Below are 57,671 nucleotides of genomic sequence, written 5' to 3'. Positions count from 1 at the left end.
ACAATTTTACGGAAAGCGTTCAGGGACTGATTCCGGGCAGCTGTACGTAACCACGCTTCAAGATGGTCTATATCATTAAACTGCTGGTTATGCTGCCAAAGCTTTAGAAAAACCTCCTGGGTAATTTCTTCAGCCAGTACGGCAGACTTTAAAATGCTTAGCGTTACGGTATAAATCTTCTTGTTAAACTTCTGGTAAACAAATTTAAAAGCAGCAGCATCCCCGGCAGCCAGCTTGCCGGGCAATTCTACTTCATCAAAAAGAGGTTTAATAGCCATATCCCTATTTTTTCATCGCTATAAATTTGAGTATTATCAACAATAATACTCAAATTTTCGAAAATAAGGCTTTAATTCCCCGCAATATATCAGAATACAAAAAAATGAAACGCTTATTCAGTCCACTAAACCATCTACCCCTACTTTTTATGTAAAAAGGGCAGCAGAGAGAAACTAAAATTAACATAGGGAACATTGCTTAATTTATTGTTCAGGAAATACTCGCTGGAGCTTTCCCTGCGGTCAAAGGCCCTTGCTGAAAGTGGGGTTAATATCCCGCCGTTTATTCCAAAAATCATCTTTTTACCCACTCTGTATTCTACGCCTAACCCAGATTTTAGATCAATAGTGGTATAATTTGCATCCCTTGGGAGATTGGCCTGGTTCAATTCAAAGAAGGCAAGCGAACCCGATAAAGAAGTTCCTAAAGTAGCCCAGAAGCGATCTGAAAAAGCTCTTCTAAGCCCAAAACTGTTTGGCAGCGTTACATTCAACTCTATTTTATTTTGAAACTTATGCCAGTAGCTGAAAATTAAAAAAGCAGGAATTTTTAAGGAGGGATCTATATTAACCACTACACCTGCTGCATACCTTGTTGTGGCAGTTTGTTTTAAGGGAAATACTGCAGTACCCAAAAAGCTCAGCCTTTTTACCTCGGCCAGATCGTTGGTAACACCGGTAGCACTCGCCATATAATATACCGCACGACCAAAAAGTAAGTCTGCCCGTGTAAACGAAGCTGTTAATCCAAAAGTGCCTTTATTAAAATCAAAGTCTTCATTGCCCAGCGTAGGACTAAAGCTTTGAACATCGCTCACATTAATTTTTTGCTGAAAAAATGTTCCTGACACCGCCAATGAATTTTTTCCCCAGGAGGCAACCGGAAGGTTCAGGTTAACTGTGGTACGGATTGTACTGGATTTCCCTTTCATTAGCGGCTCACCCATTAATTTACTCTCAATATCTCCCCGGCTAATGAGGTCAGTAGAAACCGTAACCTGCCTTAAAACAGGGTTAAGTATGGCGGCATTGTCCAGGTAAATCCTACTCAAAGAATCTTTAGTATGCTTACTTAACTCCGGTTTGGTTTGTGCCAGGCCGCAGTTAACAACAAGAAAGAACATTGCAGAAAGAACTAAGGATTTTATCATTGAAGGGTTATTTAACGTAAGATATTTCATTTATTTTTTAAATTTTAGCAGCAACCTTTCTATAATCAGGTACATTGCCGGCACCACAAATAGGGTAAGAATCATTGAACTGGTTAAACCACCAATAATTACCCAGGCCATGCCATTTTTAATTTCGGCTCCGGCACCACTGGCCAAAGCGATAGGCAGCATGCCAAGAATCATAGCCAGTGTAGTCATCAGGATTGGCCTTAACCTTTCCTTACCCGCTTCAACCAACGCTTCTTCCACAGATTTGCCTTCACTTTTTAGCTGATTGGTAAAATCGACAATCAGGATGGCATTTTTTGAAACCAGTCCCAGCAGCATAATTACCCCGATAATGGAAAATACATTGAGCGTGCCCATAGTAAGGGCAAGCGCTAATAGCGCACCAACTAACGCCACCGGAATGGAAAACAAAACTACAAAAGGGTAAACGGCATTTTCATACAAAGCCACCATAATGAGGTATACCAGCACAATGGCAATGAGCAGTGCCGTACCAAGGCTACCAAAGGCATCTGCCTGGTTTTTGGCATCACCAAGGTATTCTACAGTTACACCTTCGGGCAATTTAATTTGCGCAACTTTTGCTTTAATGTCTTCTACAACGGTTCCAGAAGGACGGCCAGACACATTAGATTCTACAGTGATGGAATTTAGGCGACTGTTGCGCTGTAACACACTTTCTCCCAAGCCCTCTTTTACCTGCGCAAACTGGCTCAATACAAAAGTTTGTCCGTCGGTGCTAGAAAAAGAAAGATTTTTAACATTGCTGATGTCAGACCGGTCATAGCTGTCCAGGCTAATCAGGATGTCATATTCATTTCCAGATTGCTTAAATTTACTATTATCGTCGCCCCGGAACGCATTTTGAAGTGCTGCACCAACCTGACTAGCATCAATACCCAGCATAGTCATCTTTTCTCTATCCAGGTTTACCTCTATCTGCTGCTTCTGGTCTTTTACAGAAAGCTCAACAAAACGTGTACCGGCGACCGTAGCAACCGCTTTTTTATATTGCTCTGCTACACTCCGGATTGCCTTTAGGTCTATCCCTTTAATGGCAATTTGAATAGGTGCCTGGCCCGCACCTGCAACCGATGTTGCCGCTGCAGTAACCTTTACACCAGACAACACTGAAGTTAGTTTTTTCTGCATCCGCTCGCCAAATTCTTCAGGTGAGATATCCCTGTCCTTTTTGTCGGTTAGCGTAATGGTAATTTCGGCCAGGTTACTGTTGTTGGCAGTACCCGCAACGCTGCCGGCAACAAAGCCCACACTAGAAAATACTTTGGTTACTTCGGGCGCTTTCATAATGAGTTTTTCTGCTTCCTGGGTAATCATATTGGTTTGATAAATGGAAGCCGAGGGGGCAAGTTCAAGGTTGATTAGCAACTCGCCCTGGTCTTGCGCAGGCATAAAGGCCCCGCCAATAAAACCAAAAGGAATGAGCGCTATGGCCCCAAAAATCAATAAGATCACCCCTGATAAAAGCCATCTTTTTTTCTTCAGTACTACCTCAAGCATATTGGCATAATCGGCTTTCAGCACATCTATAAAATGCTCAAAGCCCAGGTTCATCCGGCCCCAAAGTGTATTTGGGTTCATTTCCTCTATTTTACCAAACCTGCTGGCCAGCATAGGGGTAACTGTAAAAGAAACAAACAAACTCATTAGGGTAGAAAATACCACCACTAATGAAAATTCCTGCAGCAATGAACCTATAGTACCACCGGCAAAAGCCAGCGGAAGAAAAACCACAACATCTACAAGTGTAATGGCCAATGCCGTAAAACCAATTTCACTTCTTCCATCCAATGCAGCCTTTTCTTTGTTGGAACCCATTTCCAGATGCCTGTATATATTTTCCAACACTACAATAGAATCATCTACCAGGATCCCTACTACCAGCGACATGGCCATAAGCGTCATCAGGTTTAAAGAAAAACCAAGGAAATACATGATGATAAAAGTGGGTATAATGGATGATGGCAGCGCGACAAGCACAAACATGGAACTTCTAAAGCTGTGCAAAAAGGCCAGCATTACAATCCCTACAATAATTACAGCCAGTCCCAAATCTTCTACCACCGCATCTGCCGACTTTAATGTATAAATACTCTGATCTGACGAGATGTTAAAACTGAGCGCTTCATTTTTATAGAGCATCTGCATTTCCTCAAACTTGGCCTTTACCAGTTCACTCACATCCACCGCATTGGCATCGGTTTGTTTAATGATCTGAACGCCAATAGAAGGAATACCATTGATGTGGTTAATGGCCGTGGACTTAGCGGTGGCGTCAATGACCTCGGCAATATCTTTCAGATAAATGCTGCCCGCCTTTGGTCTGCTTAGTACAATCAGGTTTTTAATCTGATCTATAGAGGTTACGTTGGCATCAAACCTGATGGATAATTGCTGGCTCCTGGTTTCTATACTACCCGCTGGAAAAGACTGGTTGGCATTGTTCAGTACATCAGTTACCTGGCGGATGCTCATTCCGTAGGCTTTAAGTTTTTGCTGATCGATATTCACCTGGATTTGACGCTCGTCGCCACCAATAATATTTACCTGCCCTACCCCCGCAACATTTTGCAAAACCGGCAAAAGTTGCTGGTCCACAAAATCATAAAGTTCTTTAGGAGATTTTTTAGAGGTTACCCCTGCTTTGATTACCGGAGCCTCTTCCAGGTTTACCTTATTTACAAGGGGCTTATCTATACCATCAGGAAGTTCATTTTGCGCCTGATCTGCTTTCCGCTGGATGTCGCGTTCTGCTTTGTCTACATCTGTCCCGCTCTTTAGCTGGATCGTGATCTGCGAGATACCTTCCTGAGAAGTAGAATTGATTTTATCCAGGCCTTCTATAGAAGAAAAAGCATCTTCCAGTTTCCTGGTTACCGAAGTTTCTACCTCCGCAGCCGCAGCACCCGGGTATACAGTACTTACAGAAACCGTAGAAATTTCCAGTTTTGGCAGCAGGTTGTAGTTGAGCTTGAAATAGGACTGGATGCCGAAAATAAACAGCACTGTAAAAACTACGATGATTAATAAAGGCCGCTTTACGGCAATTTCTGTGATTGACATTGCTGCTTATTTTATTTTGAAATGCTTACCGGGGTTCCGTCCTTCAGGTTAATCTGTCCGGAGGTGACCACTACCTCGCCCTTTTTTATTCCACTAATCACCTGGATCAGGCCTTTCAGTTCTATCCCGGTTTTGATTGGCTTTTGATGTACCACGTTATTTTCAACCACATATACCGCAGCATCTTTTATGCTTTCTGTCAAGGCCTCACGGGGGATCAGCAAAATTTGCTGCGAAGTTTTACGGGAAAAATCAGCATACACAAAGGTACCAGAGCGCAATAAAGCGCCTTCTTTGTTTTGTGCCATGATTTCTACTTTGTAATTGTAGGTTTCATCGGCCTGCGGACTAATAAAACTTACCTTGCCTTGAAACTCCCTGCCTGGGTAAACATCGGTAGTTATTTTAACAGTCTGGCCTTGCTTTACCTGATAAACTTCAGTTTCGGTAAGGTTAAGCTGAACTTTGGCTTGTGACAGGTTAACAATGGTTGCAAGATCTGCCGCTGCATTTACAAAGACGCCCTGTTCTACGGGCTTTAATGAAATTGTACCGCTTGTAGGTGCCTTTATTGTAGCATCTTCAATCTGTTTTTTAATCTGGCTTACCTGATTTGCAGCATCAAGGTAATTTTGGCGCACTTCATTTACTTTTTCTTGTGTAGCGGCCTGGCCCTGCAAAAGTTCCGTGTAGGTATCCAGATCTCGTTTCAGCTTTCCAGCATTGCTTTGCGCTTTTTGAAGGTCTAGCTGCAGCAGGCGTGTGTCTATAACAGCCAGCACCTGCCCCTCATACACCTCATCGCCCAGGTTAAACCGCAACTGTAAAATTGTCCCGCTTACCGGAGCAAGAACCTTAGCTTCTTTAAATGGTGCAAGACTCCCGGTTTTTACCATGTTAATGTCCAATGTCTGCTCTTGCGCAGCGGCAGCCTTTACCGGAATGCGCAAAACCGTATCTGCAGTGGGCGCATTTTTCTTATTGAGTACAGATTTATTTGCGGCCAGTTTAAAAACAATTAAAGCAATGACCAGTGCAATAATTAATCCTATGATGTATTTACGCTTCATGATTACAGTGATGTATAAAAAGTATGGAGGCTACCACCGGCTTTTTCAAGATCCAGTCTGGCCTGGTAAAAGTTATAGAGTGAATTGAGGTAAGTATTTTGAGCATCTTTAACCGCATTTTGCGCGTTAATCCATTCTGTGAGGTCGGTTACCCCTTTCCTAAACTGAAGATCGGTGGTACGGAATACAGATTCTGCCAGTTCAATGTTGCGTTTATCATCTTCAATGCCGCTTTGCGCTTTGATGAGTTTAGTTTTTGCATTCTCATACTCCAGTTCAAATTTCCCTTCGTCAAGTTTCAGGTTTTCTGCTGCGTTTAGGCTTTTATATTTTGCCTGGCTGTACTGGGCATTTCTTTTAAAGAAGTCGAAAACCGGGATGCTTAATTTTAATCCTACTGCTGCAAAAGGACTGAGCTCTTTAAAAGCGGGGGCAAGTGTACTGCCAAAGCCAACGGCCCCATATCGCGCATAACCTGTCAATTTTGGCAAAGCACCCGCACGAATGCGTTTCTGATCTACCTCCAGTAACTTTAGGTTGACTTCTGAAAGCTGGTAATCTGTACGGTTTAGTGCAGAAAAGTTAAACCGGAAAGAATTAAAGGCGGGTAAGGTTTTTACTTCCCGTTGGGACACACTATCAACAGGCAATGCGGATGCTATAGGATAACCCATTTCATATTTGAGCTGATTTTCGGAAAGGGTAAGGTTACTTTCTGCTACTTTAATCTGCGATTGGGCATTATTGTAATCAACAGTAACCTTATCCAGGTCTTTTTTCAGCACAACTCCTTTTGCCACCTGTAAGGCAAAAATTTCCATCTGCTTGCTATAGGTAGCTATGTTGCCATTCAGCAACCTCAATTGCTCTCTGTATACATAAATTTGGTAGTACGCATTACTGATGTTGTAAATGATGTTCTCCTGATTTTGCTTGACATTGAGTTGTGCCTGCTCCTTACTATACCGGTTTGCTTTGAGTCCGTTTAAGAGCGACTGGTCATAGATGGTTTGGTCCAGCTGCGCAGTTCCATTGGTATTAAATTTCTGGGTAAAGGCTATCCTGGTATCAGTGGGACCAAAAACACCTGCCGGAATTACAGATTCCTGCACTTTCAGGTTGTCGTCTAAACTTGCATTGAGGCTAAGTTTTGGCAAGTACTCAGCCAGCGCCTCTTTGGCTTTTGCATCTGCCGCTTTTCTTTCATTTTCATATACCGCATTACTGCGGTTATTTTTAAGCCCATAATCAATGCATTGTTTTAAACTCCATGCTTGTTGCGCAAGCAGCTGGAAGGGGAAAAAACACACCAAGGCAAATGCTATTATATTCTTATTCATTGTCTTGCTTTAAAGCAAAACTAGCCCCCTTGGCTTTAGGCCTTAGAATTTAATAGATGAAATGGACAAATTGAGGAATGAAACGGACAATTACTGCTCAATCCATTTTAAGAAAGGCTGCACCTTGATTTTACTGATGATGATTTTTTCTGGTGCTTCGCTTTTGGTGATGATAAAAAGTTTGCGGTTAAAGTAGTGTTCTATATTTTTAATGAAGTCGCGGTTGACCATAAATTTTCTGTTGGCCCTAAAAAACTGGGCGGGGTTTAACATGGTTTCCAATTGTTCTATGGTGTATGGAACGGGGTAACTTTTATCATTTGAAGTGTAGATGTATACCAGACCGTTTGACGCATAGATAAACTGCAAATCAAGCACCCTTACAGGTATGATCTTTTCGCTGTGGTACACAAGGATATTTTGCTTATAAGCACTGTCCATCTGCACCAATACTTTATTGAGGTTGCTACCGTGGTTGCTTTTGCTAACCAGGTGTTCTTTAAAACGCAGGTATTTTTCAAGGCTTTTCTGTAGCTGGTCTTCTTCAATAGGCTTTAGCAGGTAATCAATGCTGTTAGATTCAAATGCCTTAATGGCGTATTCATCAAATGCGGTACAAAAAATTACCGGTGCATCCGTGTGGACTTCCCTAAAAATTTCAAAACTTAAGCCATCACCAAGTTGAATATCTGAAAATATAAGTTCCGGAACCGGATTTTCTTTTAACCAGGAAATTGCCGTAGCTACAGAACTTAACACGGCCACAACCCGCAGCTCGCTATCCAGTTCTTGTAGCATGTTTTTGAGCTCCTTTGCTGTTTTTACTTCATCTTCAATAATAATTACTCTCATTTTTCTATTAAAGGTAAGGTGACTGAAAATTTACCCGCATCATTTAAAATATGGATCTGTTCATTGGCCAGCAATTTATAACGTTCTATAATATTTTTTAAACCTGTGCCTGTACCTTCTTCGAGGATTTTTTTCGGCTGAAAGTTATTTTCTACAATTAAAGCCGGCGCATCATCAGTAGTTATCGAGATATTCAATGGATGTTCCAGCGAGATCATGTTGTGCTTAATGGCATTTTCAATTAGCAATTGCAGGGACAACGGAGGGATCATCAGTTTAAGGTGCTTTTCCTGAACGGTGATGTTTACCTGCAATGAGTCTTCAAAGCGCTCATTCATAATGTACAGATAAGACTTGATAAAAGCTATTTCGTCTTTTAGTGGCGTAAGGTAGTGCTCGTTAAAATTTAACACATATCTATACACACTAGCCAGCTGTACGATGTAGTTTTTAGTAGGCTGATCTGTAGCTATGGTTTTAAGTGTACTTAAAGAGTTGAATAAAAAATGAGGACTAATTTGCTGTTGCAAGGAAAGGAGCTGGGCACGAAGGTGCGCCTGTTCCAGGATTTCATTTTCAAGTTTGGTGTCTTGCAAGGCCGAGTTTGCATGCGTGCTGTAAAAGACAACATAACAAATGAGACTAAGAAAAAAAGCACCCGTAAAATGCACCTTCAGATCCGAAAATGTGTTGTAAGGGACAACTTTTGCATTCAGGATGTTTTGCGGCAGAAATGTAAAAAACACAAATGACAATGCAAATGTAGCCAGTATAGAAAGGAGGATGCTCAGGGAATATTTTGAGTAATTCTTAAACCAAGAGAATTTGTTGACCAGAAAATAGCCATGGATTAGCCAGCAAACCAGTAAAGACGCAAAAATCTGAAAAGCATAAATGAAAAACTCCCACCATTCAGCTTCACTGGTGTTTTCCTGACGAAGCAAAAGTGTACTCACCGTAAGGATGCCCGACAGGATAAAATACCATTTGATCTGATAGGATTTAAACATTTTACAAATGTATCTAAATAAAAGTGTATAGGTGTGATAGACACGGAAGATACAGGTTATTATAAACAAACAGGGATAGAACAATCTCCCCCACACCTAACCTGCCATTTCCAACACCATTCATAAAATTACGCTGGCAGCTAACACTATGCTTATACCATCGTACACCACCTTTGACGCAAGCTTGTTTTTTGAAAGAAGCAGTTACAGGATTTCTTTAAAAGGGAATAACCTGAGTGATGAAAAATACTGGTCGTACAGGATTACACCACAGGCCCCAAGAAACTTTGTAGGCAGCATTGCTTATAAATTTTAAGCTATTTATCTTTTAGCAAAACGGCCGCAACATTTAGAGATGATGCGGCCGTTTTTATGATGCCTGTTCTATCTATTGAAATTAACCTTTCACTAAGCAGCTACATGCTTCTTTTTAGCTTTTATCTTTGTGCTTTCTGAGGCTGCTCCAATGATGATGGCCTTTTCAAATAACATTGACTTTTTGACCGGAAAGCTGTAACCCATCATACCGGCCAGGTACTTTTTGGTGTCTTCTAAAAAATATTGCTCTGCGTGCACAACAATATTACCTCCAATAACTGCGGCTAATGGCATTTTTTTGCGAATAAACCGATGTAAAAATGAAGCCAGGTTCATACTAAATTCGTCAAATACATCTTTAAAATGTGGATTGTCACGATGGTTTTCTACCAGATCTTTCACGTCCTTTATCGTTAATCCAGTTAGTTCATGGTAATGTTTAATAAACCAGCCTGTAGAAATATAGTCTTCGGCAATACTTTTTCGGAATGGCATTTTCCAAAAATCAGCATCTTCTGCTTTGCCGTTTTCAAAATGTGCAGTTCCAAGACCTGTGCCCAGAATGAGTGCTATGGCATGGTCATATCCATCCATACTTCCGCAAAATACTTCCCCTCTTAAAAAACAAGCCCCATCATTCATAAAATGAATGGCTGTTTTATCAATTCCTAATTCGGCAGCAAGGAGTTCTTTTAAATTTTCACCGAACAATGCCCCATATTTATCCTGCCTGTGAATCCGGCTGATGCCCTGCTTATAATCTAAAGGGCCAGGAATGGCGATATAAATGTTATCTAATGTAGGCCAGTAACTGCCCGCAGCTTGTAAAATAACTGCCGACCATGATTTAATGATTTCTTCTTTAGTGCCCTGAGAATTAACCCTTGACCTAACCCAGGAGCCATCCAATTCTTTCTTGATAGTAATGTCTATCAGGGCAGCGGTTATGTGAGATCCGGCGATGTCAATTCCGAGTACAATCTTGTTCATTTTGAGCTATTTGGTTATTACGATCAAATTTAAATATAACTACTCAATAAAACGTAAAAAAACATTAATTAGCATGTAAGGTTGTTATTAAATCATAATAAAGACGCAAGTAATTCCTTCCAGTGTAAATGAAGGCTTTAACTATTGTCGAGATTTCTTCAATTAAGACTGAAGCTTTTGTTTTTTGACAAGGAATTCAGCCCTTGCTATTCGGAAAGAATGTATTACCTTGCTTCCAATATGAATATCGGAATTATAGGTTTGGGAGATATGGGCAAGCTTTATGCAAGATGTTTTGCTAAAGCTGGCTACCGGGTTTATGGAGCAGATCTTCCGCATTTACGGGAAGCCCTGGAAGATGAACTCCATCCGCATGGGGTAACGGTACTGGAGGATGGCCATGAAGTATCACGCAGGTGCGAAGTGATCTTTTATTCTGTAGAAGCAGAACGCATTGCAGAAGTGGTAAGTGTATATGCCAGTTCTACAAAATACGGCGCTATTGTCGCGGGGCAAACTTCTGTTAAACATCCTGAAATTGCGGCCTTTGAAAAATACCTGCCCAAGGATGTAAACATTATTACCTGCCATTCTTTACATGGGCCGGGATTTGAACCTATAGGACAAAAACTGATCATAGTACCTCACCGCAGCACAGCTGAAGCGTACCAGCGCATGACAGACCTCCTTTCGTCATTGGGATCTGACATGGTGGAAATGGCCGATTATCATGAACATGACAAAATTGTTGCGGATACCCAGGCGGCCACGCATGTTGGCTTTGAAAGCATGGGTACGGCCTGGAAAACCGCAGGCTTTTATCCCTGGGAAAATGCTTCTTATACGGGTGGAATAGACAATGTAAAAATTCTGACTACACTAAGGATTTTTAGCTACAAGGCGCATATTTATGGTGGCTTGGCCATCTTAAACCCTTATGCGCGCCAACAAGTGAAGTGTTATGCCCAATCGGAATCGGAATTGTTCAAAATGATGATTATGGAAGATGAGGGAGAATTTCGCAAACGCTTATATGCTGCGAAAGACTTTGTATTTGGACAAAACAATAAAGCTTTAATGCTGGATGATGCCGTGATGAAAGAGTTTTCACTTTCCGGAAATGGAGATACTGGTAGAATGCCCAACTCACATTTGAGTTTGTTAAGCATGGCTTACTCCTGGTACAAACTACAAATCAATCCATACGATAATTTAATTTGTCAGACCCCTCCTTTTAGGTTAAGGTTAGGCATTGTGGAGTATTTGTTTCAAAATGAAGCGCTGCTGGAAGAATCCATTGAAACAGCCCTTCATGAAAAAGCCATCCGCTCTGACGACTTAGAATTTCACTCTGCCGTGCAGGAATGGGGCTCAATTATCGGTTACGGCGATATGAAGAGCTACAAAGAACTGTTTGAGCAGACCAAGCTTTTCTTCGGCGACAGACTTGAACATGGACGTGCACACAGTTCTGAAATGATGAGAAGATTAAAGATTGAATAATTATAAAATATCAATTCCTTTTGCTTCTAACACATCAAATATTTGCGCATTGATGCTATTTCTGGTACCTTCTGCTAATGAAATGTCTTTACACCAGAAATAGATTTTAACACTACTGCTGCTGGTACTTACAGGACTGATCATGATTTTTGGTTCCTTATTGATAAATACATTGGCATTTGCACTAATGGCTTCCTTAATCAGTTGAGTAACTTCTTCTGCATCAAAGGGCTTAGCGATAGACAAGCCGATATCTACACGCATGTGATTATTGCTCAAGGTCCAGTTGATGATGTTATTGGATAAGATGGTTCCATTTGGAATGATAATTTCCGCACCTTCATCGCTCAACAAGGTACTTGCACGCACCCCAATTTCCTTTACCCTGCCTTTTCGGTCACCAAGCTCCACCACATCACCTATGCGGATAGTTTTATCAAAGATCAGGATGACACCCGAAACAAAATTGCTGACAATATTCTGGAGCCCCAAACCAATACCTACACCCAATGCACCCAAAATAACGGTTATCTTATCGATAGGAAGACCCGATGCGGCAACCGCAATTAAAAATCCCCCTATGAGCAACACCAAACGGGTAACGAGTAATTTGGAACGTTCTCCTTTATTGTCTTCCAGCGTATCTTCGCCGGTATCACCCAGAAAATAGGCAATGTATTTCTGTAAAAAGTTGGCCAGCCATATAATTCCTCCAAAAAGTACAATCCCACCGAAAGTAAAGGAGAAACTTCCTATTGTTCTTTTCTCTGCCAAAACTTCCATCAGATCATCATATAATCCGTTAAAAATATTGAGATTGGTGGTAAACAATACCGTCCAGGTTAATATAGCTGCAATTCCGGTGAGTCTTTTTACACCCGAAATTACGGGTTGCCAGTCAAAATACTCCGGATATCCTTTTCTGATCCTACTGCTTTTCATTTGCAGCAGAAAGGCTTCCACCATCATTCTGGCAACGATAGCGTAAGAAATACCATGTAAAACTGCGCTTACCCCTGTGGTATAAAAGATTTGGGTAAGGGTAAAACGACCAAATAGATTACATAAGATGGCCGTAAAAGAAAATGCGATATATATAAATGCAGTAGCCTGCAATAGTTTGTAGGCCTTTACTTTTGCCCCAAAGGACTTTAAAGCCAGAATGCCAAACACAAATGCGGCACTGCTTAAAAGCAATAATAGCCAGCGCTGGTAACGTGGTGGCAAGCCTAATATGCGCAATATGATTGGAAGTATGAGGAACAATACAAATATCCCCCACATGTAAAATGCCCGCCTTGGTAGTTTACGAAAAAACAGGATGCTGATACATATTGATAGCAGTACCTGGATAATTTCTACATATAAAGCCGGTGCACGCAGATCTATCACTGGCGCAAGCGCAAAAATTAAAATCAATGTAATCAGGTAAGGACGCGGCGAAACAAATGAAAACTTAAACTCATCTGCAGCTTCCGGTTTGTTGCGTTGCTTTAAGCTCCTGTAATTAAAGAACACCCAGCTAAAAAAGACAAGACCTATAAAAAGAAGGAACAGGCGGCTGCTGCGGGTATATACAAAGTAATATTGAGAGATTTGCTGCTCACTGCTGATGAACCTTCTAAAGCCTACACTCCGGTTTGCTGAAAGGTTTGGCTGTTCCCACAGATATCTTCTTTCTTTTCCAAATGCCTTTACACTTACAGATTTCAATTGCATATCTGTAGTGTACATCAATTCTTTGATGTTGATGAGGTTAGCTGATGTTCTGGCTTGTAGGTTATTGATGAGCCCGGTATAGCCCTTAATCAGGCTGTCCATTACGATTCTCTTTTTTTTAAGCTCAGTAAATTGCGCCTTAAATAAAACTTTTAAAGAATCTGTACGAAAAACTTTGATCAACACCGAATCCTTCCGCAGGTTTAGGATTTCTGTTTTTAGTTGCCGTAATTCCTTCTCATAATCATTGAGGTCTTGCAGGCATTCCTGATTGTTGGTTTGCAGTTCATCCAGCAAGGTTTGATACATTTGCAGGTTCTGCAGGTTTAAACTCCTGTCGCTCTGCGCCAATCGCTTTTTAAGCAGTTCCAAAGCCGCTTCATCCTGTGTAAGGTGTTTTGCTATGGGATCAAGCTTGGTAAAAGAAGCCATGGTTACGGGCACCTTATTGACGACTTCAAACACCTTTTCGAGATGAAAAAGATAATCTCCTTTTGTAAGCATCCCGGAATCGGCCAAAAAAGCCATATCCTGAGCCTTTTCAATAGGGTTGTTTTTCTGCTGAGCAAAAGTCAAAACTCCGCAGAAACAAAAAAGGGCAATAAAAAATAATTTTATTGCCCCGTTATATTTATGATAGGTTATGCCCACAAATTAGCAGGATAAGTACCTTCATCTACTAGTTTTTGCAATTCTGCTTTTACAACTGGTGCATCTTCTTTAAAAGTTACACCAAACCATTTTGCTTTGGTTGGAATCATTTTCAATTCTGCATTTCCGGAATTGATGCAAATGTCTGCCACTTCCGGAATTAGAAATTCTGCCTTAAGTTCAGTGTTCAGGTTTTTATCCAGAAACTTGTAATATTCGCCTTCGCTCCAGTTTACAAATGCTGGTGTGAAGCAAAAGAAGTTCATACTTACCTTGGTATCTAAAGGCAATTCTTTTTCCTCGTCACCTTCTTTTGTGATGGCTTTACCATCTTGTTTAAAGATCTCTTTGCGCTCAATAATGCCTGTAACGTTACCAGCCTCGTTTACACTAATCTCGCCCCTGGTTACAGAACCGTTATCGCTTAAGGTGTTTCTAAGTTCATAGCCTAAACTTGCATATTTACCATCACTTGCCGAGGTAGTTAAAAACTCATAGGCTGACTGGAATGCGTCAAATCCGTAAAAATCATCTGCGTTAATTACAGCGAAAGGCGCATCCAACGCATCTTTGCAGCAAAGCAATGCATGTTGGGTACCAAAAGGTTTAGTCCTTTCGGCAGGAATTTCTCTGCCACCACTAAATTTGTCAAGCGACTGGTATACGTAATCCAATTCAATTTTCCCTTGCAGCTTAGGTTCAATAGATGCTTTAAAAGCATCTGCGAACTCTTCACGGATGATAAAAATCACTTTTCCAAAGCCAGCTTTAATGGCATCGAAAATAGAGTATTCCATGATGGTTTCTCCCGAAGGACCAAAAGATTCAGTTTGTTTGTTACCACCGTAGCGGCTTGCCATTCCGGCAGCTAAGATTACTAATGAAGGTCTTTGAGACATATGCGAATCAGATAAAATAATTTACGTTACAACAAAATATTTACGGAATCGTTCATTTTATTTGAAAAGTTTAAAATCCGTAGTATTTCGGTTTGAAAGATATGAATTTGTTCTGACAAACTAGAAAACTTGAATTATTTTAAGTGCAGGGCATGGTCTCCAGGGGCATTTTGACCAGCCCAGATTTTAATGGCCGACCAGGGCGCAGGCGCTGCTGACCAAAACTCGTCTGTTTCTGGCAAGCCTAAGGGAAGAAATATTGCTGTACAAATGTAAAGGCTGCCTGTATTGTTATAAAAATCTGCCAGTGCCGGTTGTGATCCGGATAAACCGATATTGAGCCAGCCATTACTGAAATTTGCAGGCGCAGTTAATGTTTTATGGATTACGGCATTCAGCGCTTCCCTCACCTGAGCAGGTTTTAACGAAGCTGGCAACTGGTGCTTCAGCGCCATGTTGGCCAGGTGCTGGAATGCTCCGCCACGGTAAACTATAGAACGTCCGGTTGCAGGAAACGAGCCATCAGCATTGATAAACCGCTCTTGTATTTCTGCATATCGTTTACTTATTTTATCCAGCTTCAACATTTCATTGGCATACCGTTTTTGCTTTTCGTTAACCACTTCCATAATTGTAGACAGGTAGGGCTGAATGACAAAACTATTGTAATAATCCAGCGTAAATTCCGGGCCATCGGCAAAGAGCCCATCGCCTGTGTACCAATAATTCATGAACTGGGTAATTCCATAATTAATCCTCAGTTCATCGTAAGGATGGTTGTATTTACAGAAAAATGCTTCTATCATCCCCGAAAACAGCAGCCAGTTGTTATAATATGGTGTAATTGCGCGCGTAGCCTGCAAAGCATCTACTACCTGCTTTTTAACCCTGGCATCCAATTGTTCCCATAATGCTGGGCACCTGATGAAGGCCAGGGCAACATAAGAGGCATCAACTAATGGTTGCGTGCCTTCTCTCCATTCCATATAATCTTTAGCAGCAGGGTTAGTGGCATTGTCTATAGATTTTAATGACCATTGAAAATACTGCGCCCTTAACTGTTGCTCCTGCTTTGTGCCGCCAGTAAGGTTTAACCACGGAGCTATTCCACTTAGCGTTCTGCCAAAAGCTTCCAGATACGCGACTTTTGTACGTTCCTCTTTATTGTCTGTAACGGCAGACACGGTAACAGGCATAACGGATTTTAATTTATCCTGCGAAAGGTTGAGCAATACCGGACGCGCTACTTTATCCAATTGTTCTATCCATAAGTTACGCATAGCTTTGTTTTGCGCCTTACAGCAACAAACACAGGCGAATACTAAGAAAACCATTAAAACTACGGCAGAGGATATAGCTTGCTTCTTCATTTAAAACTAACTTTAAGGGTAGAGCCTGCAAAATCACCTTGTGGTAAACTTAACTGCAAACTGCGTTCGTTGAGCGCTAATTGTACTTCCTTAATTTTCCTTGTTGGGTCTGAGATCCAAATTGTACCCTCTTTAAACATCAGCAGGCATGGCTGATTTACGGAGAGCTTTATTTTTTTGGGCAACATTAAACTGCCCGCTTGGTAAAAAACAGCCATTACCGTTCCTTTGGATGCTATGGCTTGAATTTCCGGGGTATTTTGAACAATTAGAAAATCCGCATTAGAGGCGGCCTGTTTGGTTTCCTTCAATCCTACATCAGGCTTAATGGCGTAGGCATAACTTGTATTTTTTAGATGCGGCATGTAAATGCTAAGCACAGAATCGGCCACAGTTTCATTTGGAGAAGCAGCATAGATAGCTTTCCAATTGCCCTTTCTAAATGAGGTTTCTGCTTTTACTTCCTGATCTTTATCGGGGAAAATATAGGCTATGCTGTCCTGCCACAGCCAGGTACTTCCGCTTTTGCCTTGCCCTTTAACCAATGCTTTTCCATTTTTAAAACGCTGGTTTACAGTGGTAACAAGTGCCCTGGGATTTGCGGAATGGATACCTGCACCCATTGCAACCATCATGTTGTTGATGTAAAAATAACTTTTGTAGCCTTTAACACCCAGTCTGTTGTAATACATTGCGGTCAGGCCCATCTCGCCATTAGCTACCTGCCCTACAAAATTTGAAGGATTAAGTGCTTTGAAAGTTTCAAGCGCCGAAGGATCAACGGTGGTATCGCAAGTTATGCCGGGCAACATGGTCCAGTTCCATAACGGTTCGATGTTCAGGTACTCTTTAGCACTGCGCTGAATGAGTGTTACACCATCATTTAAAAAAGAACCGAGCAGATTTTCACTGTTGATAGACTCTACCGCCCTGAAATAAGCACCCTGCATTTTTACACTCATCATATAGCGGTTGGGTTGCGAATGAAGCATATAAGCACTTCGCCAAAAGCTTTTGTTTTTATCCTTACAAGCCAGCCGATCAAAGCCATCGAGTCTAAATTGACATGGATTTTCTTTTACGAAAGACCTGAGTAAACTAAAATCATCATATAAATTAAAGCCACGCTTTAAACCTGCGTATTGCCGCAACTGCCGGCCAATGGCGGTAATGTCCATCCCTCTTTTGTAGATCACATACCGCAATCCCTGCGTGCAATAATCACTAATCATTTGCTGCTTTTCTTTTTCAAAAGCGAAGGGAGAGTTTGCCGTAACCTTCATCCAAAACAACAGGCTGTTAACGAAATGAATGCCATAGTTACCAAACTGCAACATAGTTCCATGCTGATGAAAACTGTAATCGGGCTGGATGCCTTCATCGGTACCAATTTTAATGACCGACTGCATCTGCGTAATTGCAGTTCTAAATGCCGCTTCGTCATTGTGCAGCAAGGCCAGGCGAGACTCGATATCATGCTGCCAAATCTTGTTTTGCCCTGTAGGGTTAGGTTGGGGGATCCTGGGTTTTAGCACCACATCAAGGTAGCGAAGTTCATCTGCGGAAGCTGCTTTATCCATCATCAGCATTACACTTGAATAGGTATAAGGGGTGTTAATTTGATTTTGCCACCAGTTGGGGCATATAGGATCTGTAGTAATCCAATAGTGTAAGCCCCGGTGTAGTGCTTCCAGATATTTTGGGTCTTTTGAGGTATGGTAGATCCTTGAGATGAGCATTAACCGATACAAATGCCAACTAGGTGACCAGTCACTATTCACATTCGATTTGTAATCAATATCCGACCATGAACCTTCAGCATTTAAGGCTTTGAAGTATCCTTTTGCATCCGTCTCGTATCTAATGTCATCTGTTAGGCGGTAACTTTGTTCTGTAGCATGGGCTGTATCAGATAGCAGCAGCTGCTTGCAGTTTTCTCTTACCCTTAGCAGCATCCCATTTACCGCAGTCTGCGCTTGTGATGCCGAAGTGATTGACAATAGGAGGCCACAGAATAACATTTTTTTAATTGACAGTTTCATAAAGCAGGTACTTAATTTTTATAGGTGTCTCTTACGGTTAAGACGCTTAGTTTGCCTATTGCCTTCTCTTCTGTAATAAAACTTACCTTTTTGGTTTCGCCAGGCAGCAGATCAAAATAATTGTCGGAGAAATGGCCTTCTGTACCTTCAAAATTCAGGTATACATTTTTAGCCAGGGCATTTGCACTGAGGCTAAGCTCCACACCATTTTTAAGCTGTTTTAAGCTATGTTTTACTTTAACCAGGGGAAGATTTACATTTTTTATCCTGTCAAAATAAAGCACATTTTCTGCCAGTGTATGATCCTTTGCCGCTAATTTTGCGGCTAAAAAAACGTCTTCCTTGTTGTTGCCTTTTAGCACTTCAATTACCGGTATGGTATACAACAAAGCTGAGGCATTGGGTTTAATGGAGACTTCCTGAGTTTTATTCCAAATGACTTTGCCTGTAAAATCTGTTACGCTGAGACTTAATTTTGCCTGAACAGTAACAAGGCTGTCTGAAACGACCTGGACATTGAGCTGATCATTTTTTACATAAGGAGAAACCAGGAGATTCTGAAATGCCTTTTTTACAAAATAATGCAAGCCCTTCCAGTTCTGGTAGTAATCCATGCCCGACCAGGAGGCCACAGGCCAGCAATCGTTGATTTGCCAATACAAAGACCCCATATTATAGGGCATGGCACGGCGGTGGGTTTCCATACCTACTTTCATCCCTTCGGCTTGCAATACCTGCCCCATGTACAGCAGGTTTTTAAAATCAGATGGAGTTTTATAATACCTGTCCATATAAGTTTTAATCCGCTGATTGCCAATATCCGTTCGCTGATGGCTCAACATTACCTCAGAGTCAATCTTCCAATCCTGGGCTATTGTAAACTTCTTTACGGTAGCAAACTCAGGAAAAGATTGAAAACCGTATTCGCTTACAAATCTCCCAACGTGATCGGCAAAAGCGGTAAAATCGTGTTCCGCATACCAAACACCCCAATAGTGCATGTCGCCATGCGCACTCACATCTGTAGCATGTGCATACTTGGTATTAAAGGGGGAAGATGACCAATAAAAAGCCGCAGGCAAAGCCTTTTTAAGTGCATCAGGCAGGATTTGCGTAAATACCTTTTGATAGTTGCGCCAAAGATCTGCTTGTTGCACATCTGTGTAGCGCTGTTTCCAACCCCAGCCAGCCTTTTCCTGATAGTTGGCCCATGCGAGGTCAATTTCGTTGTTGCCACACCACAATACAATAGATGGGCGATGACGTAAACGATTAATGTTATAACTTGCTTCTTTTTGAATCTTATCCAGGTAAGCACTATCGCCGGGGATCATGCTACAGGCGAACATAAAATCCTGCCATACCATAATCCCTTTTTCATCGCAGAGGTCATAGAAGAGGTCCTTCTCATAAAAACCACCGCCCCATACCCGTAGCATATTGATGTTGGCCGTTTTTGCTGCATCAATAAGGGATTTATATTTCCCATCGCTTACACGAGGAATAAACATATCCTGCGGAATATAATTAGCGCCCTTACAAAACACAGGTACCCCGTTAACCTGCACGTAAAAACTGCTCCCTGCAGAGTCTGGCTTTTGGATAACCTTAATGTCTCTGATGCCTATCTTTTTATACTGTACATCGCGAAGTACCCGACCCTGGGCAAGCTCTACCTTAAAATCATACATATAAGGCGTGCCTAGATTATGCGGCCACCAAAGCCGTGGTTTAAGCATTTCGAAAGGAAGATCCAGTGTTGTTGTACCCGCCTTTACAGTTGCCTTTAGTGTAGCCATTAACTTGCCATCGCTGGTTACAGACAGTTCTACTTCTGTTGCCTTAGTAGCTTGCAGGGTAACATGCCCTAGCAATGTGGCATTGTCTTTACTCACTTTTTGCTGCTCATAAAAAACATCGCTAAGCCTAACTGTGTTCCATCCCTTAAGCCCAACAGGCAGCCAGATGCCGGAAGTCACCAGTCTTGGTCCCCAATCCCATCCAAAATGATAGCCGGGTTTCCTCAAAAAGATCCCAACCTGGTCCTTACCCATTCCACCAGTCTTTGACTGGTCATTTGGGCTAGGCAAAGCATAACCTAATTTCTTTAAACCCTCCAGGCCCATGGCCGTAGGCGAATGAAACAATAGCCTTAATACATTGCCCTTGGCTTTCAGTACTTTCTTTACCTCCGCTGTCCAGCTTACAAAAAAGTTATCTGCCTTAAACAGTAGTTGTTCATTTAAATATACGTCAGCATAAGTATCCAGTCCTTTAAAATCAAGCTCCAGGTGCTCCATCCCCATTAACTCAGCAGGCACATCAAATGATTTTTGATATACCCAATTGGCCTTATCTATCCATTGAACCTGCTTTTCATTGTTCCGGTAATAAGGATCAGGAATCTTTTTATTGTCCAGCAAATCTGTATGCACGGTACCCGGCACTGTTGCCTTCATCCATTCGGCATCACCTGATTTGTGAAAAAGCCAACCTGAATTAAGCGCCATCTCTAAAGGTTTCTGCCCAAAGCAAACGGCATTAATCAGCATCAAACATAAAATTAGTATCTTTCTATACATTCGTCATTCTTTAAGCACTCAATCTCATTGTAATTATTAAAAACAGGTGGTCTCAGAGAAAGCCTGGCGTTGTCTGCCGAAGGCCTGACAAATGCAGCTTTCGAAGAGATTACCTGTTTTATTTATTTAAGAAACTTTTGCTGCTTTACATAATCCAGCACTTCCTGAAAGGTCCCTACCCACACATCCTTATTGGCAGCAAGGTATTGCAACAACTGCTCATGTGCCTCCGCAGAAATATCCAGGTAATCTCCACCAACACCATGAAACATAAATACTGCAAAACCACCTGTTTTTTGCGCATCCTTAACCAACCCAATCAGTGCATTACCATCAGTTTTGGCGGCCAGCCCCCATGCAGGCACCTTAAAATAATCCAGGGCTTTAAAATCTGTAACCACAGTGTGGTTTCTATCGCTCCCTGCACGCGCATATTTGATAAAACCAGAATTTTTAAGCTGTAGAGTATAATCCTGCCCACCAGCTAATGATGCTCCACAGGGATAGGCATAAGTACGTGTTTTCATTCCATCAATGCCATGCAGGAGCTTATTCATCAGGCCAATTTCCCGAACCATAGATTCTGGCGTATATTGCTCTGAATACGCATTTGCTTTATAGGCTTTTTCTGAACAAGGGTGATAAATACTATGGTTGGCCAGTTCATTCCCTTTGCGGCCTGCAGCTGCCCAACGGTCCATATCTTCCTCTTTAAACCTGCCATCCAGAAAGAAGGTTCCTTTAAGGCCATATGTAGAAAGTTGAGGTACTGCAAAAGCTAACTGAGAGGCCAGCGCATCATCATAACTGAGAATAATGGCCGCCTTTTTACCAGCAGGCCATTTAAACTCAGTTTGAGCGCTTGCGATGCCGTAAACCAAAAGCAATACGGCAAAAGCAAATTTCTTCATGTTTATTTTACTTCTTTATAGACACGAACATAGTCTACCAACATTACAGCAGGCAGTTTAGTCTCATCAATTACCTGTCCTGGCCATTCTCCACCTACAGCAAGATTTAAGATAATGTTAAATGGCAAATGAAACTCGCTTGTACTTGCGGCCCCGTCTTTGATCCAAACGCCATGGTAAAATTTGTCATCTAAATACCATTTGATGCTTTCTTTGGTCCATACCACACTATAAACATGGTATTCTGACGGTGTGCCATTTAATTTATTTCCCGCACTGGTATGTGTACCATCTGGTTTTGCCCAGTGCGCAGCGCCTGAAACCCATACTTCAGAATTGATGGTTTCCATAATGTCTATTTCGCCGCAAGCAGGCCAGCTTACACCTGGGGTGTTTCCCCTGGCCCTCATGTTTACGCCCAACATCCAGAATGCAGGCCAAAGACCTTGTCCGCGCGGAAGTTTCATCCGTGCTTCAATTCTACCGTAAGTAAACTCACGTTTATTTAAGGTATTGATCCTACCGGAGGTAAAATTGCTAAGTGGTGCTCCTGCAATAGTTTGTCTTTTGGCCGTGATTTGAAGGTTTCCATCAGCAACAGCTACGTTAGCTGCCTGATAGTTTTCCTGCTCCACATTTCCCCAAAATCCATAACCAATATCGTAATTCCAGTTTTCCGTTTTTAGTGCGGTACCATCAAATTCGTCTGACCATTCCAGTTCGTATTTTACCTCTGCCACCGGCGGGGTAACCTCTACCTCATCCGCTGCTGTAATTTTATTTTTCTTGCAGGCCGTACTTGCCAGCAGCAATAAGCTTATAAATAAGCCTCCTGTTAAGTGTAACATATGTTTTGAATTATGACGTTTCATAGCTTTATTTTTTAATTTGGTTAGATAATAATTTATCGTACATCCAGTTGTTCAACAGTTCCCATTGCTCTGGATAGCCAAAATGGCCCGTGTCTCTGGCAAGAAACAATTCTTTGGCTGCAGTAACTGAATTATAAACGGAGAACATGGTAGTGGGTGGGCAGGTTTCATCATTAAAACCCCAGGAATACATTCCCGGCACCTTTAATAGTTTGGCAAAATTTACCACATCGTAATACTTTGAAGTCTCAATGCGGGCAGGTGTATTGTTAAAAGCTGCATTGTCTTTATTGAACATATGCGGCCAGCCTCCGGCACGGTTATGCAGGTAACCAGTTAAATCTGACAGTGCCGGAAAAAGACACACCAGGTATTTAACACGGCTATCCAACGCAGCGGTAACTACAGAAAGTGCGCCGCCCTGACTGCCCCCAAATACCGCGATATTTTGCCCGTCAAATTCGGGCAGGCTATGGATTAAATCTACCGCTCTAACACAGCCCATGTAAACCCTTTTGTAATAGTATTGGTCTTTGTTATCCAGGTTATTAAAGAAATAATTATTCAGTGCACCATCAGATAAGTTAACATATACACCCGGATCCATTGTTACCGGAATGCCATGAATAGCCATTTCTACAGTAATAATTCCTTTTTCTGCCGCGGTAACATATCCATTTAAGGGTCTGATTCCTGCCCCCGGAACAATTAATTCTGCCGGATATTTTCCCGGTTTTTTGGGAATGCAAATCATACCATACAACCTGGCCCCATACCTAAAGTTCTGCACGCTAAACTGGTAAGTATTCACCTTTTCTGTACAGCGCTCTGGGATTAAGGTAAGTTTGGTATCTAGTGGTATTTTTGCAAGATCACTTTTCGCTTTATCCCAAAAGGCATTAAAATCTGCAGGCATATCTGTGGTAGGCTTAATCTCATACGGATTAAAACCTACGGTTGCCAGCCCACGGTATTGTTTTCCATCAACAGTAGTAGTGGCAATGCAGCGCAGAAAACCAGGTACTTTCATTGTACCGCCATCAACGGTTATTTTTCCGTCTGGCAGGTCTAGTTTTTTACTATAAGTAGCATCTACTTTTTCTGGCCCAACCTGTACATCTGCCTTGCAATTTTTTAAGGCATTACCGTCTTTTAGTACCGTAATGGTGAAGCTGGCCTTTTCTCCGGTTTTATAGGTCCAATCTGCATGATCAGGTGCCACCAAAACGGTGATATAGGTTCTGGGTGTTTGCGCAGCCGAAGGTACCAGCCAGAGCAGGAGCAAAAGATACATTAAGCCCCCGCGCAGGGGGGCTGTTTTATAAAAATCCGATCTCATCTACATAAACTGAATATCCACCAACATTACTGCCTTCGATCACCCAAATTTTAGAAAAATTAGCAGTTGAAGTGGCAACAGGAAAGTTGGAAAGTGGGATTACATAATCTGTGAAAGCACCTTCTGTGAGCGTAAGTGTCTCGGTATAATTGGTTAGCCCATTGAGCTGAATTTTCACCTTTTTACCTGCTGCACCAGTACCGCCATATATTGACAATTTTAGCGAAGTGAAGTTACTTAAACTTAATGCCGGACCGGTATACGCAAACTGTAAAGGGCAGGAGCTGGCAGTGTATTTAAGGAGAATTGATTTTGATCCCCTTACGCCCCCAGCAGTATTATCTGGGGTAGAACCACCAGCATCTCCCCATCCTCCGTAAGAAGTCATTCCAGATGCCCATCCATCCTGATACAGGATTTTTTTGAAAGCGAAGAACGAGTTTGTGGAAACAGATGACCCGCCTTCTGTAGAAACCGTAACATTGGCTTGAGAAATGCCGGCAGGAATTTTAATTTTAATCTCTTTACTGGTAGGGGTTCCAATAATTTCTGCTTCTGTTGTACCAAAAAGCACCTTTTTAAGGTTCTCAAAGTAATTTCCTGCAATGGTAATGGTACCACCAACTTCACCAAGTAATGGACTTACAGATGTAATTACAGGGAAAGGTTGCAACAGTCCGAAATCATATTCCGCAGCTCCGTACTGTGTGGTTACCTTCAGCTTGTTGGAGTATTGTGATCCGTAAGGAACATCGGTACCCACCGTAAAAATAAGGCTGCTTTCGGTTACAAATGCCGGATTAAAGAATACAGGTACACCATTAATGCTTACACTCATGGTGGTCTTAAGGTTTTTCCCTATCAACATGTATTGAGCATTCCACCGGGCCCCGGTTACAGTTGCGCCATTGGCTACCTTAGTAATAACATTTGCATATCTATTGGAATCCAGTCCTATGCGGATTTCCTTAAATGTGGTGTCATTTTTGGTTAGCGTAGTTACTTTTTCTAATACAGGAGCTTCTTTAGCTCCTGTATTATTCTCCTTTTTACAGGCAGAGTATACCAGGGTGATTGCGGCAAACAGTATCACCGTACGAATTTGCCAAATGTTTATTAAATTTTTCATCGGTATAAATTTGTTTTTAATGGTGATGAAGCTATCATGATTTAGCATACCAGGTGTGGTTTAAAAATCATGATGGTTTCATCTTCAATTATTTAAATACATAAGGTACAGGAGCTTCTTTTAGCTTTGGATTAGCTGCCACTTCAATTTCTGGATATGGAAATAAGAATTGTGAGTCCATCATGTTCAAATACATTGGCGTACCTATTACCCCTCTGTTTTGTGCATTAATGATTGCTTTTGCCAATGGGTGACTAGACACATTGAATCCATCCAAACGTCCCAAATCAAACCAATAGTCAAATTCTATAGCAAACTCAATCCGGCGTTCTTTTATAATATCCATTTTTGTGATTTCGGTTTTTAAGCCTAAGCCTGCACGGGTTCTGATTTTATTAAATGGTGTTAATGCAGCGGCATCAGTGGTAGAAGCTGCATTACCCAATACGGCTTCTGCTTCGATTAACAGAACCTCTGCATAACGCATGAGGTAGGTATTTATACCTGTAGACTGTTGTGCACCTTTACCTCCATTATCGGCAGGAGTACCTACTACATATTTTTTGATACCAGCACCTGTATTTCCGAAACTCCAGGTTGTTGGCACTGTTAATCCACCGGTAGCCTGATTAATTTCTGGATATACATCACCTTTCATCATAATCGTACTGCGTCTCCTGGTATCTCCCGCTTCATAAGCTTCCTGCAAACTATAAGTTGCTGCAACAACACCCCAGCCATCTCCAGTACCTGTTAAAATACTGTTTGTAGCAAATGATGCTTGTAAGCTGTTTCCGCTTCCGTAAGGTCCGCCGCCAACCCATTGCATCGCAGCTACAGACTCCTCATTGTTATTGTTGGCAGTTAAAAACAAGTCGTGATAGGTTTTTCCTGGAACATCAACGCCATACAATTTAAACTCGCCACTGTTGATTACCCTTTCTGCATAAAGCCTTGCATTGGGATAATCTTTCATATAGAGATAAACTTTTGCCAGCATAGCAGCTGCTGAACCACTGGAAATACGCCCCTGTGCTGCGGAGGGTGCACTTCGAATCATTTTAGTACAGTTTTCTTCTGCAAATTTGAGGTCATTAACGATAAATTTATACACGTCAGGGACTGGATTAGTATTAACCTTATATTCGGTAGCAAGGTCTAAGCTATTTTCTATGATTGGAACATTTCCAAACAAACGTGTTAAGTAAAAATAAGCCAATGCACGCATAAAACGAGCTTCTCCAAGTGCATTGTTTAGCACAGCAGAAGGAACAGAGGCCGGAACTTTTACCGGAAGGGTATTGATTAAAGCATTGGCCTGAGCTATTACGGTGAACATTCCAGTCCATGCATTGATGATCTCTGTGTTGTTGCCCGTTCCGGCTATGGTGTTAAATGTAACTACATCTGCGGCGTAACTACGTCCGTTGCCACTCGCTACTTCTGTACAATAAGCAGCTTTATTGTTCCAGAGAAACCATACTTTGTTATATAGGCCATTGGTACTAGCTTTTACCTGATCTGCAGTATCATAATAATTATCAACCGCGATGGCATCTTGTGGTGCCTGGTCAAAAAAGGATTTTTTACAGGCGGAAATCATTAAACAACCAGCCAGCCCGAATAACACAAGATATTTTTTATAGTGTATCATAATCATTTTATTAAAATTCTGCGTTAAGTCCAAAAGTAAATACCCGTGCAGAAGGATATCTGCCGATGTCTACACCCGAATACAAGGGATTCTGATTCTGCAAACCTATCTCAGGATCGTACCCATCATATTTGGTAAACGTATAGAGGTTTTGCACGCTTGCATATAACTTTAATTTATTCAGTTTAACCTTTTTAATAAAGTCTGATGAGAAAGTATAACCAAAATTGATGTTCTGCACCCGCACATATGAACCATCAAAGATGTACCTGTCAGATATCAGGATATTGCTGTTATCAGACGATGCTTTAGGCGCAGGAATATTGGAAGTTGGATTCTGTGGTGTCCAGAAATTTGCCTGTGATGCCAGCTGATTTTGGTAAAGCGAGGTCATAGCAGTTAAAATCCTGTCGGCCATACTCAAAATCCTGCCGCCGTATGAGCCCTGAAGAAAAATACTGAGGTCAAATGCCTTGTAGCTGAAATTGTTGGTTAAGCCAAAGGTAAATTCAGGCTGCGGACTTCCAAGGCTTTCCTGGTCACGTGAATCAATGATGTTATCATTATTCAGGTCTACATACTGTACATCACCTAACCAGGTTTGTTTAGCACCTCTGCTGGGATCATTGGAAACCGGATTACCGAATTGTATAGGTGCATTTCTTAACTGTGCGTCTGTTTTAAAGATCCCTTTAACACGATACCCATAGAACTCTCCTAAAGGACCGCCAACCACAGTTCTTGTAATTGGAATTGCAGTGGAACCATATGTTTGCAGAATATAAGGCAAACCATTGGCTAATGAGGTTACTTTGTTGTTGTACTTGGAGAAAGTTAAAGCAGTATTCCATTTGAAATTTGCTGCAGCGATATTTTTGGAGTTTAACGTAAAATCAAATCCATTGTTGGTAATACCTCCGGCATTTACAAAAGGAGGACTGATACCGCCCATTGATGAAGAACCGCCAACTACATAAGCAGGCAATGGCAACTGGAATAAAAATTTAGATGATTTACGTTCAAAATAATCGAAAGTAGCCCGGAAACGATCTTTGAACAAACCAAAATCTACACCTACATTGTACTCTTCATGATGCTCCCACTCCAGCTCTGGATTTGCAATTCTGTCTAGTAAAAAGCCAGTTCCCAATCCTGATACAGTAGCATTTAGTTTAGAGCCAAAAGCATAACTAGGAATCGCTTCATTTCCAACATGTCCATAACCTATCCTGAATTTGACATCATTGGCCACGTCTTTAATCCTGTCCATAAAAGATTCTTCCGAAACCTTCCATGATGCAGCAAAGGAGGGGAAATAACCTGTCCGGTTACCCTCCGCAAAGTTAGAGGATATATCACTTCTGATAGTAGCCGTTACACTATATTTTCCGTTAAAAGTATAGATGACCCTTGCAAATTTAGACTCCATATTGTGTGGTGGAGTTTTTTGCTCATTAACAATCGCTGTAGCTGAATTTCCAAGATTTAAGGTAGGAACTTCATCACCTAAATTATTAACCAGAAAATCTGAAATAGTAGATTGAACATTATTGTAGTAATTAGAATTTACCTGATAGCCTAATAAAGCCGTTACGTCATGCTTTTTAGCAAACACATGCCTGTAAGTTAAGTACTCTTTCCAGTTCCAGTAGTTATTTCTTCCGTTTTGCTCTCTTAAAACTGCCAGGGGATTTCTAAAACGGCCATAAGAATAACTCGGATTAAAAGTCTTACTGTCTGAAAAACCAAAATCACCTCCAACTTCTGAGCGTAAAGTCAAATCTTTGAAGAACTTGATTTCATTGTATAAGTTAGCATTTAAATTATTCCTGTTTAACCTATTGTAAATACTTAAAGCCTGCTGAACTGGGTTTATCAATCCCGAAATTGCATCAGGCGTATCAGGAGGACCAGCATAGGAGCCATCAGAATTATAGATAGGTACTTCTGGCGCTTGTAATAATGCATTATAAATAATTCCACCTTGATCACTATAAATAATTTTTTCTCCCGTACGGCTTCCAGATATAATTAAACCCACTTTAGCCCATGGTTTAACCTGAACATCTAAATTAGAGCGGAAACTATATCTTTTAAATGAGGAGCCTATGGCAATCCCATCCTGATCAAAATAACCGCCAGAAATGTAATAGGATAACCCATCCTTTCCACCGGAAACCGAAAGCTGGTGACTTTGCATTGCTGCGGTACGAAAGATGGCGCGTTGCCAATCTGTGCCTTCGCCCAGCATATCCGGACTGGCCAGCTCATCTCTACGGGTCATCCCATAAGAATCTGCCAATGAGTTTTGCAGTTTTGCATATTGCGGCAAGTTCATCAGCTTAAGAAATTTCTGAGCCTGCTGTAACCCGCTGTATCCATCGTAATTGATGCGAGCGCTTCCCATTTTTCCCTTTTTGGTAGTAATAATAATTACTCCGTTCGCAGCCCTGTTACCATAAATTGCGGCAGCAGAGGCATCTTTTAAAATGTCTATTGACTCTACGTCATTTGGATTTAATAAGGCCAGGGGGCTTGGTGAATATGCACCTGAATTTGCACTAAAAGATTGATTACCATTTGCATTTGCTGCACCAGAAATCTCTACACCATCAATTACATACAATGGTTCTGCAGAGCCAAAACTGGCAATTCCGCGAATATGTACAGAGGTTTGACTTCCGGGAGCGCCCGAATTTTGCGAAACCGTAATACCCGCAGCCTTGCCTTGCAGCAATTGGTCAATGCTGGATTGAGGAATGGCTGCAATGTCTGCTGCCTGAACAGAAGAAATAGAGCCATTGATATCCCCTCTTTTCTGCGTTCCGTATCCGATTACTACTACTTCATCGAGCCCGGTTGATTTAGTGCTCAAGACCACATCTATTACGCGCTTATCACCTACTTTAACGTCTTTGGGAGAATAACCCAGAATGGAAAAGATGAGTGTAGCATTTGCATCAGGGACATCAATGGAATAATAACCGTTCAAATCTGTCATAGTTCCTTTATTTGAACCAAGAATTCTAACGCTAACGCCTGGCAAAGCGCCTTTCTCGTCCGTTACACGTCCCTTTATGGGAATGATAGCTTTATAAAATTCATTTAAATTAACCTTCCTTTTTACGATAATAATCTTGTTATTAAGCGTATAAGTTAATGGCTGACCATTAAAAGAAGCCTTTAATACCTCTGTCAGCGGTGCATTTTTAAAATCGAGGTCTACAGATTTGGCGCCTTCCAGCATCTCATCTGTGTACAAGAACAAGTATCCTGTTTGATTATGTATCTCCTTGAACACCTGGTCCAGGGATGCATTTTTTCTTGAATAGGTAATCTTTTGAGCATACCCGGCCATGGAGACCTGAAGGAAGGCAGTCAATAGTAGAACCAATGTAAGTTTCATAACCCGTGCATATTTATGAATGCAGACTGGAAGCCTACATCCTGTTTGAGTGTAAAATTTCATTATATTTGGAAATGTTGGGTTTTTAAGTGTTTATTTTGGTTGTCAGTCAATGATAAGCTTTATAAGAAAACCTTTCCCGCCAGAGGTGTTCACAGCACTTCTGGTTTTTTGGTTTTTAAAGCAACGAATGTAAAATTCTACGGCATTAAATTTTCCTCCCTTCTTACGTTTATATTTGGTTATTATAGAGAAGACGTAGACACTTAAGTAAAAGCCCCCTCTATATTTTTTTTATTATAATTATTTTGACCGTAACAGCGCTTCCAGGTAATAATAATCTGCATAAGTAAGCGGCTGATCTACTTCTGTACGCTGCTCAGGAAAATAGCCCACACTATGTTTTAAAATAAATCCACCATTTTTTCCGTTAGATGCCGTATAATCAGTGGAGGATAGCTTTTTTATAATGCCTAGAGCTGCCTTCCTGTATTTTTCTGCATCTGCTTTTTCAACATATTTTGCCAGTTCAAACCATGCAGAACTCATGACCGCCGCAGCTGATGCATCTCTGGGTGCATTTGGAATATCGGGTACGTTGAAATCCCAATAGGGTATAAGATCTTTTGGCAGGTTATGGTGATTTAAAATGTAGGACGAGATATGCCTGGCCTGATCAAGGTATTTTTTATCCTTCGTTTCCCTATACATTACCGTATAGCCATACAGTCCCCAGGCCTGCCCACGGGCCCATGCAGAAGCATCAGCATAACCCTGTGCAGTAATTTGTGCCTTAACCGCTCCAGTTTCCGGGTTATAATTTACCAAATGATATGAACTATAATCTGGCCTGAAATGATTTTTTAGGGTATGGTTGGCATGGGTTACCGCAATTTTGTAATAACTGGAATCGCCGGACATTTTAGTGGCCCAAAATAACAGTTCCAGGTTCATCATGTTGTCTATAATCACAATAAAATCGGAAGGTTTAGAATTCCAGGATCTAATGCAGCCCACCTTTGGATCAAACCTGCTGGCCAGGGATTTTGCGCTGTTCAGTAAAATTTCCCTGGTTTTACTGTTCGGGAACATGCGGTAGTAATTGCCAAAACTGCAATACATCATAAAACCGAGATCGTGTGTAGTGGTATCAAACTGTTCTCCTTCCAGCAATTTCATCATACGCTCTGCTTCTAACAGCATTGCAGAATCTTTAGTAGCTTCATACAAATACAATAAAGTACCAGGATAGAAACCACTGCACCACCATTCAGGACCACTGCTTACAAAGACATCAGTTTTAGGCACGTATGATCTTGGAAACTGACCTCTAGGAATCAGTTTTTGCATAGATTTATATTGGGCGACAGCATTGTGATATAAAGATTTTTGCGCATACAGGGGTACAATAAAAAGCATGCAAAAGCACATGCTTAGCACCGTAATTTTTTTATTCATATTTGGTTAGGGAGTAATAATTACTTTTTTGCCTTCTATTTTATAATCGATAACACCAGTGAGTTTTAGTGCGTTTAGCACTTCTACAATATCTTTGGAACGTGGTACGGTTCCTACAAATCCCTCATGAGTAATGTTTCCTTCATAAATCACCTCTACATCATACCAACGGGCCACCTTACGCATAATGGACTGAATGTTCTCTCTTGAGAACTTAAAATAGCCCTCTTTCCAGTCTATAAACGGCTCTGTATCTACTTCCAGGATATTAAATGATGCTCCTATCCGGGATTGCTGTCCAGGCCTTAACAACTCCGTTTTTCCAGAACTGCGCTGGGCTACCTTTACACTGCCCTCTAATAGTGTGGTGGCCACAACTGGCTCATCCAAATAAGCATTGATATTGAAATGGGTACCCAAAACTTCCACATCCTGGGTGCTTGTTCTTACCCTAAAAGGTCGTGTTTTATCTTTAGAAATTTCAAAATATCCTTCTCCAATCAATTCAACAGATCGCTGTTTCGCAGAAAATACCGAAGGAAACTTTAAAGAGGACTCAGAGTTTAACCATACGGTACTCCCATCGGGCAGTTTAACAGTGTACTGCCCCCCACGAGGTGTAGATAAAGTGTTGTAGGCAATTTCAGTCCCTGCTTTGAGTTCTGAAGCATCAAAAACAATCTGCCCGTCTTTTGCTTTATAAATTACAGCATTCCCAGAATTAGTAAGTTTTCCAACCCCCGCGGTATCCAGTATGATTTTTTGTCCATTAGCCAGGGCCAATACAGCCTTATTTCCACCCTGGACAATTTTAATTTTAGAAAGCTGGCCATCAGCGGCGGTATTTTTGCCAGCAGGGTTAAGAAGATATTTGCCCGCAACACCACAAACAATTAATATACAGGCAGCAGCCACAATATTTCTAAATTTAGGCCATAACTTTACCGTCTGAACCTCGGTGTTTTCATAGCCTTGTAAACTATTTAACCTGGCTTCAATCTTCTGAGCCAATTTCGGATCGAAGGACATCTGTTGCTCTACAGCCATTCCCCTGTAAAGATCCATTACACGTTCTACCTGTCCTGCATCCTGATTGTACAGCCAATTGATAAATAACTGGTGCTCTTGCTCGTTATGCTGGTTGTTGTAAAATTTCTTAAGAAATTCCGAAAGTTCTTTCTCTTCCATATAGTGTAGACGAATAAAGGTCTAAAAAGAACCCCTTTGAAGATAATTTAAAAAAATGTGCAGGAGCATAAAGAAAGACAAAATCTCATTTCTGTGCATATACTGACGTACAAAGCTAATCCCGGCATAAAGCTGTTTTTTTACAACGGACTTGGAAATGTTAAGTTTTGCCGCAATTTCATCAAGTGACAGCTCCTCCCTAGTACGCATTAAAAATATCGCCCTCCTCTTTTCAGGAAGCATAGCAATGGCCTCTTCTGCAATTTTCATGTGCTGCTTATAGATCAGCGGTTCGTCAGTCCGTTCATTACTGTCTTCACTATCTGGTTTCAGCGCATTGATTGCTTTGGCTTTCACCGCATTTCTGCGGATTTCATCTAAAAGCAGGTTTTTAGCAGATTTAAATAAATAAGGCTTAAAAGAGGTAATGTATTGCAGGTTCTCTTTTTTCTCCCAAATTTTAACGAATATATCCTGAACAATTTCTTCGCTGGATTCCCTGGATTTGGTGAACAGGTAAATATAATTATACAGTTCTGAAAGGTGCTGCTGATATAACGAGGAAAATGCTTTCCTGTCGCCAGAAATGATCTTCTTTAGTACATCAGCTTCATTAAAATGGGAATCCACAAAGAATTGTATTTGGTTTATGCTTAACAAATATATAGGATAAAATCAAACAAACAAGTCCCGGAATTTATAATAAAGCCTGTATAAATAAAATACCTAAATTTGTCTCCTTTCAATCCATAGACTTCCATTTGTTATGACCCACAAGGAAAAATTAAGCGAAATACGCAAGCAGATGCAACAAGATAATGTTCAAGCTTACATTATCCCTTCTGCCGATCCACACATCAGTGAATATTTGCCAAACCATTATAAGTGTATCCCTTTTACTTCAGGTTTCACGGGTTCTGCCGGAACCTTGGTAATTACCCAGGATTTTGCAGGCCTTTGGACAGATTCCAGGTATTTTGAACAAGGTGAAGAACAATTAAAGGGCAGTGGTTTTACCCTGGTTAAACAAAAGGTACAGGCCTATCCGGAATACATTCCATGGCTGGCAGATAGGTTATCTGCAGGTGATACCGTTGCCAGTGATGAGAAATTACTGTCCCTGATGCTGGGTACAATACTTACCGAAAAACTTTCTGTAAAGGGAATTGAAGTACGCAGTAAAGACTATCTAAGCCCAATTTGGGAAAACCGTACTCCCCTGCCAACTGAAGCTGCTTTTTTGATTGAAGACGATTTTAATGGTCAATCTGTAAATGCTAAACTTGCTGCAGTACGTGAATCACTAAATACCTATGCCGCCCAGTATCACTTAATCTCTTCTCTGGATGACATTGCCTGGTTGTTTAATATCCGGGGTAAAGATGTAAGCTATAACCCGGTTACACTTGCTTTTGCGCTGATTAGCCAGGATCACGCTAATCTATATATCAATCCTGCTAAATTGACTGCAGAAGAGAAAGAAACGCTGCTCAAAAGCGGTGTTGAGGTATACAACTATGATGAGATTGAAAATGCACTTAGCAGGCTTCCGGAAAACAGCAGTATATTTATTGATCCAAAGCGGAACTGTTTTGCCTATGCGAAACTTATACCCGCATCGGCCAGAATAGTTAAGGAAACTAATCCTTCAACAATCTTAAAAGCCATTAAAAACGAGACAGAACTGAGTAATACCCGAAACACGATGGTAAAAGATGGTATTGCCATTACACGGTTTTTGAAATGGTTGATGGAAAATATTGGTAAAACACCAATTACAGAACTCTCTGCTGCTGCAAAATTAAGGGAATACCGGGAACAGCAGGAAGGATTTTCTGGCGACAGTTTTACCACCATCAGTGCCTATAGGGCACACGGGGCATTACCACACTATTCTGCCTCTGAAGAAAGTGATGCAGAACTAAAACCCGAGAGCCTGTACCTTGTAGATTCTGGCGGACAGTACTTCTACGGAACAACTGATATTACCCGCACGCTGCCCCTGGGGCCAACTACAGAGGAGGAAGAAATAGATTATACGCTGGTGCTAAAGGGTATGATTGAGGGTTGTAAAACCCGATTCCCTAAGGGAACCTGTGGCTACCAGATTGACGCAATTACCCGAAACCCGCTATGGGCACATGGACGCAATTACGGTCATGGAACGGGCCACGGTGTAGGTTATTTCTTAAATGTGCATGAAGGGCCACAAGCTTTTAATCCAACCAACAATCCAATTGCCATGGAATTAGGGATGATTACCTCTATTGAACCTGGCATTTACCGCCCTGGCAAACATGGCATCAGGATAGAAAACCTGGTGAATACGGTAACGGATATTAGCACGGAATTTAATGATTTTTATGCTTTTGAGACTTTAACACTTGCACCAATACACACTGGTATTTTACGTAAAGATCTTCTGGAGCAAAGCCAATTAGACTGGCTAAATGAATATCATACTAAAGTGTATGAAAAACTGAGCCCATTTTTAAAGGAAGAAGAGAAACAATGGCTTAAAAATGAAACCAGGGCAATTTAAGCCGGAAGGCTAATTTTACCCATTAATACTGTAGGCAATCCGGGGCGGCTCCCAAAACTGAGCTGCCCTCCGCTTACGCATTCATTAGCCAAGACCGCAAATAAAACCGCCTCTTTAGCATCTGGGTTTATAGCAAGCGCATTGGTATCCTTTAATTCCTTACCCAATAATTTGCTGAGTTTATGTACCAGCAGTGGGTTATGCATACCCCCGCCACTCATATAAATTTCAAAGGCATCTAAGCCATTCATTGATCGTTTGATGGCATCTGAAATGGTAACCGCAGTAAATTCGCATAGTGTAGCAAGGACATCTTCATTATGCAACCCAGTAGTGGCAGACCTTTCTCTTGCAGCATCCAGATAACTCAGACTGAACAATTCCGGTCCGGTGGTTTTGGGGAAACCCAGTGCAAAGAAATCATCATTCAATAAGGCATTGAGCAAATCATCATTTACTTTTCCGGTATTCGCAATTGCTGCATTTTCATCGTAATGCTTGCCAGGGTAATGAAGCTGTACAAACTGATCCATTAGGGTATTTCCCGGACCAACATCTGTAGAAAAAACAAGCTCAGCCTTATGACCCGCAGGTAAAAAGGTAAAATTGGCAATACCGCCTATATTTAGTAATATCCTGTTTTCAACGGGGCTACAAAACATCAGGAAATCGCCATATACTGCCAAAGGTGCCCCCTCGCCACCCGCGGCAATGTGTTTCTGTCTGAAATCACTTAAGGTAATGATGCCTGTTTTAACGGCTATATGATCGCCATCTCCAATTTGAAGGGTGGCATTCGGATATTCTGGTAACCGATGTAGAGAAGCAGGTGCATGGAATATCGTTTGGCCATGACTGGCAATCAGGTCTACATTGGCAGCAGGAAATTCCCATTCTGATAAACACTGTAAGATCAACGAGGCGTGATAGCTTCCTATATAGGCGTTGAGCAGCGTTACTTTCTGAAGGTCAACCGACGATTTAAAAGAAACGGATTTTAGCTCTTCTTTAAATTCAGCGGTATAACTTATGGTTTTAAAGTTTAATAATTCAATTTTAGTTTCTGTACCAGCACCTAAAAACCTGCACAGGGCAACATCCAACCCATCAAGCGATGTACCAGACATTAACCCTACGATCACCCTGGCAGGGGCTACCGAAAGTTCTGTTAGCTTATTCAGCTGCTGATTCATCTGCTATAAATTACTTTACCATTTTTAGCAGGTAGGCTCCATAGCCGCTTTTCACCAGAGGTGTAGCTATGGCTTTAAGCTGCGCTGCGTCTATAAAACCCATCCGGTAGGCCACTTCCTCAATACAGCCTATTTTTAAGCCCTGACGCTCTTCTATTACTTGCACAAACTGGCCTGCCTGCATCAAAGAGGCAAATGTGCCAGTATCAAGCCATGCAGTACCTCTGCTCAATACGCCTACCTTTAATTTTCCTTGTTCTAAATAGGCTTTATTAACATCCGTAATTTCATATTCTCCTCTTGGGGAAGGCTTGATATTTTTAGCGATCTCCACTACTGTGTTGTCATAAAAATATAAGCCGGGAACTGCATAGTCAGATTTGGGTTCCAATGGTTTCTCTTCTATAGAGACTGCATTTTTTTGTTCGTCAAACTCCACAACGCCATAACGTTCAGGGTCAGATACACGGTAAGCAAATACTACACCACCTTCAGGGTCAGAACTGGCCTGAAGTAATTTAGCCATCCCATCACCATAAAAAATATTATCGCCCAGTACTAAAGCAACTTTGTCATCACCAATAAAATCAGCCCCAATTACAAAAGCCTGCGCCAGGCCATTTGGCTCCGCTTGTACAGCATAAGAGAACTTACAACCAAGATTACTGCCATCTCCAAGAAGTTTTTGAAAATTTGGAAGGTCATGCGGCGTAGAAATGATTAAGATTTCTTTAATGCCGGCAAGCATCAGCGTTGACAATGGATAATAGATCATGGGCTTATCATAAACCGGCATCATCTGTTTGCTCATTACTAAGGTTAAAGGGTGCAACCTGGTGCCACTTCCGCCTGCTAAAATAATTCCTTTCAAGTTTTTACGTTTATAATGATGAAGATACACTATTTTCCAATTCGGCGTACCATTCTGCTCCATATTTTCTTATGAGCGGTCCTTTTAAGAACTGATAAACCGGAACTTTAAGCTCCCGGCCAAAGGTACAGGCATCACTACAGATACTCCACCGGTCGTAATTTAATACGTCAAACTCTGGATATTGGGTAATACGGATAGGATATAAATGACAAGAAATAGGCTTTTGCCAGTCTACCAAACCTTGCTCGTAACCTTTTTCAATCCCGCATTTAGTGATGCCGTTTTCAAAAGTAACATAAGCACATTCTTTATTTCCATCTACACATGTTGTAGTTAAATCTCCATCTGCATCTACAACAGAAGTTCCCTGTTCTTCTATCGCTGCAACTCCTTTAGGTTCCAGTAAATGCTTAATTTTTGGATAAATTTCTGCAAGAATAGCACTTTCTTCGTGATCCAGTGGTGCACCAGAATCACCCTCTACACAGCAAATCCCTTTACATTTGTTCAAATTACAAACAAAGTTCTGACTGATCACGTCTTCATGAACCAGGGTATTTTGTACTTCTATCATTTATTAATTGTCTTCTTTAGCTATTGGGCCTTTTAATCCGTCAGCAGACTGTATTTCCATCGTTACTGAACCCACCAGAATCTCTACCTCGGCCTTTACAGGAATTCTGTTTTCATCATCGGTTATCCAAAGGTACAACTTACTATCCTTTTTGAAGATTCGGCCGGGTTGTATAGAAGGACTGAATTTTAGACAGCGGATTTTACCAATCTTAGTTTTTATAACTTCTTTACCTATATATTTAATTTCAAGTTTACTGATCCCATCCCCTAAAAAATAGTTTAGCGCAAATTGGTCCCCAATTTTCATTTTCCCCACATCAAGGCTCCGGGCAAAGTAATAGGCAGATACCAGGTCGAATGTTTGGTTCGTTGGCCCGGTAAACGTTCCCCGGTTAGACACCACTTTTTTGGTACTCTGGGTAAATCGTGCTTTATCTACCCTTCTGTAACTGGCCTCTCTAACATTCTCCTGATAAAAATAAGGAGTAAGCTCCTTTTTGTCGATGTAAGAATCATAATGATCCCTGATCTTATAAAAGATATCAAAAGTACCCGAAGTCTTTGCATCTACGGTAAGCTTATACGTATCGTTATTATCGAATTTAAGGTCCGAGTTGAGCACCTTAATTGTTGCTTCGGCCGCGGTGATAAAACCGTATTTCAGTTTATACTGTAATACTTCGCCAGCCTGAAATGCAGGTTCTTTCCTTAGAGGAAGTACTTGTGTATAACCATTTAAACAGGTAATCACACTTATCATTAGTAAAAATAAATATCTCATACCCTAATTTATACAAAAAGCAATCCAATTTCTAATCTTTGCGCTTATAGACCGGCACGGTTGAGCATGGCTCTCCGTACATGATACTTTTAACGACTGGTGTAAGCAGATTAGTAATCTCTACATAAGCAGCCACCGGAACCTCTATATCGCCGCAGCCTTTAACTACTACCCGCTCGTTCGCAAATGCCGCAATATCAATTTTTGTCAGTGCTTTGGTAAACAATACTGCTTCCAGTGTTTCCAAACTGCCAAACACCACCTCATTGGCATAAGGTTTAAGTTTATTGGCCAGTAACATATATGCCCAGGTTGGCACAATGGCATCTGCGCTGCAAATGACAGCCACATTTTTATCTGTAAAAACAGACCAGTCATTAGTTTTAATAAACTCCCTGAAATCCTTTTCTCTCAACATTAAACCGTGGAAGAGATTGTCCTTGATGTCATAGACTACCCTTTCTCCACGATGATAATAATCTTCCAGATTTAAAGTGATCAGGCCACTGCTGGCAACTTTATTAACAAAATTTTCCTGAATCTCCATAGCTGTACATAAAAAAAGCCGGAGGTATAATTACCTCCGGCTACAAAATTACGTAAAATAAGATTAATAGAATTTCACCCTATTGTCTTTTATCTCGCTTTTATCTTGCAAAGCCTGGAAAGCTGCACCTAATGAGCGCTGAGCAATTCCTAAAGCCATGGTTTCTTTCTGTTTAAAAGTATTACCAAGCGGAGCAGGATTGTTAAAACCCAACACGGTATACACGTAGACTCCATTTGAACCTTCAACAGGTTTAGATAACTTACCAACAGACGAGCCAAATACACTTCCAATTAGTTTGTTTTCTTGAGCTGCACCCGGAACAATTGGGTTAGAGAACACAATGTTCTGAACAGGCACAACTGGTTTGCCTAACTTTTTAGCCACCTGATCTAAATTACCTGCGCCTTGTAAAGCAGCAGTAATTTTTTCAGTAAGCATTTTTGCTTTTACCGCATTGCGTACCATCGGTTCAATTTCTTTCTTAACCAGATCAAGAGAAAGTTGGCCTTTTGGCTTAATTTCAGTTAAACGCGCTACCACATAGGCGTTTTCCATAGTATACACCTGGCTAAGGACATCACCTTTATCAGCTGCATAAATGTCTTTAATTAACGGGCGTGGGTTATCTAAGCCAGGCGCATAACCTTGATTTGCCGTCACTTTATCTGCAACACCAACTGTATAGCTCATTTTTTGGGCCAGTTCAGTGAAATTATCAGATTTAACTTCAGCTAAGAAATTAGTTGCTTTTTTGTAAGCAGCAGATTTTGTTTTACTGCTTGGCGCTAAACTTTTCTCTATATAAGCCAGTTTAACAACTTTGCTTGAACCAACTTGTTTCTCAATTTTAATTAAATGCACACCAAACTGAGAACGTACAATTTTTAAGTCGCCCGCTTGCCCGTTGAATGCAGCATTTTCAAATTCAGGAACCATTTGTCCACGTGCAAATGTACCCAGTTCGCCACCTTTATCTTTAGAGCCATCTACGCTGTAGGTTAATGCTAGTGAAGCAAAACTCGCTCCTTTAGCCAACATTCCTTTTAAGGAATCAGCAAGCTTTTCAGCTTTATCTACACCACCTAATTTAGCAGGATCTAAAAGAATATGAGATGCTTTAACTGAATCCGGAGAGAAACGTGCATCAACAACTTTAGCCAGTTTATAAGAATTTCCAGAAAACACAGGACCATAATAACTGCCGGCAGGCAAAGCAAATACAGCAGAATCAACCGCAGGATCTAATTTTCCCTTAGTTAAAAAAGTGTAAGGTACTTTCACATCAGAATTTACAGATGCAAATAAAGAATCATTTTTAGACGTTCTAAAATCTGCAGCCAGTTTTTCAATTTGTGTTTTAGCCAGTAAAGTATCTTCTTTAGTTGGATTGATGTTAAAAGAAACATAATCAAATGTTCTGGTCTCTGCAGGATTATCAAAACGTTTTTTGTTCTCGTCGTAATAATCTGAGTAATCACCATCAGTAGGTTTTACAGAAGCATCAGGAATGCTTGCATAATCCAGACTTACATAATTGAAGTTAGCCAGCTTATTTCTGTTCAAATAATCATCATTTGCCTCTAGCGACGTCACATAAATGGAGTTCTTAACTAAAGCAGCATATTTTTGTTGTAAAGTCTGTTTTTCAATTTCAGTCTGCAACAAATCCCATTGCTTGGCCAGCTCAGGATTTTTACCAGATGATTTTAAGGAATTAATTACAGCAGCACGATCTACCTGACCAGTTTGTTGATTTCCGAAATACTGAACAATTAAAGGACTCAAGTTTTGACCTTTGTATAAAAGATCTACCAACTCATCACCAGAAACCGAAAGTCCTAATCTGTTGTATTCTTTGGTTAACAGCACATTTGCTATTTCACCATTCCAGGCTTGCTCTACAGCCATTGCCTGCATTTGAGGATTTACACTCCCGCCATATTGCTGTTTGAACTGAGCAACACTTTGATCTACTTTCGGTGTAAATTCTTCTATACTGATATCTTCACCATCTACTGAACCCACAACCCTGTCAGATTCGGCCCAGAAAGGCTTACCTACGTTAATTGCGTCGCTCAATAAAAATGCAACAATTGCAAAACCAATGGCTCCTATCAATATATAGCCTGCGCGGTTCCGCAAAAATGTCATTAAACCCATAATACTACCTATTTATATATTTTTTTTAGAGGGCGCAAGATACAACTTTTGAATAAAAAAGAAAATTTAATCTTAGGGAGCAATATTCCCCTTTAAATACGTTTGCCCTTTACCAATATCGGTATTGACATAACTGAAATCTTGTGGTGCGCTAAAGTTTACGGCATCAAAAGTAGTACCGTCTGGCTTGGTCACAATACCTTGCGGAGAGAAGAACATTTTTTTGTTCTGGTCCCAGGTCAGTTCTTCCGTATTAAAGGTGAGGTTATCGTTGATCACCACTACATTTTTCTTGAAAATGGTGAGCTGTTCTGTTTCTTTCATGATGGCATATTCCGAAGTGATGCTTCCCGATTTTTTAAGAAACTGATCAAAAAAATCAATTTTTACACCCTTTGGCATTTCCTGATACTGACCACCTTTTTTTGGTGTAACTTTATCCAGTACAGGGGCATATCCTTTAGCCTTAACCTTCGCAGAATCACTATAAATGAGTTCTACCCCGTATGTTCTGTCGGAAGTAAAAGTAACCTTGTTTGCGGCAATAGCGGCTGCCTTTTTAAGATCATCATCCGTGCATGACACCAGAAGCACCTGCAAAAGGCCCAGTATAACTACACTGAATAGTATACTCCGGCCTTTCATTATTGGAACTTAAATCTTCTGAACCACTTATCATTTAAGGTAAAACCTAAATGAAAGTTGATATAACGTTCTTCCAGCAAACCATTAGAAATTGAACCTCTTTTTCCAAGCTCTGTGGTAAAGTTTACCTTATAAAAAGTTAATCCACTTGGCGATGGTGCTAATGGAAATCCAAAACCAAAAGTAATGGCCATTTGCTTAATATCCTGGTTATTCAAGTTAATAGACGTTTTATCATAAGCAAAACCCAAACGATAATCTACACGCTTAAAATAACTTCCGATGGAAGTTACATCAGGAGTAATCTGAGAACCTATAGAAAAGCCGTAAGTATCTTGTAAACCCTGGTTTTGGTTATCAATAGAAAACTCAGACCATTTACCCATTCTGTAGTCTGCACCGATTAACCACTTGTTGTCTTTTTGCAAAACAACGCCAAAGTTATGAAGCAATGGAAGTTTAAGGTTTGTTTTCTCATTTTCAGTAAACACAAGGGTATCAATTGCAGTCAGTTCATCACCTGAGGTCTGGTCTTTAAAGTATTGCGTAGCTACATAAGATTTTCTGGAATTTACTTTTGAAGATGAAGATCCTGAATATCCTAAAGTAAGCGAAGTTTTATTACCCAGCGGTATATCATACTGTGCACCGTAAGAATAGCTCATTCCACCTACGCTATTTTTATTTTGCATCCTTGAATTAATGGCAGTAGCATCCACAAATTCTGTAGAACGGGATTGCAATAGGTTTCCAAACAGATATTCAGCATTTGCGCCAATCCTGAAGTGATCTCCTAATCCAATACCATAGCCAATATAAGCTTTGGTGATCCCACCCTCGCCGGCATAAATGTAATTGGCCACCTGACTAGACGGATTGGAAGGTGTAGATAAAGTAGTCTGGTTTTCAAACTGGTACCCTAATTCAGAGAAAGGCATAATACCAAAACTCAACGCAGAACGGCGGGTAATAGGAAATGCAAGCGCAACGTGACTTAAAGTTGAATTGAAACTAGATTCACTAGCAGAAGAATTTCTTAACTCTGTAATTCCTCCGGTCATCCCCACATCTATAGTGGTCAGGTTGATCCCCGCATATGATGAAGGATTTTGCATGTTAATGGTATTGTACGCGCTCAATGAACCATTAGGTCTATAAATTGCTGTTGAAATTCCACCCATAGCCCTCAATTGAGGCAATATAGAACCTTTAATGTTTCCAACTCCATATCTGGAATATGGCGACTGTGTAGTAACCTGAGCTTGTGCAGCGACACCAGTTATCAACACTAAAGCAGCAGCTATATAATTAATTTTTTTGTACATATTCAAACGCAATGACTTCATTTAATCCTTTTAACACGAAATAGGGATCGTATATAATTTGAGGCGCAAAGATGCTGTTTTTTAATTGTTTCCGCAAAAAGCCTGCATCTCCGCCCGTAATAACAATTTTTAATCCCTTATATTTTTCATTCTGAAGGGCAATAAACCCTTCTACTTCATTAATTACTCCTTGTAAAACACCATTTTGCATGGCTGTTTCTGTATCTACACCGATTGGTATATCTGCATCCTTATCCCATTTTAAAAGAGGAAGTCTTTTTGTAAAGTGGTGTAAAGAGGCGAACCGCATCCCAATTCCCAAACTTATGGAACCTCCAAAGTACTGGCTTTTATCGTTCAGCAGATCATAGGTAATACATGTTCCTGCATCAATCATAAAGCAGTTTTGCTTTGGAAAAAGCCGATGTGCTGAAATTACCTTTGCCCATCTGTCCAGTCCCAAAGTTGAAGGTGTTTTGTATTGGTTATCGATTTCAGAAAAAAGCCCGTCTTCAGCTCCTCCTTTTGTCGTAAACGCTATGTATTTGGTGCGTGTATTCAAAATTGTTACCAGCTCTCCTGCATCAGCCCCAACAGTAGAAAGAATTGAATTTTGAATGGCAAACCTATCGATCAGATCAATTAGCAATGCTTCATCTAATTTCGGTACTACATGATAATGAACCATTTCATTGCCTTTAAAAACAGCTATTTTGCTGTTGGTATTGCCAATATCAAGGATCAAATTATGCATTTTCAATCTTCATGGCACAAAGCTATTAATCTTTACCAAGTTTCAACTGTACATTTTGTTAAAAAAAGTTAAACAAACAGAAAGTACTGGATGGCCAAAACCAAAATAAGAAATAAACTTTCATAGAACCATTTTTTGGTAGCATTAGAAAAATAATAGGCCAGCAAGACGGCTCCCGGAGGTATGCAAAGCAGAAAGTGTGATAACCTGAAATCTGGCTTTGTATAGAAGCTTACAATACCCAAAATAAACATAAAGAAAAGCATTTGAAAAGCTTTACGGGTGCTGATAAAACTTCTGAAAAAGTTTTCACGCAATTGAACCATCGCTAAAACCATCATAACTGATACCGGAACTAATACCAGATAGTCATTGTAATTAATTTTAAATGCTGAAGGAAATTTGTTGGCAAGAGGTAACCATATTTTGTAAAACATAGCCAAATGATCATTCCAGTAATAGAATACGGCTAAAAAGAAGAAAATAATGATAAAACCTACCAGTCCTGAAACCCATTCGCGCCAATCAAATGAACGATACAATAGTAAACTGAGCCAAAGCATCAGCAACATCACAATAAAGGGGAAATAAATCAGCGTACCTATAGCGATGATCATCCCAATATCAAACATAATCATGATGGCAGAAGGGGACTTCCCTATCTTTAGAAATTTATCCATCATCCAAATCAGCAGGAAATTGCAAATCAAGGTAGGACTTAATACCAGAAAGGGCATGAAAAGGCTGGCGCCAGTAATATACATTAAAGCAGGCAGATAACTGGGCTTGGCCAACAAGCCGTGGTTATTAATTATTCTATTGAACAGAATAGCCTGTGTAAATGTCAATATTGCCGCAAAAATTACATTCCCCAGGGCAGTAAAACCATTTCCCAAGGGGAGATTAATAAAAAACTTCGCATACGGCTCGAGGAACTCAACATTCAGGGCTGGCGGAAGGTCTGCAAAAATTGCCATTCGCATAAAAAAAGTATATACGAACAGGATAAGCAGGTTTATGGGATGCGATGTTCTAAACTGATTAATCATGCCTTTACAGACACAAAGTAAAGGAAATTATCTGGCAAACTGGTTCACAACTTTGTCAATCACGGCTGCAGTTTCATCAGGAAAATGAAAAACATGCTCCTGTGGTTGTGATACCCATTCTTTAATAACTGGCAACCAGTTTTTATTGCTTCCCCAAATTACCGGCAAGCCAAATTGCCTTAGGGCAAAAGCATTACACTGCTGTTCATATTGGAATTTCATAGGAGCCACCAGAAGTTTTTTGCCCATATATAGCGCTTCGGCCGGCCCCTCAAAACCACCTCCAGTGAACAATCCGGTACAGCTTGCCAGGCTTTTATTAAAGAACTCATTGTTTACAGGCTGTACTGATACATTTCCGTCAATATAGCTGAGTCGTGTATGCTTAGAAAAGACTTCCCACTTTATATGAGGTATATTTTTAAGTATAGGAACCAGAAACTGATCGTCTATTGCAGGAAGATAAACCGTATAATGTCCAAGATCTGAAATTACCATATTTCTGATCTCTGCCCGAATTACCGGCGTATAGATGAAATCGTCATAACGGTCAAAATGAAAACCAACATGATGTGTTGCCGGCGCATAATATTTCATCACCAATTGTGCCCAGTCTATACTTTTAGGCTTGGGTACATGCCTGGATTCAAAAGAAGCCTGATGACTTAGCGCAACACTTTCAATACGCTGCTGCTTACAGGCCCAGGCAGTAACCGGCTCAAAATCATTCAAAATCAGGTTGTATTCTTTTAATGGAACCACACGCATATCTTTTGCAAAACGCCTAAGGTTCATGGTTTTCCAGGTTTTGTAGTGATCTACCCCACCCTTTTTACCAAATATGAAGCTAAAACCGTGAAACTGGTACTTCACCTCCTGACTTAACTTCACATCTGCTTGCGTACCGCTAATGAGCAGATCTACTTCACCGTGTTGCTGTAGTAAAGGAATAATTTCTCTTGCACGGCTAATGTGACCATTTCCGGTACCTTGAATGGCATATAGTATTTTCATCCGCAACTAATATCTGTAAAAAATCTCGCTACGCAATTTCTAACTTGATTTTTTGAAGCAGTATATTAATATCCAGCTTACTATGTAAATCTTCACTATCAGATAAACTACCTTCCTCAGCAACATCCTTTTCAAAATCTTTAGCATCATACTTAAAGATGCTCCAGTTTTTATCCTGATATTCCAGTGCAGTGAGGTTTTCAACCCAATCGCCACTATTCAAATAGGTTACCTTACCATGTTCAGAATTGATTTGGCGCATTTCCGATTGATGAATGTGCCCACAAACTACATATTCATAACCATTTTCTATGGCCAGGTCTGCCGCAGTTTGCTCAAAGCTATTGATAAACTTTACAGCATCTTTAAATTGTGCTTTTACTTTTTTAGAAAAACTCATTTTTTCCCTTCCAAGACATTTCAGGCACCAGTTTACAAAACTGTTAATCAGGATTAAACTATCATATCCGATAGCACCCAATTTAGCCAGCCATTTGGAATGCTGCATCGTAACATCAAAGATATCTCCATGAAAAAACCATGCTTTTTTACCATCCAGCTCCAATACCAATTTATCCTGAAGATGGAAAGTTCCCATGTGCATGTCCGAAAACTTACGCAGCATTTCGTCATGATTACCCGTTAGGTAATAAACAGGCACGCCTTCTACTATAAACTTCATCAGCTTACGCACTACTTTCATGTGGGTTTCCGGCCAATACCTTTTACTGAACTGCCAAATATCGATGATATCGCCATTTAAGATCAATAGCTTAGGCTTAATACTTTTAAGATACTTTAACAACTCCTTGGCATGGCAACCGTACGTACCTAAATGCACGTCAGAAATAACCACAATTTCAACCTCTCTTTTAGATGTCATCATCTTCTACCATTAGTTCATAAGGGCCAAAAACAAATGCAACGACTGCAACAATGAATAGCAATAAGGCAATTTCTTGCATAAGGTTTCAGTTTATCAACACAAAAATGCAATAGTCAGGTTAATAAGCTGTTAAGGAGATGTTATGATTTAAAGCCTCATTATACAACCTTAACGCAGCTTTTAAGAGGGGCAATGTTGAAGCTATAGAAGTGCATTATGTATTGAGTATGGCCTGAGACGTGTTTTACCGGAAAAACACGTTAAAATCCCGCTAAAATTATTGAAAATCCACGATGTGAATATACATCGGTCCTGATATCTATAATTTACATGTTAAGAATTGCTTGGTTAAAGCCAGTGGAAAAAAAAATTATAGTAAGGTATCTACAGATTATTCCTGTAGATACCTTACAAATTATGCGGCTTTCTTTTTATTTTCTGTGTAGAAAGCAAAACCTATTGCCCCCATTAGCAGGATAGAACCTAACAGTGAAATCTTCTCTCCCATGTAATAAGAAACCGGTTCAAACTTAAACTCTACCTTGTGGTTTCCTGCTTCAAGCTGCGCAGCACGCAGCACGTAATCTGCCCTGAAATATGGCTTTTCAATACCATCGATATACATATTCCAACCTTTATCATAAAAGATCTCAGAGAAGACTGCAATTGCGGCATTTGGCGTACTGTAGTCGTACACTAAATGATCCGGGTGGTAGCTTTCCAGCTTAATGGAAGCTGTAGGGCCAGCTACACCAACTTTCTTATCGTCTATAAGGCTTTTATATTTCACATCAATAATGGCCTCTTGTTTAGGATCAAAACTGCTGATGGCCTTCATCTCCTGATCAGCATTTTGTGCAAACTGTACACTTTGCACAAACCATGCATTACCTGCAGCAGTAGCATTGCGCTGCATTTTGTACGATCCATTCTGCTGATCCTGAGTAATGATATATTTGGTATTTAGCATATCCAGTACATCCTGGTTGATGCTTTTTGAAAATTGTTTATCAATCAGTTCCTGGTAACGCTTAAGCTTTGCAGCATGATAACCACCCACTGTTTTGTGAAACTGTGAAGCACTGGCATCAGAGAAAGTAGAAATGGTTAAATCCAGCACCCTAAAATCAGGATCCTTATCTGCCAGGATAAAAGTATCCACATCACGTGCTTGAAAATGGTTGTTTAAATCGGCTTTGCTGGCAAAATTACTATTGTTTAAGTAACGTCTGTCTACCTGCCACATATCTATTAGTACTACAAGGCCCAATAAGATAAATACCATCTGTGCATTCATCTTTTTGGTTAAATAAGCCCATACCAAAGCATACGCTACGGCAATGAAAAAGAAAGACCTCCAGGCATCGGCCTTTGCCACATCAGCACGATCGGCAATTAAAGCATTGGCAATATTTTGAGCCGCCCCACGGTTATTTTGCAGCATCTGCGTCAGGGCATCTGTCATTTGCGTATGCATGGCACTGCTAAAGCTAAAAAACACAGTTGGCATGATGGCCACCAGCAATGAAAACCCACCGGTAATACCTGCTGAAATGGTTAGCTTTTTTACCAGTGTTTTTTGGTCATATCCGCTTTCTAAAGCTTCTTTAACCGCCAGAATGGCCAACAAAGGCACCATTAATCCTGTAATGGCAAGGATTGATTCTACGGCCCGGAACTTGTTATATAATGGGAAATAGGCAAAGAAAATATCAGAAACAAATGGGAAGTTTTTACCAAAGGAAAGCAGCAAGAACAAAATAGTTGTTGCCAGTATCCACCATTTTAAGCGACTACGAACAACCAGCAAACCGAAGACAAAAAGGAAGCAAATGATAGCACCAAAATAATAGGGACCTGAAGTTCCGGGTTTTTCTCCCCAGTACTGCTGAAAGCCTACTTGTCCGGCAAGCTGCTGAATGGCTTGTGTAGGATCTCCACCTATTACACTTTGTAATGCAACATAGGTATGACTTTCTGGCTTAACAAGCGCATCTATACTTGTGGCCCCTCCGTAAAGATTGGGGATCAGAAAAGTAAAACACTCCCCCACACCCTGACTCCATCCATAAGCATACTCTTTAGACAAACCATTTTTTTCCTCAGCAGCATCAGATGTTAAATTTGAATTACCACGGTTGGATTCTTTTCCGTACTCATAAGTAGTCCATAATGTACCTGCATTAACCATTAACGCAATTACCGCACCTGCTGCCAAAAAACTCAAACTTTTACCAAAAGCGGCAAAACGTTTTTCTTTTATAGCGTTGTAAATCTCGATACCAATATAAATAAGCAAGGCGATAAACAAATAATACGTCATTTGTATATGGTTAGACCTGATCTCTAAAGCCATAAACAAGGCCAGCAAACTTCCGCCAAGCCAATATTTTCCGCGGAGCGTAAGGATTACACTCGCAATAATGGGTGCACAAAAAGCAATGGCCAGCGCCTTATTGCTATGTCCTGCCGCAATAATGATAAAATTATAAGAGGTAAAAGCGAAAGCTATAGCACCTGCAGCAGCAAGATACGGATTAACTTTAAGTACGCAGAACAGCAAATATGCACCCAGAAGATACAACAACACTGTATCCACAGGATCTGGCAGAACGATTTTCACAAAAGAGATCACATGACCTGCAATGTTCATTGGATATTGAGCCCAGATCTGGTAGGTGGGCATTCCGCCAAACATTTGGTTGGTCCACAAAGGGCCTTTACCATCTTTGGCTTTATAATCCATGATTTCCTTTTGCATGGCTTTTGCCTGCAAAACGTCACTTTGTGCAGGAGCTTTGCCTTGAATAACAGGGCTAAAGTATACAAAACAGATGATTACAAAAAATGCAATAATGGCCAGATGTATGCCATTCCTTTTAAACCAAGTATTCATTAAGAATTATATTAAATGTATTTATAACCCTCAAAAATATAAAAATGAAGGAAATAAGCCCTCATTAATAAAATTATAATTTACGCCCAAGCTTAAGGAGATCAGTATATATTTTTCTTCCCGCCTTACCTTTACCTTCTTCTTTTAAAAGATCGAGATGCCATAACACATAAAAATGTCCATCCAATAATTTGACGGTTTCAATCAGGTTTTCCCACTGAGATAGTATATCCTGATGCCTGAAATGTTTATCGATTTGCAAGCTCCTGTCGTTTATTGCCAATGGATGAACCAAGAGATGCGTGGTTTTTTCAAGCTGCAGATCGTACCAGTAAAATGGCGTACAGGTACCCGCCCTAAAACCAGGTGTAGCAGAATACCCCATGCGGTAATCGTTACCCCTGCCATCTTTAATAAGCTGGAGATAACTATTCGGCAACTGAACATCCCCGTCACATTCGTGATCCCAATACTGGCAGGGTTTCAGAAAAAACAGACCTTTAATGTTATTTGATTCATGTAATTGTTCCAGGTCATGGTGTATCTCAGCTATCTGCTGATCGTCTGCCGGCTTATTCAGGATAAAACGGCCCAGCTTTTTTAACAAAGTAATGGATGACTTATACCATCTGCCATTTTCTTCGGCAGTAGCATTATACAAACAAACCAATGGTATTAACTCAAAGCTCTTTTTACCAAAATATAGAGAAGGATAGTGCTTGAGCAAAATGTTCTTAAGGATTAACGCCCAGGCATCAATAACCGGGATATTTAATAGCTTCAACTTGTTTTGAAGACTCGCTTCCACCGGGTAATTGCCATTTGAATCAGGGGTATGTGGCAAATATTCTTCATAACGGCTTACAAAATAGAATGCTGCGGCAAAAACATCAAAAGGTAAAGCGCTACCTTCAACAGCAAAAGGGACAATCATATCTCCAAATGCTGTGGTTTTGATACTGGGCCGGGCAATGTTGTGCGCCAGCAAAAGATCTGCATTCTTAAAAAAGGGCTCTGCACCTACTGGTTGACCCGCATAGCTCATCTTTGGCAACTCCGACGACTTAAATTCTACCAGGTTAGAACTAAAGCCAACCTGGGTTTTTAAAACCTCTGTAAAGATAAAGTTAAAGATGTACTTTATCCGTGGTGTGAGTAAGGGTACATAAACCAGTAGCTTCATAGATGTCTATAAAAATAGAATATTCTATTCACATTTCAATACCTCAATATTTCTTATCTTTGATTTGCCTATGGAATTTAAACTCGTTTCTGATTATAAACCTACCGGAGATCAGCCTGCTGCCATTAAACAATTGGTTGAAGGTGTAAATACCGGCGACAACTACCAAACGCTTCTGGGAGTTACCGGATCCGGGAAAACTTTTACAGTAGCCAATGTCATTGAGCAAACGCAAAAACCGACTTTAATCCTGAGCCACAATAAAACATTGGCGGCTCAGCTCTATGGAGAATTTAAGCAGTTTTTCCCTGAAAATGCGGTCAATTACTTTGTCTCCTATTACGACTATTACCAGCCGGAAGCTTTCATTGCCAGTTCCAATACCTATATCGAGAAAGATTTAAGTATCAATGAAGAAATTGAAAAGTTAAGACTGCGCACAACTTCTGCCTTAATGTCTGGCAGAAGGGACGTGATTGTGGTATCCTCTATATCCTGCATCTATGGTATGGGTAATCCAGAAGATTTTTCACGTTCTGTATTCCGCTTCTCTGTTGGCACCAGGGTTTCCAGAAACTCATTTTTGCACAGCCTTGTAGAAATCCTTTACGCAAGAACCATAAACGATTTTAAAAGGGGAACCTTCCGTGTTAAGGGCGACACTGTTGATATCTTTCCTGCTTACCTGGACAATGCTTACCGGGTTTCTTTTTTCGGTGATGATATTGAAGAACTGAGTATGATTGATCCGGTAACGGGCAAGACCATTGAAAAGATGAAAGATATGGCCATTTATCCGGCCAATCTGTTTGTAACTCCAAAGGATCGGTTCAACTCTTCCATCTGGGGAATTCAGGAAGAATTGGAACTTAGAAAGAACCAGCTGATTGGTGACAGGCAATTACTTGAAGCAAAAAGGCTTGAGGAAAGGGTGAACTTTGATATTGAAATGATGAAGGAGCTGGGGTATTGCTCTGGTATTGAAAACTATTCCCGCTTCTTTGATGGTCGTTCTCCAGGTATGCGCCCCTTTTGCTTGCTGGACTATTTCCCTGATGACTATTTAATGGTGATTGACGAGAGCCATGTTACTGTCCCACAAATTAGGGCCATGTATGGAGGTGACCGTTCGCGCAAAATGTCATTGGTTGAATATGGCTTCCGCCTACCTTCGGCATTAGATAACCGTCCACTGAACTTTGAAGAGTTTGAACGTTTGGCCCCACAAACTATCTACGTGAGTGCCACACCTGCAGATTATGAACTGGAAAAATCCGATGGCGTGGTCATTGAACAGGTAATCCGCCCTACAGGACTTTTAGACCCTATTATTGAGGTACGACCAGCTGTTAACCAGGTTGATGATTTGTTAGATGAAATAGATAAAACAATAAAAAAAGGCGACAGGGTATTGGTGACTACCCTAACCAAGCGCATGGCAGAGGAACTGACCAAATACATGGACCGCCTGAATATCAAAGTACGTTATATCCACTCAGAGGTGAAAACACTGGAGCGTGTAGAAATCTTGAGAGGGCTCCGTCTTGGTGAATTTGATGTTTTAATCGGGATTAATTTATTAAGGGAAGGTCTGGATTTACCGGAAGTTTCATTCGTAGCCATCCTTGATGCAGATAAAGAGGGTTTCTTAAGGTCTGAACGTTCACTGATCCAGACCATTGGGCGTGCGGCACGTAACGACAGCGGAAGGGTAATTATGTATGCAGACAAAATCACAGACTCTATGGCCATAACCATGGATGAAACCAGCCGCCGCCGGGAAAAACAAATTGCCTACAATTTGGAACACGGTATTACACCGAAAACGGTAGGTAAAAGCCGTGAAGCCATTATAGAGCAGACTTCCGTACTGGATTTTAGCTCTGGTGAAAATAAACGTGCTAAAGCCTATGTTGAAATTGACGAAGTCTCAATGGCTGCTGATCCAATTGTACAGTACATGACTAAGCCAGAGATGCAAAAGTCTATTGATAAAACTAAAAAAGACATGGCTAAGGCCGCAAAAGACATGGACTTTCTATTGGCTGCACGCTTGCGTGACGAGATGTTTGCCATGGAAAAGGTATTTGAAGAAAGATTTGGTAAATAAATTATGGATGGTAAAAACCGAAATGACATCTATCCGGGCTTAGAGGTAGACATTATACTAAAAAAAGATCAACGCAGTGGAAAACTGACCAGAGGGATTGTATCTAACTTACTTACATCTGCAGCCTATCACTCAAGAGGTATAAAAGTTAGGTTGGAAGATGGCCAGATAGGCCGGGTGGCTGAAATTATTGAAGATTGATATTGTAAGGGTTATGCAATAATCTAACTCCTCCTGTAATAATAAAAACCCAAATGCGTCTATATTTGTAATTATAAATATTAAACATTTAAAATGTTAGGATTAATAAAATTCATTTTCATCACCATACTGATACTCTGGATTATCCGTGTTATTATTAGACTAATCTTTCCTGTAGTCTTAAAAAGTATGTTTAGCAAAATGCAACAGCAAGCCGGACATAATGGTCCCACACAACAGCAATCCAGAAAACCTGAGGGTGCTGTCTCAATAGACTATATGCCACCAAAAAACAAAAAAGGCAACGCAGATAAGTTGGGCGATTTTGTAGATTACGAAGAAGTAAAATAGCCGGGAATTATGGCTATAGCTACAGTCCAGTCCTCACTTCAAGAAATCATTAAGACATACCTTTCCGAACTCGAAAGGATAGACGACGGGCTTTTTAACATCAGCCCTCCAATTGGCGGTTGGTCTCCCAGCCAGGTCTATTCTCATATCTGGGAAGCAAGCTATTTAACGCTTCTTACGATGGAAGACTGTATTGAAGGCCGGGGAAAAATTAAACCGACAGCCTTTACAGTGAAACTAATTCTATTTTTTGGGGCACTACCTCCTGGAAAATACAAGGCTCCGGACATGCTGAAGGGCTTGGATAAGAACATTTCTAAAGCGGAAGCCAGGCAACTGATTGCAAAATTTAAGCGAAGGATGGAAAGGGATTATATTAAACTTGAAAGCGCAAGTCCTGAAATCAAGACCAAACACCCCAACATGGGTTATTTAAATGCAACGCAATGGTTTCGCTTCCTCGAAATTCACCTTAAGCACCACTTGAAGCAATTAAAACACATCAAGAGAAGTTTTACTCAATTGGCATCAGACTGATCTCCACTTCCTTTTTTGTCAGAATAATCCTCAGCATTTTCGTCTGCCAAAGTATTCCCTTCGGCTTCAGGCTCCAGGTTTTGATCTAGTCGGTCGTTCCAATTATCCAACCCACTTTTTTTTGCTGTATCCTCTTTTGGATCTGCACATGAAACATCCATTTTGGGATCTATATTTTGCTTGTTCATTTGTATATTCATTAAGTACACATCAGAAACAGTTTAAGAGGGGGATTGTTTAAAAGATCGAAAATTACATATACCTATCTTATAGGCAAATATATCAATTAAAAACGTTATCTTTGCGCCAAAATACAGGCGCATTTTATGCAAAAAATAAGAAACATAGCTATTATAGCACACGTTGACCACGGTAAAACCACATTGGTTGACAAGATTTTACACACGTGTTCAATTTTTCGTGACAACGAACAAACAGGTGACTTAATATTGGATAACAACGACCTGGAGCGTGAACGTGGTATTACCATTGTATCTAAAAACGTTTCAGTAAGGTACAAAGACTATAAAATCAACATCATTGATACTCCTGGTCACGCCGATTTTGGTGGTGAAGTAGAGCGTGTATTGAAAATGGCTGACGGTGTATTGTTGCTTTGTGATGCTTTTGAAGGTGCAATGCCTCAAACACGTTTTGTGACCCAAAAAGCACTATCTCTAGGATTAAAGCCTATTGTTGTGGTAAACAAGGTGGACAAAGAAAACTGCCGTCCGGAAGAAGTTTATGAGCAAATCTTTGAGTTGTTCTTTAACTTAGAGGCTACAGAAGACCAGCTTGACTTCCCTGTAATCTACGGTTCATCTAAACAAGGGTGGATGAGTACGGATTACACTAAACCAACTACTGATATTTTCCCGCTTTTAGATGCAGTTATTGCTTCTATTCCACCTCCACCAATGTTGGAGGGTACCTTACAAATGCAAATCACCTCTTTAGATTATTCATCTTTTGTGGGCCGTATTGCGGTTGGACGTGTACACCGTGGTGTGATTAAAGAAAACCAACCAGTTACGTTGATTAAACGTGATGGTAAAATGGTAAAATCAAGGGTTAAAGAGTTATATACATTTGAAGGCCTAGGTAAAATTCGTGCTACTGAAGTTAAATCCGGTGATATCTGCGCTGTAGTAGGTATAGACGGATTTGATATTGGTGATACGATTGCCGATTTTGATTCACCAGAGCAATTGCCGGTAATCAAAATTGACGAGCCTACAATGAACATGTTGTTCACCATCAACAACTCGCCATTCTTTGGTAAAGAAGGTAAATTTGTTACCTCACAAAGGATCAAAGAACGTCTTTACAAAGAGATGGAGAAAAACCTTGCGCTTAAAGTGGTTGAAACTCCTTCTCCTGATGCTTACCTGGTATACGGACGTGGTATTCTCCATCTTTCAGTATTGATCGAAACGATGCGTCGTGAAGGTTATGAAATCCAGGTTGGACAGCCACAGGTAATTGTTAAAGAAATTGACGGCAAGAAATGTGAGCCGGTTGAAACTTTAATTGTTGATGTACCTGGAGATGTTGCTGGTAAAGTAATTGAATTGGTAACTCAGCGTAAGGGTGAATTATTGATCATGGAACCTAAAGGAGATCTTCAACACTTAGAGTTTGAAATTCCTGCACGTGGCATCATCGGACTAAGAAATAACGTATTAACCGCAACTGGTGGTGAAGCCATTATGGCACACCGTTTCAAAGCTTACGAGCCTTGGAAAGGTACTATTCCTGGACGCTTAAACGGTGTTTTGGTTTCTATGGAAAAAGGTAGCACTACTGCTTACTCTATTGATAAATTACAAGATCGTGGTCGTTTCTTCGTTGATCCGGGAGTTGAAGTTTATGAAGGTCAGATTATGGGTGAGCACATCCGTGATAATGATTTGGTTGTAAACATTGTTAAAGGAAAACAACTGACCAACATGCGTGCTTCTGGTACGGATGATAGTCAGCGTATCGCTCCTGCAATTAAATTCTCACTGGAAGAGGCTATGGAATACATCCAGGCTGATGAGTATATCGAAATTACCCCAGTAAGTATGCGTTTACGCAAGATCTATTTAACAGAGAACGAACGTAAAATAAAAGGTAAAAACTTCTAATCTTTTATTTGACTTGTCCCATTTAAAGACTGTTTTCGTAACCCGAAAGCAGTCTTTTTTTTTTATAAAATGGATTTTTAACCAATAAAGCTTTAAATTGGCTCCTTTACAATTGCCGTTATATTTAATGATGAACTTGATCAGTAAACTTCAGTATAAAGTTAAAAGCAGGATAAATACCTATAAAGTTAAGCAGCGTGCAGAAAAGCGTAAGGCTGTAATCCTAGATTACTTCAGCAGGAATGAGCCTGCAGATCCGGAATTTAAAGCTGCCCTTGAATACCTTAAAAACCATCCACTGGGTGTTTTTCCGGATGCATTTACCTCAAAGTATAATTTTCAGGATGTTCAGGTTCATAAGGATAAGGAAAAGAACCTGCTTTGGGTAAATCATAACGGACATCGTTTGTATTTTAAACGTTCTTACAACCTTACTACTGTTAAGCTGTTATACAATGGTCTGCTGGCAGAGCAGGACACTGACTCTCCTCACCGGTATACCGACCAGGATTTTGAGCTGAAACAAGGTGATACCTTGCTGGATGTAGGTTCTGCTGAGGGCATTTTTACCCTCTCAAACATTGAATTGCTTAAAAAAGCTTATCTTTTTGAAAGGGAGACAGAATGGGTAGAGGCATTGGAAGCCACTTTTGAACCCTGGAAGGACAAGATAGAAATAATATCAAAATTTGTATCTGATGCAGATGATACAGACAATGTAGCTATTGACACCTTCCTTAGTGCTAGCACATTGATTCCTGACCTGGTAAAAATTGATGTTGAGGGAGCAGAAGAAAGGGTACTGAGAGGTATGGAGCTAACCATACAAAAGCACCATCCTAAAATTGCCCTCTGTACCTACCACAAGCAAAACGACTTTTATAAATTTAGTACTTACCTTGCTCAAAGAAATTATAAGACCAGTACCACCAAGGGATTGATGTTTTTTTTAAGTGCTGATGAAAGCCTGGCACCTCCATTTTTTAGAAAGGGGCTGATTAGGGCTATGGTTTAGCGAAAGCGCAGGTATTTTTTTGCCAAATTATTAATCAATCCATTAATGTCTTCA

The 57,671-nt window shown here is 40.6% G+C and carries 47 protein-coding genes (2 of these 47 running past the window's edge); 9 read left to right on the top strand and 38 right to left on the bottom strand.

Annotated features, from left to right (window positions below; translation table 11 throughout):
• The 7 genes from LPB86_RS05085 to LPB86_RS05055 all read right to left on the bottom strand — a co-directional run.
• Positions 1 to 278, bottom strand: the 5' portion of a protein-coding gene (locus tag LPB86_RS05085) for an RNA polymerase sigma factor (RefSeq protein ID WP_230641576.1). 313 nt of this gene lie to the left of the window's left edge; 278 of the gene's 591 nt are visible here — the first part of the coding sequence; it begins with the start codon at positions 276 to 278; its stop codon lies beyond the left edge, outside the window.
• 140 nt (positions 279 to 418) lie between these two features.
• Entirely contained in the window at positions 419 to 1,429 is a 1,011-nt protein-coding gene (locus tag LPB86_RS05080) for a DUF6268 family outer membrane beta-barrel protein (protein WP_230641575.1), read from the bottom strand.
• A gap of 30 nt (positions 1,430 to 1,459) precedes the next feature.
• On the bottom strand, positions 1,460 to 4,543 hold the full coding sequence (locus tag LPB86_RS05075; RefSeq protein ID WP_230641574.1) for an efflux RND transporter permease subunit: 3,084 nt from the start codon (positions 4,541 to 4,543) through the stop codon (positions 1,460 to 1,462).
• 11 nt (positions 4,544 to 4,554) lie between these two features.
• Positions 4,555 to 5,613: an efflux RND transporter periplasmic adaptor subunit gene (locus LPB86_RS05070; protein WP_230641573.1), complete on the bottom strand. Its 1,059-nt coding sequence runs from the start codon at positions 5,611 to 5,613 to the stop codon at positions 4,555 to 4,557.
• 2 nt (positions 5,614 to 5,615) lie between these two features.
• On the bottom strand, positions 5,616 to 6,953 hold the full coding sequence (locus LPB86_RS05065; protein ID WP_230641572.1) for a TolC family protein: 1,338 nt from the start codon (positions 6,951 to 6,953) through the stop codon (positions 5,616 to 5,618).
• Positions 6,954 to 7,043: 90 nt separating this feature from the next.
• Positions 7,044 to 7,805 carry a LytTR family DNA-binding domain-containing protein gene (locus tag LPB86_RS05060; RefSeq protein WP_230641571.1) on the bottom strand — a complete coding sequence of 254 codons (762 nt, stop codon included), beginning with the start codon at positions 7,803 to 7,805 and terminating at the stop codon, positions 7,044 to 7,046.
• Positions 7,802 to 8,815 (bottom strand): sensor histidine kinase, encoded by a 1,014-nt coding sequence (locus tag LPB86_RS05055; protein WP_230641570.1) that lies wholly within the window; start codon positions 8,813 to 8,815, stop codon positions 7,802 to 7,804. Before LPB86_RS05055 ends, LPB86_RS05060 begins: the two co-directional genes overlap by 4 nt.
• 148 nt (positions 8,816 to 8,963) lie before the next feature.
• Here LPB86_RS05055 and LPB86_RS05050 point away from each other — a divergent pair, with 148 nt between their 5' ends.
• Positions 8,964 to 9,131: a TonB-dependent receptor gene (locus LPB86_RS05050; RefSeq protein WP_230641569.1), complete on the top strand. Its 168-nt coding sequence runs from the start codon at positions 8,964 to 8,966 to the stop codon at positions 9,129 to 9,131.
• A gap of 92 nt (positions 9,132 to 9,223) precedes the next feature.
• Here LPB86_RS05050 and LPB86_RS05045 read toward each other — a convergent pair whose 3' ends face one another.
• The gene (locus LPB86_RS05045) at positions 9,224 to 10,123 is read right to left on the bottom strand and encodes an ROK family protein (RefSeq protein WP_230641568.1); all 900 of its coding nucleotides are present in this window, start codon (positions 10,121 to 10,123) and stop codon (positions 9,224 to 9,226) included.
• A gap of 240 nt (positions 10,124 to 10,363) precedes the next feature.
• On the opposite strand from LPB86_RS05045, the gene LPB86_RS05040 reads away from it, so the two are divergent.
• Entirely contained in the window at positions 10,364 to 11,626 is a 1,263-nt protein-coding gene (locus LPB86_RS05040) for a prephenate dehydrogenase (RefSeq protein WP_230641567.1), read from the top strand.
• On the opposite strand, the gene LPB86_RS05035 is transcribed toward LPB86_RS05040, so the two are convergent.
• From LPB86_RS05035 to LPB86_RS04970, 14 genes are all read right to left on the bottom strand, one after another.
• A complete protein-coding gene (locus LPB86_RS05035) occupies positions 11,627 to 13,921 on the bottom strand; it encodes a mechanosensitive ion channel family protein (RefSeq protein ID WP_230641566.1) in 2,295 nt (764 codons plus the stop codon).
• 65 nt (positions 13,922 to 13,986) lie between these two features.
• A complete protein-coding gene (locus LPB86_RS05030) occupies positions 13,987 to 14,895 on the bottom strand; it encodes a sugar phosphate nucleotidyltransferase (protein WP_230641565.1) in 909 nt (302 codons plus the stop codon).
• 134 nt (positions 14,896 to 15,029) lie between these two features.
• Positions 15,030 to 16,265: a DUF2264 domain-containing protein gene (locus LPB86_RS05025; protein ID WP_230641564.1), complete on the bottom strand. Its 1,236-nt coding sequence runs from the start codon at positions 16,263 to 16,265 to the stop codon at positions 15,030 to 15,032.
• Entirely contained in the window at positions 16,262 to 18,307 is a 2,046-nt protein-coding gene (locus LPB86_RS05020; protein ID WP_230641563.1) for a polysaccharide lyase family 8 super-sandwich domain-containing protein, read from the bottom strand. Before LPB86_RS05020 ends, LPB86_RS05025 begins: the two co-directional genes overlap by 4 nt.
• 11 nt (positions 18,308 to 18,318) lie before the next feature.
• Positions 18,319 to 20,889 (bottom strand): glycoside hydrolase family 2 protein, encoded by a 2,571-nt coding sequence (locus LPB86_RS05015; RefSeq protein ID WP_230641562.1) that lies wholly within the window; start codon positions 20,887 to 20,889, stop codon positions 18,319 to 18,321.
• A 122-nt stretch (positions 20,890 to 21,011) separates the two neighbouring features.
• Positions 21,012 to 21,800 (bottom strand): polysaccharide deacetylase family protein, encoded by a 789-nt coding sequence (locus tag LPB86_RS05010; RefSeq protein WP_230641561.1) that lies wholly within the window; start codon positions 21,798 to 21,800, stop codon positions 21,012 to 21,014.
• Positions 21,801 to 21,802: 2 nt separating this feature from the next.
• The gene (locus tag LPB86_RS05005; protein ID WP_230641560.1) at positions 21,803 to 22,672 is read right to left on the bottom strand and encodes a family 16 glycosylhydrolase; all 870 of its coding nucleotides are present in this window, start codon (positions 22,670 to 22,672) and stop codon (positions 21,803 to 21,805) included.
• A gap of 4 nt (positions 22,673 to 22,676) precedes the next feature.
• The gene (locus LPB86_RS05000) at positions 22,677 to 24,011 is read right to left on the bottom strand and encodes an acetylxylan esterase (protein ID WP_230641559.1); all 1,335 of its coding nucleotides are present in this window, start codon (positions 24,009 to 24,011) and stop codon (positions 22,677 to 22,679) included.
• Entirely contained in the window at positions 23,992 to 25,140 is a 1,149-nt protein-coding gene (locus LPB86_RS04995) for an IPT/TIG domain-containing protein (RefSeq protein ID WP_230641558.1), read from the bottom strand. Before LPB86_RS04995 ends, LPB86_RS05000 begins: the two co-directional genes overlap by 20 nt.
• 88 nt (positions 25,141 to 25,228) lie before the next feature.
• Positions 25,229 to 26,794 carry a RagB/SusD family nutrient uptake outer membrane protein gene (locus LPB86_RS04990; RefSeq protein ID WP_230641557.1) on the bottom strand — a complete coding sequence of 522 codons (1,566 nt, stop codon included), beginning with the start codon at positions 26,792 to 26,794 and terminating at the stop codon, positions 25,229 to 25,231.
• Positions 26,795 to 26,804: 10 nt separating this feature from the next.
• Positions 26,805 to 30,200 carry a TonB-dependent receptor gene (locus tag LPB86_RS04985; protein WP_230641556.1) on the bottom strand — a complete coding sequence of 1,132 codons (3,396 nt, stop codon included), beginning with the start codon at positions 30,198 to 30,200 and terminating at the stop codon, positions 26,805 to 26,807.
• 303 nt (positions 30,201 to 30,503) lie between these two features.
• Positions 30,504 to 31,658 carry a glycoside hydrolase family 88 protein gene (locus LPB86_RS04980; protein WP_230641555.1) on the bottom strand — a complete coding sequence of 385 codons (1,155 nt, stop codon included), beginning with the start codon at positions 31,656 to 31,658 and terminating at the stop codon, positions 30,504 to 30,506.
• 6 nt (positions 31,659 to 31,664) lie between these two features.
• Positions 31,665 to 32,846 (bottom strand): FecR family protein, encoded by a 1,182-nt coding sequence (locus LPB86_RS04975; protein ID WP_230641554.1) that lies wholly within the window; start codon positions 32,844 to 32,846, stop codon positions 31,665 to 31,667.
• A gap of 21 nt (positions 32,847 to 32,867) precedes the next feature.
• The gene (locus tag LPB86_RS04970) at positions 32,868 to 33,476 is read right to left on the bottom strand and encodes an RNA polymerase sigma-70 factor (RefSeq protein ID WP_230641553.1); all 609 of its coding nucleotides are present in this window, start codon (positions 33,474 to 33,476) and stop codon (positions 32,868 to 32,870) included.
• 136 nt (positions 33,477 to 33,612) lie between these two features.
• Here LPB86_RS04970 and LPB86_RS04965 point away from each other — a divergent pair, with 136 nt between their 5' ends.
• On the top strand, positions 33,613 to 35,388 hold the full coding sequence (locus LPB86_RS04965; protein ID WP_230641552.1) for an aminopeptidase P family protein: 1,776 nt from the start codon (positions 33,613 to 33,615) through the stop codon (positions 35,386 to 35,388).
• Here LPB86_RS04965 and LPB86_RS04960 read toward each other — a convergent pair.
• The 14 genes from LPB86_RS04960 to LPB86_RS04895 all read right to left on the bottom strand — a co-directional run bounded on the left by LPB86_RS04960 (position 35,385) and on the right by LPB86_RS04895 (position 51,274).
• Complete coding sequence (locus LPB86_RS04960) at positions 35,385 to 36,581, bottom strand: anhydro-N-acetylmuramic acid kinase (protein ID WP_230641551.1); 1,197 nt, start codon at positions 36,579 to 36,581, stop codon at positions 35,385 to 35,387. The two genes, LPB86_RS04965 and LPB86_RS04960, sit on opposite strands and share 4 nt — an antisense overlap.
• Positions 36,582 to 36,591: 10 nt before the next feature.
• Positions 36,592 to 37,452, bottom strand: coding sequence for a glucose-1-phosphate thymidylyltransferase RfbA (gene rfbA / locus LPB86_RS04955; protein ID WP_230641550.1), 861 nt, complete (start codon positions 37,450 to 37,452; stop codon positions 36,592 to 36,594).
• Positions 37,453 to 37,462: 10 nt separating this feature from the next.
• Positions 37,463 to 38,029, bottom strand: a complete 567-nt coding sequence (locus LPB86_RS04950) for a DUF3109 family protein (RefSeq protein ID WP_230641549.1) — start codon at positions 38,027 to 38,029, stop codon at positions 37,463 to 37,465.
• A 3-nt stretch (positions 38,030 to 38,032) separates the two neighbouring features.
• A complete protein-coding gene (locus LPB86_RS04945; protein WP_230641548.1) occupies positions 38,033 to 38,812 on the bottom strand; it encodes a DUF3108 domain-containing protein in 780 nt (259 codons plus the stop codon).
• Positions 38,813 to 38,843: 31 nt separating this feature from the next.
• The gene (locus tag LPB86_RS04940; RefSeq protein WP_230641547.1) at positions 38,844 to 39,359 is read right to left on the bottom strand and encodes a DUF2480 family protein; all 516 of its coding nucleotides are present in this window, start codon (positions 39,357 to 39,359) and stop codon (positions 38,844 to 38,846) included.
• A 63-nt stretch (positions 39,360 to 39,422) separates the two neighbouring features.
• Positions 39,423 to 41,522: a peptidylprolyl isomerase gene (locus LPB86_RS04935; protein ID WP_230641546.1), complete on the bottom strand. Its 2,100-nt coding sequence runs from the start codon at positions 41,520 to 41,522 to the stop codon at positions 39,423 to 39,425.
• A 72-nt stretch (positions 41,523 to 41,594) separates the two neighbouring features.
• The gene (locus tag LPB86_RS04930; RefSeq protein WP_230641545.1) at positions 41,595 to 42,167 is read right to left on the bottom strand and encodes a hypothetical protein; all 573 of its coding nucleotides are present in this window, start codon (positions 42,165 to 42,167) and stop codon (positions 41,595 to 41,597) included.
• The gene (locus LPB86_RS04925) at positions 42,167 to 43,513 is read right to left on the bottom strand and encodes an outer membrane protein transport protein (RefSeq protein ID WP_230641544.1); all 1,347 of its coding nucleotides are present in this window, start codon (positions 43,511 to 43,513) and stop codon (positions 42,167 to 42,169) included. The genes LPB86_RS04930 and LPB86_RS04925 overlap by 1 nt, the downstream gene beginning before the upstream one ends.
• On the bottom strand, positions 43,476 to 44,246 hold the full coding sequence (locus LPB86_RS04920) for a type III pantothenate kinase (RefSeq protein WP_230641543.1): 771 nt from the start codon (positions 44,244 to 44,246) through the stop codon (positions 43,476 to 43,478). Before LPB86_RS04920 ends, LPB86_RS04925 begins: the two co-directional genes overlap by 38 nt.
• 68 nt (positions 44,247 to 44,314) lie before the next feature.
• On the bottom strand, positions 44,315 to 45,223 hold the full coding sequence (locus LPB86_RS04915) for a DUF6427 family protein (protein ID WP_230641542.1): 909 nt from the start codon (positions 45,221 to 45,223) through the stop codon (positions 44,315 to 44,317).
• Between the two features lie 99 nt (positions 45,224 to 45,322).
• Positions 45,323 to 46,309 (bottom strand): glycosyltransferase family protein, encoded by a 987-nt coding sequence (locus LPB86_RS04910; RefSeq protein ID WP_230641541.1) that lies wholly within the window; start codon positions 46,307 to 46,309, stop codon positions 45,323 to 45,325.
• 28 nt (positions 46,310 to 46,337) lie between these two features.
• Positions 46,338 to 47,195, bottom strand: a complete 858-nt coding sequence (locus LPB86_RS04905) for a UDP-2,3-diacylglucosamine diphosphatase (RefSeq protein WP_230641540.1) — start codon at positions 47,193 to 47,195, stop codon at positions 46,338 to 46,340.
• Between the two features lie 415 nt (positions 47,196 to 47,610).
• Positions 47,611 to 50,091 (bottom strand): YfhO family protein, encoded by a 2,481-nt coding sequence (locus LPB86_RS04900; RefSeq protein WP_230641539.1) that lies wholly within the window; start codon positions 50,089 to 50,091, stop codon positions 47,611 to 47,613.
• Positions 50,092 to 50,164: 73 nt separating this feature from the next.
• The gene (locus tag LPB86_RS04895) at positions 50,165 to 51,274 is read right to left on the bottom strand and encodes a hypothetical protein (RefSeq protein ID WP_230641538.1); all 1,110 of its coding nucleotides are present in this window, start codon (positions 51,272 to 51,274) and stop codon (positions 50,165 to 50,167) included.
• 70 nt (positions 51,275 to 51,344) lie between these two features.
• On the opposite strand from LPB86_RS04895, the gene uvrB reads away from it, so the two are divergent.
• From uvrB to LPB86_RS04875, 4 genes are all read left to right on the top strand, one after another.
• Positions 51,345 to 53,384, top strand: coding sequence for an excinuclease ABC subunit UvrB (uvrB, locus tag LPB86_RS04890; RefSeq protein WP_304622679.1), 2,040 nt, complete (start codon positions 51,345 to 51,347; stop codon positions 53,382 to 53,384).
• Positions 53,385 to 53,387: 3 nt separating this feature from the next.
• Positions 53,388 to 53,585, top strand: a complete 198-nt coding sequence (locus tag LPB86_RS04885; RefSeq protein ID WP_230641536.1) for a YwbE family protein — start codon at positions 53,388 to 53,390, stop codon at positions 53,583 to 53,585.
• Positions 53,586 to 53,678: 93 nt separating this feature from the next.
• The gene (locus LPB86_RS04880) at positions 53,679 to 53,936 is read left to right on the top strand and encodes a DUF4834 family protein (RefSeq protein WP_230641535.1); all 258 of its coding nucleotides are present in this window, start codon (positions 53,679 to 53,681) and stop codon (positions 53,934 to 53,936) included.
• Between the two features lie 9 nt (positions 53,937 to 53,945).
• Positions 53,946 to 54,473 carry a DinB family protein gene (locus tag LPB86_RS04875; protein WP_230641533.1) on the top strand — a complete coding sequence of 176 codons (528 nt, stop codon included), beginning with the start codon at positions 53,946 to 53,948 and terminating at the stop codon, positions 54,471 to 54,473.
• Here LPB86_RS04875 and LPB86_RS04870 read toward each other — a convergent pair.
• The gene (locus LPB86_RS04870; protein WP_230641531.1) at positions 54,455 to 54,661 is read right to left on the bottom strand and encodes a hypothetical protein; all 207 of its coding nucleotides are present in this window, start codon (positions 54,659 to 54,661) and stop codon (positions 54,455 to 54,457) included. The two genes, LPB86_RS04875 and LPB86_RS04870, sit on opposite strands and share 19 nt — an antisense overlap.
• A 138-nt stretch (positions 54,662 to 54,799) precedes the next feature.
• Here LPB86_RS04870 and typA point away from each other — a divergent pair, with 138 nt between their 5' ends.
• Both typA and LPB86_RS04860 read left to right on the top strand, forming a co-directional pair.
• Positions 54,800 to 56,602: a translational GTPase TypA gene (typA, locus tag LPB86_RS04865; RefSeq protein WP_230641529.1), complete on the top strand. Its 1,803-nt coding sequence runs from the start codon at positions 54,800 to 54,802 to the stop codon at positions 56,600 to 56,602.
• 127 nt (positions 56,603 to 56,729) lie between these two features.
• The gene (locus LPB86_RS04860) at positions 56,730 to 57,617 is read left to right on the top strand and encodes an FkbM family methyltransferase (protein WP_230641527.1); all 888 of its coding nucleotides are present in this window, start codon (positions 56,730 to 56,732) and stop codon (positions 57,615 to 57,617) included.
• Here LPB86_RS04860 and LPB86_RS04855 read toward each other — a convergent pair.
• Positions 57,614 to 57,671, bottom strand: the final stretch of a protein-coding gene (locus LPB86_RS04855; protein WP_230641525.1) for an oligosaccharide flippase family protein. 1,424 nt of this gene lie beyond the right edge of the window; only the last 58 of its 1,482 coding nucleotides appear in the window; its start codon lies off the right edge, out of view; the stop codon is at positions 57,614 to 57,616. The two genes, LPB86_RS04860 and LPB86_RS04855, sit on opposite strands and share 4 nt — an antisense overlap.

This window comes from Pedobacter sp. MC2016-14 (genome assembly GCF_020991475.1).
Lineage (GTDB): Bacteria > Bacteroidota > Bacteroidia > Sphingobacteriales > Sphingobacteriaceae > Pedobacter.
The sequence above is the reverse complement of the archived record's forward strand: the minus strand, read 5'-3'. Positions and strand labels throughout refer to the sequence as shown.

Bases quoted from the DNA above. Each gene is read 5' to 3' on its own strand.
- LPB86_RS05030 (WP_230641565.1), bottom strand. From the start codon at position 14,895: ATGTCTCAAAGACCTTCATTAGTAATCTTAGCTGCCGGAATGGCAAGC.
- LPB86_RS05025 (WP_230641564.1), bottom strand. From the start codon at position 16,265: ATGAAGAAGCAAGCTATATCCTCTGCCGTAGTTTTAATGGTTTTCTTA.
- LPB86_RS05015 (WP_230641562.1), bottom strand. From the start codon at position 20,889: ATGTATAGAAAGATACTAATTTTATGTTTGATGCTGATTAATGCCGTT.
- LPB86_RS04990 (WP_230641557.1), bottom strand. From the start codon at position 26,794: ATGATACACTATAAAAAATATCTTGTGTTATTCGGGCTGGCTGGTTGT.
- LPB86_RS04985 (WP_230641556.1), bottom strand. From the start codon at position 30,200: ATGAAACTTACATTGGTTCTACTATTGACTGCCTTCCTTCAGGTCTCC.
- LPB86_RS05050 (WP_230641569.1), top strand. From the start codon at position 8,964: ATGCTTATACCATCGTACACCACCTTTGACGCAAGCTTGTTTTTTGAA.
- LPB86_RS04965 (WP_230641552.1), top strand. From the start codon at position 33,613: ATGACCCACAAGGAAAAATTAAGCGAAATACGCAAGCAGATGCAACAA.
- LPB86_RS05060 (WP_230641571.1), bottom strand. From the start codon at position 7,805: ATGAGAGTAATTATTATTGAAGATGAAGTAAAAACAGCAAAGGAGCTC.
- LPB86_RS04995 (WP_230641558.1), bottom strand. From the start codon at position 25,140: ATGAAAAATTTAATAAACATTTGGCAAATTCGTACGGTGATACTGTTT.
- LPB86_RS05080 (WP_230641575.1), bottom strand. From the start codon at position 1,429: ATGATAAAATCCTTAGTTCTTTCTGCAATGTTCTTTCTTGTTGTTAAC.
- LPB86_RS04905 (WP_230641540.1), bottom strand. From the start codon at position 47,195: ATGATGACATCTAAAAGAGAGGTTGAAATTGTGGTTATTTCTGACGTG.
- LPB86_RS04910 (WP_230641541.1), bottom strand. From the start codon at position 46,309: ATGAAAATACTATATGCCATTCAAGGTACCGGAAATGGTCACATTAGC.
- LPB86_RS04885 (WP_230641536.1), top strand. From the start codon at position 53,388: ATGGATGGTAAAAACCGAAATGACATCTATCCGGGCTTAGAGGTAGAC.
- LPB86_RS05055 (WP_230641570.1), bottom strand. From the start codon at position 8,815: ATGTTTAAATCCTATCAGATCAAATGGTATTTTATCCTGTCGGGCATC.
- LPB86_RS05010 (WP_230641561.1), bottom strand. From the start codon at position 21,800: ATGAAGAAATTTGCTTTTGCCGTATTGCTTTTGGTTTACGGCATCGCA.
- LPB86_RS04950 (WP_230641549.1), bottom strand. From the start codon at position 38,029: ATGATAGAAGTACAAAATACCCTGGTTCATGAAGACGTGATCAGTCAG.
- LPB86_RS04930 (WP_230641545.1), bottom strand. From the start codon at position 42,167: ATGAAAGGCCGGAGTATACTATTCAGTGTAGTTATACTGGGCCTTTTG.
- LPB86_RS04940 (WP_230641547.1), bottom strand. From the start codon at position 39,359: ATGGAGATTCAGGAAAATTTTGTTAATAAAGTTGCCAGCAGTGGCCTG.
- LPB86_RS04895 (WP_230641538.1), bottom strand. From the start codon at position 51,274: ATGAAGCTACTGGTTTATGTACCCTTACTCACACCACGGATAAAGTAC.
- LPB86_RS04980 (WP_230641555.1), bottom strand. From the start codon at position 31,658: ATGAATAAAAAAATTACGGTGCTAAGCATGTGCTTTTGCATGCTTTTT.
- LPB86_RS05070 (WP_230641573.1), bottom strand. From the start codon at position 5,613: ATGAAGCGTAAATACATCATAGGATTAATTATTGCACTGGTCATTGCT.
- LPB86_RS04945 (WP_230641548.1), bottom strand. From the start codon at position 38,812: ATGAGATATTTATTTTTACTAATGATAAGTGTGATTACCTGTTTAAAT.
- LPB86_RS05000 (WP_230641559.1), bottom strand. From the start codon at position 24,011: ATGAGATCGGATTTTTATAAAACAGCCCCCCTGCGCGGGGGCTTAATG.
- LPB86_RS04920 (WP_230641543.1), bottom strand. From the start codon at position 44,246: ATGCATAATTTGATCCTTGATATTGGCAATACCAACAGCAAAATAGCT.
- LPB86_RS04875 (WP_230641533.1), top strand. From the start codon at position 53,946: ATGGCTATAGCTACAGTCCAGTCCTCACTTCAAGAAATCATTAAGACA.
- LPB86_RS04960 (WP_230641551.1), bottom strand. From the start codon at position 36,581: ATGAATCAGCAGCTGAATAAGCTAACAGAACTTTCGGTAGCCCCTGCC.
- LPB86_RS04900 (WP_230641539.1), bottom strand. From the start codon at position 50,091: ATGAATACTTGGTTTAAAAGGAATGGCATACATCTGGCCATTATTGCA.
- LPB86_RS04860 (WP_230641527.1), top strand. From the start codon at position 56,730: ATGATGAACTTGATCAGTAAACTTCAGTATAAAGTTAAAAGCAGGATA.
- LPB86_RS04870 (WP_230641531.1), bottom strand. From the start codon at position 54,661: ATGAACAAGCAAAATATAGATCCCAAAATGGATGTTTCATGTGCAGAT.
- LPB86_RS05020 (WP_230641563.1), bottom strand. From the start codon at position 18,307: ATGAAACTGTCAATTAAAAAAATGTTATTCTGTGGCCTCCTATTGTCA.
- LPB86_RS04935 (WP_230641546.1), bottom strand. From the start codon at position 41,522: ATGGGTTTAATGACATTTTTGCGGAACCGCGCAGGCTATATATTGATA.
- LPB86_RS05045 (WP_230641568.1), bottom strand. From the start codon at position 10,123: ATGAACAAGATTGTACTCGGAATTGACATCGCCGGATCTCACATAACC.
- LPB86_RS05005 (WP_230641560.1), bottom strand. From the start codon at position 22,672: ATGAAACGTCATAATTCAAAACATATGTTACACTTAACAGGAGGCTTA.
- LPB86_RS04975 (WP_230641554.1), bottom strand. From the start codon at position 32,846: ATGGAAGAGAAAGAACTTTCGGAATTTCTTAAGAAATTTTACAACAAC.
- typA (WP_230641529.1), top strand. From the start codon at position 54,800: ATGCAAAAAATAAGAAACATAGCTATTATAGCACACGTTGACCACGGT.
- uvrB (WP_304622679.1), top strand. From the start codon at position 51,345: ATGGAATTTAAACTCGTTTCTGATTATAAACCTACCGGAGATCAGCCT.
- LPB86_RS04925 (WP_230641544.1), bottom strand. From the start codon at position 43,513: ATGAAGTCATTGCGTTTGAATATGTACAAAAAAATTAATTATATAGCT.
- LPB86_RS05065 (WP_230641572.1), bottom strand. From the start codon at position 6,953: ATGAATAAGAATATAATAGCATTTGCCTTGGTGTGTTTTTTCCCCTTC.
- LPB86_RS04880 (WP_230641535.1), top strand. From the start codon at position 53,679: ATGTTAGGATTAATAAAATTCATTTTCATCACCATACTGATACTCTGG.
- LPB86_RS05040 (WP_230641567.1), top strand. From the start codon at position 10,364: ATGAATATCGGAATTATAGGTTTGGGAGATATGGGCAAGCTTTATGCA.
- LPB86_RS04915 (WP_230641542.1), bottom strand. From the start codon at position 45,223: ATGGCAATTTTTGCAGACCTTCCGCCAGCCCTGAATGTTGAGTTCCTC.
- LPB86_RS05075 (WP_230641574.1), bottom strand. From the start codon at position 4,543: ATGTCAATCACAGAAATTGCCGTAAAGCGGCCTTTATTAATCATCGTA.